The sequence below is a fragment of the Caballeronia sp. LZ029 genome, assembly GCF_031451275.1.
GTDB classification, from domain to species: Bacteria; Pseudomonadota; Gammaproteobacteria; order Burkholderiales; family Burkholderiaceae; genus Caballeronia; species Caballeronia jiangsuensis.
The window spans coordinates 55,039-112,709 of record NZ_JARUXO010000001.1 but is presented as its reverse complement, the minus strand read 5'-3'; the positions used below and the strand labels follow the sequence as shown (position 1 = coordinate 112,709).

Genomic DNA, 57,671 nt, shown 5'->3' with positions numbered 1-57,671 from the left:
TCGAGCCATTGCGCGGCGCGGCTTCGATCTCGGCGATGGTATCGGCGAACTTGTTGCGCGTCGCGGTCCACGCGGTGCCGCCGAACTTGTTGATGACGTAGCGCCGGAAGTCGTGCAAATCCTGGCGCACCGGATCGAGGAAGACGGTCTTCATTCGACGCCTTCTTCGCGGTCCAGCCGCTCGATCTCGGCGAACAGATCGGCCGCGTTCATGCACTGGCCGGCCTCGATGATCTTCTGTCCCATCGCCAGAATCTTCAGCAAGGCGAGCGTCTGATGCAGGTCTTCGTACGACTGCGCGTCCTGCACGACCACCCTGCCCTCGCCGTTCTGCGTGATGAGCATCGGCTCGCGGCTCTCGACGATGTTGCGGATCATCTCGGCCGCGCGGCTCTTCAGATGACTCAGCGGTCTGACCCGGCTCGGTTTCATTTCCGTTCCCTGGCAAGACGAGACGATTAGTCAATATAGACGTAAAAGCGGGCCGCATCCAAGACCGCGTAAATGGCGGCTCAATTACGTTTTCCGCTATACTTCATCGCTAACGAGATTTTCTCGAACATCAACGACGCGCCGATTTGCTGACTCGATTGCGGGCGCGCGAACCTCAGTGATGATTCACGGGCGTTCACTATAAATGCGGCTAAAGAGGTCGTCAGCCGCGCCATCAATGTTTTCCCGCGCATCGCCGACACCGTTTAGCCGCTTGGTCAAAGGCGGAATGAATGGAATCGATCGGCATCGTCACTCCCCAAACACTGCGCTTCACCGAGCCGCTCAAGATGCAGAACGGCTCGCTGCTCGGCGACTACGAGCTCGTCGTCGAAACGTACGGCGAACTCAACGCCGCGCGTTCGAATGCCGTGCTCGTGTGCCACGCGCTGAACGCGTCGCATCATGTCGCGGGCATTCACGCGGATAACCCGAAGGACGTCGGCTGGTGGGACAACATGGTCGGTCCCGGCAAGCCGCTCGACACCAACCGCTTCTTCGTGATCGGCGTGAACAATCTCGGCTCGTGCTTCGGCTCGACCGGACCGATGAGCATCGACGGCGCGACATCCAGGCCCTACGGCGCGAGCTTTCCGGTCGTCACGGTCGAAGACTGGGTGAACGCGCAGGCGCGTCTCGCGGACCGCTTCGGCATCGAGCGCTTCGCGGCCGTGATGGGCGGCAGCCTCGGCGGCATGCAGGCGCTCGCGTGGAGCATGATGTATCCGGAGCGGCTCGCGCATTGCATCGTCGTGGCATCGACGCCGAAGCTTTCCGCGCAGAACATCGCGTTCAACGAAACGGCGCGCTCCGCGATTCTCTCCGATCCCGATTTCCACGGCGGCGACTACTACGCGCACGGCGTGAAGCCGCGTCGCGGTTTGCGCGTCGCGCGGATGATCGGCCACATCACATATCTGTCGGACGACGACATGGCCGTGAAATTCGGCCGCGCGCTGCGCCGTGCCGAGGGCGCGCTCGATGCGTACAACTTCAACTTCGATGTCGAGTTCGAAGTGGAGTCGTATCTGCGCTATCAGGCCGACAAGTTCGCCGAATACTTCGACGCGAACACGTATCTGCTCATCACGCGCGCGCTCGATTATTTCGATCCCGCCAAAGCGTTCGACGGCGATCTCACGAAAGCGCTCGCCAATACCAGCGCGAAATATCTCATCACCAGCTTCACGACGGACTGGCGTTTCGCGCCCGCGCGCTCGCGCGAAATCGTGAAGGCGCTGCTCGACAACAAGCGCACGGTGAGCTACGCGGAAATCGATGCGCCGCACGGCCACGACGCCTTCCTGCTCGACGACGCGCGCTATCACAATCTCATGCGCGCCTATTACGAACGCATTGCCACGGAGATCGGCGCATGAACCAGCACACTCTCGATTCGCTCGCGCTGCGTTCGGACTTTCGGGCGATCGCCCGCTGGGTCGAACCGCGCTCGACGGTGCTCGATCTCGGCTGCGGCGACGGCTCGCTGCTTTCGCTGCTCGGCGAAGAACTCGAAGTGAAGGGCTACGGTATCGAAATCAACGATGCCGGCGTGCTCGCGTGCGCGCAAAAAGGCGTGAACGTGATCCAGCAGAATCTCGAAGACGGCTTGCGTCTCTTCGAAGACGACAGCTTCGATTTCGCGGTTCTGTCGCAGACGCTGCAGACGATTCATCAAACCGCCGCGATCTTGCGCGAGACGGTGCGCGTCGGGCGCCAATGCATCGTGTCGTTTCCGAATTTCGGATATTGGCAACATCGGCTGTCGGTGATTCAAGGGCGCATGCCCGTGTCGAAATCGCTGCCTTATCAATGGCACAACACGCCGAACGTGCGCGTGCTCACGATCAAGGATTTCGAGGCGCTCGCACCGGAGGTGGGCCTCGAGATTCTGGACCGCGTGGTGCTGCACGACGGCCAGCCGGTCCGTTGGGGCGCGAACTGGCGTGGTAGTCTTGCGGTCTATCGCGTGAAGCGCCGGTAACGATGACCGGCGCGCTCGCGCATCGACAACTGCCCGTTATACGACATGCCCGATACGCCACACGAGGCGCCCGCTCTAACTGCTCACGAAGAACATCCCGGATGGCGCGCGTTTCTCAACAAGCGCATCCTCATTTGCGTCTTTCTCGGCTTCACGTCGGGATTGCCGCTCTTCACGCTCTACAGCCTGCTGCAGGCGTGGCTGACGACCGCGCACATCAACGTCAAGGAGATCGGCCTCTTCGCGCTGATCGGATTGCCGTACACGTGGAAGTTCGTCTGGTCGCCGCTGATGGACCGTTACATTCCGCGCTTTCCGGGCTGGAGTCCGGGCCGACGGCGCGGCTGGATGTTCGTCACGCAAGTGCTCGTGATGGTGGCGATCGGCTCGTTCGGCTTCTTCTCACCTGAACGGAATCTGTGGGCCGTCGCGGCGGTGGCCGCGCTCGTCGCGTTCTTCAGCGCGAGTCAGGATATCGTCATCGATGCGTATCGCCGCGAACTTCTCGCCGATACGGAGCAAGGGCTCGGCAATGCGGTTCACGTCAACGCGTACAAGGTCGCGGGACTCGTGCCCGGCTCGCTGTCGCTGATTCTCGCGACCGTCCTGCCGTGGAAGACCGTGTTTCTGATCACCGCCGCGTTCATGCTGCCGGGTCTCATCATGACGCTCGTCGTCAAGGAGCCGGAGATTCACGGCGCGCCGCCGAAGAATCTGCGCGAGGCGATCGTCGAGCCGTTTCACGAGTTCGTCACGCGCGATGGCTGGCGCGCGGCGCTACTCGTGCTGAGCTTCATCTTCCTCTACAAACTCGGCGACACGATGGCGACCGCGCTCGCCACGAAGTTCTTCATCGACGTCGGTTTCTCGCTCGCGCAGATCGGCGTGATCGCGAAGGCGGTCGCGTTCTGGGCGAGCATCGCGGGCGGATTGCTCGGCGGGATCGCGCTGGTGAAGATCGGCATCGCGCGCGGACTATGGATCTTCGGCGTGCTTCAGATTATCGCGACGCTGGGCTTTGCGTGGCTCGCGAAGATCGGGCCGTCGCCGGCGGCGCTCGCCGTGCTGTACGGCTTCGAAACCTTCGCGACAGGTCTCACGCTCGCCACCTTCACCGCGTACATTGCGAGCACGACGGACCCGCGCTACACCGCGACGCAGTTCGCGCTCTTCACGAGCCTAGCGGCGGTGCCGCGCACGTTCGCCGCGGCGGGCAGCGGCTACATCGTGAACGAAACGGGATGGTTTCCGTACTTCATGATCTGCGTCGTGCTGTCCATTCCGGGCATGTTACTGTTGCCCAAGATCGCGCCCTGGAGAACTCAACGATGACGGTTTCTTTCACGCTTCGCGCCTTGGTTTGCGCGTTGACATGGGCGTCGCTCGCGCCCTTGTCCGCGCATGCTCAGGACGAACAGAAGACGCCGCCGCCTTACTCCGCACCGAACAACCAGATCCGCTTCGGCAATACGGCGCTGTTTCGCAATCTGATTCCGCCCGCGACGCTCGAAGCGCAGTCCGCCGAGGAATACGCGCAGGTCATTCTCGATGCCGAACGCGCGAAGACATTGCTTCCCGACAGCAACCCGCTCGTGAAGCGCGTGCGCGACATCGCGAATCACGAGATTCCGTTCGCGCTCAAGTGGAACGATCGCGCGAAGAACTGGAAGTGGGAGATCAATGTCATCAAGTCGCCCGAGGAGCGCATGGTGTGTCTGCCGGGCGGGAAGATCGTCGTGTATAGCGGTCTCATCGAGAAGCTGCATCTGAACGATAACGAGATCGGCATGATGATCGGCCACGAGATTGCGCACGCGTTGCGCGAACATGCGCGCGAGCGGCTCGGCCGGCAGCAGGCGGCGCAACTCTCGGCGGGCGCGCCGCCGCAGTTGTTCGGTTTCTCGAACTATGCGTCGCAACAGTCCGATATCGGCGATGAGTTGCTGACCATGCGCTATTCCCCCGCCGATGAAACCGAAGCCGATGTGATCGGCAGCGAGATCGCTTCGCGCGCGGGTTACGATCCGCGTGCGGCCGTCACGTTGTGGAACAAGATCGATTCGGGAACGCGGCGCGCGGATGTCGGTTTTATCTGGTTGCATCCGTATGGTCCGGATCGCAGGCAGGATTTGCTCAAGCGCATGTCGGACATGATGCCGCTTTATGCTAAGGCGGTCGGCAAGTCGATTGATCAGTTGCCGAATTATGCGGGCATGGGGCGGTTTAAGAAGAGCGGGCGTTAGGGGGTTTTTTGTTTGCTTGGGCTTCGAGGGATGGCCTGATTTCGTGTCGGTTTATTGGCACTGCCCCTGTGCGGGGCGGCAGTCACTTTCTTTGCTGCTGCAAAGAAAGTAACCAAAGAAACAGCTATCCCCAGCCTAAGCACTTCACACCGGCCGCGGCACAGGCGATTGGCCTAATGGCCCGGCTGTAGCGAGTGCCCCCACAAGCAGATAACGGCTTGGACCGCGCACGGTCTGACTCATCGCACCACACAACAAACTGGTTCAGCACCAAATAGCTCCAGCCCGCTTCGCGGCCGATGGGTCAATCGGGTGCGCGCGCGCTTCCTCTTCGGTTTCCCTCGCATACCCAACGGCAGCGCGCAGCGCTGTGCCGAAGCTCTTTCGTGCTGAACCAGCGCCCGAAAACAACTAGCGCGTCAGACCGTGCGCGAGCCAAGCCCGACTGGGCCTGTGAGGGCGACACTTAGGCGAGTGCCACCGCGGGCTGGCAAGCATGGCCAACGTGCGTGTGACCGCGGGCTTGAACGAGCTGCTTTCTTTGGTTACTTTCTTTGCAGCAGCAAAGAAAGTGACCCCCGCCCCGGGGAGGGGCAGTGCTAATAGACCAACATGAATACAGGCCATCCATAGAAGCCAGAACCTTACTTCTTCCCTTTCGCGATTTTCCAGTCGTAATCAATAGTCAGCGGCGCATGATCGCTAAACTTGATATCCCTGAAAATCGACGTCTTCTTCGCGGTTGCCGCAACTTCCTGCGTCGCGATCTGATAGTCGATACGCCACCCGACGTTCTTCGCATACGCCTGACCGCGATTGCTCCACCACGTGTACTGCTCGGGACGCTGATCCAGCGTGCGGAACACATCGACATAACCGACGTCGTCGAAGAGCTTCGTGAGCCACGCGCGCTCTTCCGGCAGGCAACCCGAGTTCTTCTGGTTGCTCTTCCAGTTCTTGATGTCGATTTCCTTGTGCACGATGTTCACGTCGCCGCACAGAATCACCTCACGCTCCTTCGACAGCGCGTCGAGATGCGGCATGAACTCGTCCATGAAGCGATACTTCGCCTGCTGACGCTCGTCGCCGCTGGACCCCGACGGCACGTACACCGACACCACCGACAGCTTGCCGAAACGCGCTTCCACGTAGCGCCCTTCCGGGTCGAACTCTGCCGAGCCGAAACCGATGATCACGTCGTCCGGCTCGTGACGCGTGTAAAGACCCGCGCCGCTGTAACCCTTCTTCACCGCGTGCTGGAAATAGCCCTGAAAGCCGTGCGGCGCGAGAAATTCCGGCGTCAGGTCGTCTTGCGAGCACTTGATTTCCTGCACGCAGACGACGTCGGATTTCTGCTCGCCGAACCAGTCGAAGAATCCTTTCTTGGCGGCCGAACGGATGCCGTTCAGATTGGCGGTAATCACGCGAAACATACGCTTCCTCTTTTTTTGAGTTCGTTTTATTCGACCTTCACGCCCTTGAGCGATTCCTTCGCGGGCGGAAATTCGAGCTTCATGTCCTGCATCGTGCGCAACAGCAGTTCGGCGACCATCACGTTGCGATGCGTCTTCGAATTGCCCGGAATGATGTACCACGGCGCATATTCGGTCGACGTCGCGCCGAGCGTATCCGCATACGCCGCCTGATAATCGTCCCACTCCTTGCGCGCGTCGAGATCGGAGACGTCGAACTTCCAGTGTTTCGTCGGATCGTCGATGCGCGCTTGCAGGCGCTCGCGCTGCTCGTCCTTCGAAATGTGCAGGAAGCATTTGACGATGGTCGTGCCGCTATCGGCGAGCAGCGACTCGAAGTCGCGAATATGGCGATAACGCCGCTCGCATTCGTCGGCATCGATCTGCTTCAGCACGCGCGGCACGAGCACGTCTTCGTAGTGGCTGCGATTGAAGATCGCGAACTCGCCGGCCTGCGGCGCCTGCGCATGCACGCGCCACAGGAAATCGTGCGCGGCCTCGCGCTCCGACGGCGCGCGAAACGGCACGATGCGCAGGCCGAGCGGATCGACATCGTGGAATACCGCGCGCACGGTGCCGTCCTTGCCGCTCGTGTCCATGCCTTGCAGCACCAGCAGCACGCGGCGGCGGCGCTGCGCGTGAAGCTTCTCCTGAAGGTCGTCGAGTTGCACGCCGATCGCCGTGAGGCGTTCGCGATCTTCATCTTTCGAGCCGCTCGAAAACGGCTTCGCGGCGGGATCGATCGCGCTCAGGTCGAACGGCTTCAGCTTCTTGCCGCCGTCGAAGAATGGCACGCGAAAGTCGTCGAGTCCGGGTTTCTTAGCCATGTCTCTTTGTTCTTGGGTTCGCCAATGAAAAACGGGCTGCTGCCAGGCTCAACCGGCAGCAGCCCATTCATCCCGCGTCGGGACAAGCTGTCAGGATAACTTTTTCTTCAGCAACTCGTTCACCTGCTGCGGATTCGCCTTGCCCTTGGTCGCCTTCATCGCCTGGCCGATCAGCGCGTTGAACGCCTTCTCCTTGCCCGCGCGGAATTCGTCGACCGATTTCTGGTTCGCCGCGAGCACTTCGTCGATGATCGCTTCGAGCGCGCCGGTGTCGGAAATCTGCTTCAGGCCCTTCGCGTCGATGATGCGATCCGCGGCTGCGTCGTCGGTCGCCTTCTCGTCCCAGATCGTCTGGAAGATGTCCTTCGCGATCTTGTTGGAGATGGTGCCGTCGGCAATGCGCTGAAGGATCAGCGCGAGTTGAGCGCTCGAAACCGGCGATTCGCCGATGTCGAGCGATTCGCGGTTCAGTTGCGCGGAGACGTCGCCCATGATCCAGTTGGCGGCGATCTTCGCTTGCGCCGCGCCCGCTTTCTGCACGAGCGCCTCGAAATACGACGCCATCGCCTTCGATGACGTCAGCACGCCCGCGTCATACGGCGTGAGGCCGTAGCTATCGACGAAACGCTTCTGCATGTCGGCCGGAAGCTCGGGCATTTCGCCCTTCACGCGCTCGACCCACGACGATTCGATCACGAGCGGCATCAGGTCGGGGTCCGGGAAATAGCGGTAATCGTGCGCGTCTTCCTTGCTGCGCATCGAACGCGTTTCACGCTTGTCCGGATCGTAGAGGCGCGTTTCCTGAACCACCGTGCCGCCGTCTTCGATCAGTTCGATCTGACGACGCACTTCGTACTGAATCGCTTCTTCGAGAAAACGGAACGAGTTCAGGTTCTTGATCTCGGCGCGCGTGCCGAATTCCTTCTGGCCGACCGGACGCACCGACACGTTCGCGTCGCAACGGAACGAACCTTCCTGCATGTTGCCGTCACAAATGCCGAGCCACACGACGAGGCCATGAAGCGCCTTCGCATACGCGACCGCTTCCGCCGCGCTGCGCATTTCCGGCTCCGTGACGATCTCGAGCAGCGGCGTGCCCGCACGGTTCAGGTCGATGCCCGTCATGCCCGCGAAGTCTTCGTGCAGCGACTTGCCCGCGTCCTCTTCGAGGTGAGCGCGCGTCAGGTTGACGGTCTTCGAATACGCTTCCTTGCCCGTCTTCTCGTTGGCCGGAACCTGGATCGTGATCTGACCGCCCTGCACGACCGGAATCTCGTACTGGCTGATCTGATAGCCCTTCGGAAGATCCGGATAGAAGTAGTTCTTGCGCGCGAAGATGCTGCGCGGTGCGATGTGCGCGCCGATCGACAGACCAAAGCGGATCGCGCGCTCGACGGCGCCGCGGTTCATCACGGGCAGCACGCCGGGCAACGCGAGATCGACGGGACTCGCCTGCGAGTTCGGGCTCGCGCCGAACTGAGTGGGCGCGCCCGAGAAAATCTTGGAGACGGTGGAAAGCTGCGCGTGCGTTTCCAGACCGATGACGACTTCCCACTGCATGTTCACACTCCCGATGCCGATGGTGCCTTGCGGTGCCAGTCGGTCGCGCGCTGGAACGCGTCGGCGACCTGGAGCATCCGGGCTTCGTTGAAATAGTTGCCGACGATCTGCAGGCCGACCGGACGACTCGCGTTCGCGCCCGCGCCGAAGCCGCACGGCACGCTCATGCCGGGCAGGCCCGCGAGGCTGACGGACAGCGTGTAGATATCGGCGAGATACATCTGCACGGGATCGTCGGTCTTCTCGCCGAGATTCCACGCGACGGACGGCGCGACCGGCCCCATGATGACGTCGCAGTGCCTGAACGCTTCCTGGAAATCCCGCGCGATGATGCGGCGGATCTTCTGCGCCTGCAGGTAGTACGCGTCGTAATAGCCGTGCGACAGCACATACGTGCCGACCAGAATCCGGCGCTTCACTTCCGGCCCGAAGCCTTCCGCGCGCGACTTCTTGTACATGTCGAGCAGATCGCGGTACTCGGCCGCGCGGTGCCCGTAGCGCACGCCATCGAAGCGCGACAGGTTCGACGATGCCTCCGCCGGCGCGATGATGTAGTACACGGGAATCGACAGCTCGGTCTGCGGCAGCGACACCTCGACGAGCGTCGCGCCGAGCGCTTCGTATTGCTTCAACGCCGCGTCGATGGACGCGCGCACATCGTCGGCGAGACCGGCGCCGAAGTACTCCTTCGGCATACCGACGCGCAGGCCCGCGAGCGGCTTGCCCGCATCGCCGCCGTTCCACGTCTTGCCGAGATAGCGCGTGTAGTCTTCGTTCTCGCGTTGCAGGCTGGTCGAGTCGCGCTCGTCGAAGCCGCCCATCGCGTTGAGCAGCAGCGCGCAGTCGTGCGCGGTCTGCGCCATCGGGCCGCCCTGATCCAGCGACGATGCGAACGCGATCATTCCGTAACGCGAAACGCGGCCGTATGTCGGCTTGATGCCCGTGATGCCGGTGAACGACGCGGGCTGGCGGATCGAGCCGCCGGTATCGGTGCCGGTCGCGGCGGGCGCGAGACGCGCGGCCACGGCAGCCGCCGAGCCGCCCGACGAGCCGCCCGGCACCGCCTTCGAATCCCACGGATTCTTGACCGCGCCGAAATACGAATTCTCGTTGGACGAGCCCATCGCGAACTCGTCCATGTTGGTCTTGCCGAGGCACACCATGCCGGCGTGCTTCAGACGATCGACGACGGTCGCATCGAACGGGCTCGCGTAGTTTTCGAGCATGTGCGAGCCGGCCGTCGACGCCCAGCCGCGCGTGACGAACACGTCCTTGTGCGCGATCGGCAGGCCCGTGAGCGCACCGGCATTGCCCTGCGCGATGAGCGCGTCGGCGGCTTTCGCCTGTTCGAGCGTGAGCTCGGAATCGACGCCGATGAACGCGTTCAACGCCTTCGCGGCCTCGATGCGTTGCAGATACGACTGCGCCAGTTCGACCGCGGAGACTTCCTTCGAGTCGAGCGCCGCGCGCAGTTCGGTCAAGCTCTTTTGATGCATTGCAGTTCCCTGATGAGCGCGGGCATTCGATCCGCGCGCAATGTCACTTGATGGGCGCGTAAAGCGCCTTATTCGATCACCTTCGGCACGAGATAGAGCCCGTCCTGCACGGCAGGCGCGGAACGCTGGAACTCTTCGCGCTCGACACGCTCTGAGACAGCGTCGTCACGCAGACGCAGCGCGACTTCCTCGATCTGCTCGATCGGATGCGCGAGCGGTTCGATGCCGGTCGTATCGACGGCCTGCATCTGCTCGACGAGACCGAAAAAATCGTTGAGGCGCGCAAGCGTGGGTTCGGCTTCGTGGTCGGGCAATTCGAGCCGCGCGAGGTGCGCGATGCGTTTTACGTCGGTCAGGGTCAAAGACATGGAATCACCGGAGAAAGCGTGGACAGCCTCAATCTCGAAAACCTTCGCTGTGACAGCCAGTTACGATCTTGAAAGGAGCCCTCGGAAGCAGGTCTGGCGATGGCATAAAGTGCCATCCTTTTCCTATAGATGCCCACAAATTATAAGGTATCATTACACGTTCGACTCACCCCTGGAACGGCTTGTCAGCGGCTTTCTCCCCAAATCATTGAATTGCGAGAAACGTTTGCGTACGGCGTTCCATTCTGCGGTAGATTTCTTCCCGGATTTGCACTTCGCGGCGAGCGTTCGCTGCCCCGGCAAACCGTTATTTTTTCCGCTGCCGTCCCCGGCGCTCCTCGCGACGAACGGCCACCCAGCGAGACAGGATTTTTGAATGTTCGGTTTTTTGCGCAGCTATTTCTCCAACGACCTGGCGATTGACCTCGGCACCGCCAACACGCTGATTTACATGCGCGGCAAGGGCATCGTCCTCGACGAGCCTTCGGTCGTTTCCATTCGCCAGGAAGGCGGCCCCAACGGCAAGAAGACGATTCAGGCGGTAGGCAAGGAAGCCAAGCAGATGCTCGGCAAAGTGCCGGGCAACATCGAGGCTATCCGCCCGATGAAGGACGGCGTGATCGCCGACTTCACCGTCACCGAGCAGATGATCAAGCAGTTCATCAAGACCGCTCACGAATCCCGCATGTTCTCGCCGTCGCCGCGCATCATCATCTGCGTGCCGTGCGGCTCCACGCAGGTCGAGCGCCGCGCGATCAAGGAAGCGGCACACGGCGCGGGCGCGTCGCAGGTCTATCTGATCGAAGAACCGATGGCCGCTGCAATCGGCGCGGGCCTGCCGGTCTCGGAAGCCACCGGCTCGATGGTCGTCGACATCGGCGGCGGCACGACCGAAGTCGGCGTGATCTCGCTCGGCGGCATCGTGTACAAGGGCTCGGTGCGAGTCGGCGGCGACAAGTTCGACGAGGCCATCGTCAACTACATCCGCCGCAACTACGGCATGCTGATCGGCGAGCAAACCGCCGAAGCCATCAAGAAGGAAATCGGTTCGGCGTTCCCCGGCTCCGAAGTGAAGGAAATGGAAGTCAAGGGCCGCAACCTGTCCGAAGGCATTCCGCGCAGCTTCACTATTTCGAGCAACGAAATTCTCGAAGCGCTGACAGACCCGCTGAACCAGATCGTGTCGTCGGTGAAGATCGCGCTGGAACAGACGCCGCCGGAACTCGGCGCGGACATCGCCGAGCGCGGCATGATGCTGACGGGCGGCGGCGCGCTCCTGCGCGACCTCGACCGCCTGCTCGCGGAAGAAACCGGCCTTCCGGTACTCGTCGCCGAAGATCCGCTGACCTGCGTGGTGCGTGGTTCGGGCATGGCGCTCGAACGCATGGACAAGCTCGGCAGCATCTTCTCGTACGAGTGATCTCCCTGCTGAAGGCTTTCGCTCTCCGTCCCCTGAGCGCAATGGTCTTCGACGCGACAACGAAACACGCCCGCGTAACGCGGCGGGCGCACGGCCCGGCATCTGTCCGGGCCGTTGTCGAAACAGCGTAGGGCAGGTTCGCCACCGGCGATAAAACCTGCAGCATCGATCCATCCGTTCACGCCCTCGGCGCCGACCATGGAATACAGTCCGCCGCCACTTTTCAAGCAAGGCCCCTCCGCGCTCGCGCGCCTGATCTTCTTCGTGGTGCTCGCCATCGCGCTGCTCATTTCAGATGCGCGCTACAGCACGCTGGAAATCGTTCGCGGGATGCTCGGCGCGGGGCTTTACCCGTTGCAGCGCGCCGCGCTGGTGCCGCGCGACATCTTCATGGGCGCGGCCGATCTCGCCGTGACGAGCGCGACCCTGCGCAGCCAGAACGCGAAACTGGCCGACAAAAATCTGGAACTGTCCGTGAAAGCCGGCGATTCGGCCCAGCTCGCCATCGAGAACGCGCATTTGCGCGCGCTGCTCAATCTGCAATCGCGCGCGACCACTGAAGAAACCCCCGCCGAAATCCAGTACGACACGCGCGATCCGTTCACGCAGAAAGTCGTGATCGGCAAAGGTTCGCAGCAGAATATCCAGGATGGCGCGCCGGTCGTCACCGAAGACGGTGTGATCGGCCAGGTGACGCGCGTGTTTCCGCTGCAATCGGAAGTCACGCTTCTCACGGACAAGGATCAGGCCGTGCCGGTGCAGATTGCGCGCACCGGATTGCGCAGCGTGATCTACGGGACGCCGAAGGGCGACACGCTCGATCTTCGCTTCGTGCCGATCAGCGCCGATGTGCAAGCCGGCGACGAACTCGTCACGAGCGGCCTCGACGGCATCTATCCGCCGGGATTGCGGGTCGCGAAGGTGCTGCGCGTCGACAAGCAGGCGGACACGGCGTTCGCGCGCGTCGTCTGCGTGCCGATCGCGGCGGTGCGCGGCGCGCGTCAGTTGCTCGTGCTGCATTACAACGTCAACGTGCCGCCGAATCCGATCGAAGTCGAAGCGGCCGCGGCTGCCAAGGAAGCGAAGGAAAACAAGGGCAAGAAGAAGGCCGCGCCCAAGGCGGCGGCAGCGGCGGGCGCAAGCGGCGCATCGGCGCCTGCGGGCGCGTCCGCTCCGACGCCCGGCTCCGCGGTCGCGGCGACCGCGCCGGCCAAGCCCGTCGAGGCTCCGCCGGCGAAGGCCGCGGCGCCCAAGGCGGCATCGGGCGCGGCGGCGAAGCCTTCGAAGAAGGCGCATGCGCCGAAACCCGCATCCTCGGGAGCCGCGCGATGAACCGCCCGCAATACATCCTTCAGCCGGTCAATCCGTACTTCATTACGTTCAGTCTGGCTGCTGCGTTTCTGCTGAACCTGATGCCGTGGGGACGGCTCATCGGCGTGCCGGATTTCGTCGCGCTCGTACTGCTCTTCTGGAACGTGCATCAACCGCGCAAGGTCGGCATGGGCATCGCGTTCATGCTCGGCATTCTGATGGATGTCCACAACGCGAATCTGCTCGGCGAGCACGCGCTGGCTTACACGCTTCTTTCGTACGGCGCGATCACCATTCACCGTCGCGTGTTGTGGATGACCTTGCCCGTGCAGATGTTCGTCGTCGCGCCGCTCCTCGTGGGCGCGCATCTCGTGCCTTTCATCATCCGCCTGATGACGGGCGCGGCGTTCCCCGGCTGGAGTTATCTGATCAACGGATTCGTCGAGGCGCTGCTCTGGCCGATCGCGAGCTTCCTTTTGCTGATGCCGCAGCGCCGCGCCGCCGACCCGGACGACACGCGTCCAATCTGAGCCTTGCCGCGCAACGCCGCATGACCGGATAAACCGTCGCGCGCGAACTACACTTGAATCGCGAGCAAACCGCGAAAGTTGCATGACCGAAATAAAGAACACCGAGCAACAGTTGTCGAAGTTCCGCCTGCGCGTCGCGGCGGCGGGACTGTTCGTGTTCGTCTGCTTCGGGCTGATCGGACTGCGCTTTCTCTATCTTCAGGTCTGGCATTTCAGCAAATACTCGTTGCAGGCGAACGAGAATCGCATTTCCGTTGCGCCGATCGTGCCGAACCGCGGCATCATCACCGACCGCAACGGCGTCGTGCTGGCGAAGAACTACTCCGCGTACACGCTGGAAATCACGCGTTCGAAGATCAACGGCACGCTCGACGAAACGATCGACGAGCTCTCGCAAGTCATTCCGATCGACGCGCGCGACCGTCGCCGTTTCAAGAAGCTGCTCGAAGACTCGAAGAATTTCGAAAGCCTGCCGATCCGCACGCGTCTCACCGACGAGGAAGTCGCGAAGTTCACCGCGCAGCGCTTCCGTTTTCCGGGCGTCGAAGTACGCGCGCGCCTGTTCCGCCAATATCCGCTCGGCACGACTGCCGCGCACGTGATCGGCTATATCGGGCGCATTTCGCAGCGCGATCAGGAACGCATCGACGACGCGAGCGATGCCAACGACGAAAGCTCGGATCACTACGATCCGCGCCTCGACGCCAACAACTACAAGGGCACGGATTACGTCGGCAAGATCGGTGTCGAGCAGAGTTACGAAACCGAGCTGCACGGCCTGACCGGTTTCGAGGAAGTGGAAGTCACGGCGGGCGGCCGCCCGGTGCGCACGATGTCGCGCACGCAGGCAACGCCGGGCAACAATCTTCAGTTGTCGCTGGATATCGGCTTGCAGCAGGTCGCCGAGCAGGCGTTCGCGGGCAAGCGCGGCGCGCTCGTCGCGATCGAACCTTCCACCGGCGACGTGCTCGCGTTCGTGTCCGCGCCGAGCTTCGATCCGAATTCGTTCGTCGACGGCATCGATCAGCAAACCTGGGACGCGCTCAACAATTCGCCGGATCACCCGCTGCTGAATCGTCCGCTGCACGGCACATATCCACCGGGTTCGACCTACAAGCCATTCATGGCGCTCGCCGCGCTGACGCTGCACAAGCGCACGCCGGGTTGGGGCTTCCAGGATCCGGGTTACTTCACGTTCGGCGGCCACACGTTCCGCAACGACGTGCGCTCGGGTCAGGGCTGGGTCGACATGAACCGCGCGATCGTCGTTTCGAACGACACGTACTTCTACATGCTCGCGCGCGATCTCGGCGTGAACGCGATGGCCGGCTTCATGAAGCCGTGGGGCTTCGGGCAGATCACTGGCATCGATATCGCGGGCGAGGCGCGCGGCATCCTTCCGTCGACGGAATGGAAACGCAAGGCGTACCGCAAGCCCGAGCAGCAGCGCTGGTACGAAGGCGAAACGATCAGTCTGGGCATCGGTCAGGGCTACAACTCGTTCACCATCCTGCAACTTGCGCACGCTACTGCGACGCTCGCGAACAATGGCGTCGTGATGAAGCCGCACCTCGTGCGCGATATCGAAAATCCGATCTCGAAGGTGACGCGCCCTGTGGTGCGCGATCCGAGCGACAAGATCGCCGTACAGCAGAAGGACGTGGATTTCATCAAGCGCGCGATGGAAGGCGTCGTGACCAACGGTACGGCGGCGAAGGTGTTCGCGGGCGCGCCGTATCTGGCGGCAGGCAAGACCGGTACCGCGCAGGTCTACTCGCTGCAAGGCGCGAACTACAAGGGGCACGCGCTCGCGGAGCATCTGCGCGACCACGCGCTGTTCATCGCGTTCGCGCCGGCTGAGCAGCCGAAGATCGCGCTTGCGCTGATCGTCGAGAACGGCGGCTGGGGCGCCGAATCCGCAGGCCCGATCGCGCGCAAGGTGCTCGATTATTATCTGGTCGACCGTCTGAAGCCGGGCGCGGAAGCGGCGGCTGTCGCGGCGGCGGCCTCGGCGACGACCGACGCCGGTCTGCCGACGATCGGAGGCACGCAACCGCCCGCTGCCATCGCATTGCCTGCGTCCGTTGCGAATTCGTCGCCGGCGTTTTCGCCTCAGGCCGCGTCGAATCCCGAGGTCGCGAAGGCGGCTTCCGCGCCGGCGCTTCCCGCTTCCGCCCCGAAAACCTCGAAGCCGCGCGCCGCGTCGGCGACGCCCGCAGCGCCCGCAGCGGCACTGCCCGCGTCCGCGCCAGGCCGCACGCCCGCGCCGAAAAAGCGCCCGACCGAACCGACGCCCTCGATGGTGCGCGGCAATGAAAACGACGGCGTGCGCGTTCTCGCGCCGTCCGGCGGCATCGACGAGTAAAGGAAACCGCCATGCAACTGCACATGCAATTCGACAGACGCGAGCTGCTGGACCGCGCCAAGCGCATGTTCGCGGGCTTCGACAAGCCGCTTGCGCTCATCGTGTTCCTGCTGCTCGGCGTTGGGATCGTGACGCTGTACAGCGCCAGTCTCGATATGCCCGGGCGCGTCGAAGACCAACTGCGCAACATCATGCTCACCTTCGGCCTGATGTGGGTACTCGCCAACATCCCGCCGCAGATGCTGATGCGCTTCGCCGTGCCGCTCTATACGGTCGGCGTCGCGTTGCTGGTCGCGGTCGCCGCGTTCGGGCTGACGCGCAAGGGCGCGAAACGCTGGCTCAATGTCGGCGTCGTGATTCAGCCATCCGAAATCATGAAGATCGCGATGCCGCTGATGCTCGCCTGGTACTACCAGAAGCGCGAGAGCAATATCCGCTGGTGGGATTACATCGTCGGCTTTGTGATTTTGTTGCTACCGGTCGGTCTGATCGCAAAGCAGCCGGATTTGGGCACGGCGGTACTCGTGTTCGCGGCGGGCATGTTCGTCATCTATTTCGCCGGATTGAGTTTCAAGCTGATCCTGCCGGTGCTGATTGCCGCGGTCATCGCGGTGGCGAGCATCGCGGTCTTTCAGGACAAGATCTGTCAGCCGGATGTGGTCTGGCCGATGATGCACGACTATCAAAAGCACCGCATCTGCACGCTGCTCGACCCGACGTCCGATCCGCTCGGCAAAGGCTTCCACACGATTCAGGCGGTGATCGCGATCGGCTCGGGTGGCACCTTCGGCAAAGGCTGGTTGCAGGGCACGCAGGCGCACCTCGAATTCATCCCAGAAAAGCACACCGACTTCATCTTCGCCGTGTTCTCCGAGGAGTTCGGGCTCGCGGGCGGCCTCGTGCTGCTCTTCCTCTACATGGCGCTCATCGCGCGCGGGCTGTTCATCGCGGCGAACGGCGCGACCTTCTTCGGGCGATTACTGGCCGGTTCGCTCACGCTCGCGTTCTTCACGTACGCGTTCGTCAATATCGGCATGGTGAGCGGCATTCTGCCCGTGGTCGGCGTGCCTCTTCCGTTCATGAGTTACGGCGGAACCGCGTTGACGACGCTCGGCGTCGCGGTCGGGCTGATCATGAGCGTCGCTCGTCAGAAACGGCTGATGCAGAGTTAGCGTTTCGCCGTCCTTCTTTTAGACGCAAAAGCCGCGGCTCTCCCGCGGCTTTTTGCTTTTTGCAGCCTGCCTTCACTGCGGCTTCTGCTGCTCCAGTTCCACGCTCAACTGCAGATATTTCAGCTTGGCGGCCGGATCGCCCTGCGCCGCCGCAGCAGCGTAATAGGCACGCGCGACATTCAAGTTCCGCTCGACGCCATCGCCGCCGCGCTCATAGAACGAACCCGCGACATATTGAGCCGTCATGTCGCCGCCTTGTGCAGCCTTCTTGTACCAGGTGAACGCCTGCGTGTTGTCGCGCGTGGTGCCGCGTCCATCGAGAAACTGATTGGCGAGCGCGAGTTCGGCCTGCACGTGCCCCTGATTCGCCGCCCGCAGGAACCAGCGATGCGCTTCCGCCGGATCTTTCTCGACGAACTGTCCATCGTCGTACATCTTGCCGTACACATATTGCGCGTGGGTCATGTTCGCGTCGGCTGCGCGACGCAACCATTTCTTGCCTTCCGGCACGTCAGCCGCGCCGCCCTCGCCGTTGAGCAGCATCATCGCGTAATTGAATTGGGCGAGGCGGCTGCCCTTCTGCGCCGCGCGCCGGAACTCCGAGCGCGCCGCGACGAGATTGCCCGCGTTGTAATCGGCCACGGCGTTTTGCGTGGTGATGTCGGTCGGCTTGGGCGCGTCGTCGGCGTGCGCGACGCCGATCGATATCGACAGGCTCACCGCGGCGACAGCCGACGCGATGGCGGTTTTCATGATCTCGCCTCCTGCAACGCCTGGCGCGTCGCCTTCAACAGCCACATCACATCCGCGCCGATCGCGACGAGCTTGATGCCCGCCGTCGCGTATTGCTTCGCGCTGGCCGCATCGAGCGCGAAGATGCCGCTCGCGATGCCCGCGCGATTCGCCGCATCGACGATTTTCGTGATCGCCGCCTGCACGTCGGGATGCTTGCCGTCGCCGAGATGACCGAGGCTTGCCGCCAGATCCGCCGGACCGATGAACAGGCAATCGACGCCCGGCGTCGCGGCGATTTCGTCGACGGCTTCGAGCGCCGCCACCGATTCGATCTGCACGATCGTCGCGATCTGCGCATTCGCGCTCGCCATGTAATCGCGGCGCATGCCGTATGCCGCCGCGCGCACCGCGCCCGCGACGCCGCGCAAGCCTTGCAGCGCCGATTCCGTCGGATACTGCGTGAGCCGCACGATGCGCGCCGCGTCTTCGGCCGATTGCACGTTCGGGAACATCAGCGTGCGCGCGCCCGCATCGAGCGCGCGTTTGACGAGCCAGCCTTCGTTGGCCGGCACCCGCACGATCGGCTCGCTCGGCAGATGCGCGGCGGCGATCGCGCGCAGTTGAGCGACGACGTCCGCGCTATCGTTCGGCGAGTGCTCCATGTCGATGCACAACCAGTCGAAGCCCGCATGTGCGAGCGCTTCGGCGGCATCGGCGCTGCCGAGCGACAGCCACAGTCCGAACAACGTGCCCGGTTCGGAAAAGCGCTGCTTCAGGGGATTGGTGAATGTGCTCATCGCGCGGCTCCTTCGACAGTTAGAAGGATGACCGCGCGCGGTCGCACTAGTGAAAACGACAGAAGAAGTGACGGCATGCGTGCGCTCCGTGTCTCGTCGCCTCGGGTAGCGGGCGACTCATCGGACGATCATACCGTGACGAACGCGCGCGCGCCGGACGTGCTCCGGGCCGCCCGCGCGCGGGAAATCAGCCGCGCTCGACGTCGGCCCAGCAGTTCGGCGTTTCGAAGAGACGCACGCGCTTCAGCTTGAGATTGACGCCGTAATGGGCGTCGTAGATTTCGGCGAGAATGTTGAAGGCAACCGCCGCCAGGTTCTCTACAGTCGGAATGCGATCCAGGACAACGGTCTTGTGATCCGACAGCGTTTGCAGGAATTCGCGCACTTTGACATCGCCTTCATAAACGATGAACGCGTGATCCCACTTGTTGATGAGATGTTCCATTGCCAGCGCTTTCACGTCGGCGAAGTCCATCACCATGCCGCGGTCGGGCGCGCCTTCCACGTCGACGAGATCGCCTTGCAGCGTGATTTCGAGCACGTAGCGATGCCCGTGCAAATTGCGGCACTGGCTGCGGTGATCGGGAATGCGGTGGCCCGCATCGAATTCGAGTTTTCGGGTAATCGTCTGCACGTCGGCTGACCGTCTTATCAGGGGATGTTCAAATATTTGTGCGTCTGCATCGACAGGCGCCACTTCGGATGGCGCTTGCACCAGTCGATCGCCAGCTTCGTGTTGATGTCGCGCGACGGGCCGTCCATCGGCTGCACGAGAAAGTACTCGAAGTCGAGCTTCTCGTAGTCCGCAAGTCGCTGGTTGTCCTGCGGCACGACGACCTTCAATTCGTTGCCCTTCGTGACGACGAGCGGCGCATCGGCTTTCGGGCTCACGCAAATCCAGTCGATGCTCTCGAGCACGGGCAGCGAGCCGTTCGTCTCGATCGCCATTTCGAAGCCGGCTTCATGCAGCGCGTCGACGAAAGGCTGGTCGATCTGCAGCATCGGCTCGCCGCCGGTGCACACCACGAACCTGTGCGCCGCGCCTTCCGGCCACAGCGATGCGATCTTCGCGACGAGTTCCGCCGGCGTCTTGTACTTGCCGCCATTCTCGCCGTCCGTGCCGACGAAATCGGTATCGCAAAACTGGCACACCGCATCCGCGCGATCTTCCTCGCGCCCCGACCACAGATTGCAGCCCGCGAAACGGCAGAACACGGCCGGGCGCCCGGCATTGGCGCCCTCACCCTGCAACGTGTAGAAGATTTCCTTTACCGCGTACGTCATGACTGCCCTGTGAATCTCGTGAAACCCGTCGTAAAAATCAAACCGGCGCGATGGTGACCTGCTCGCCCGCACGATACGCCTCGTAACCGCGCTTGCGCAGCTTGCACGCCGGGCACTGACCGCAACCGAAGCCCCAATCGTGCAGTTCGGCGCGCTCGCCGACATAACACGTATGCGTTTCGACGCGGATCAACTCGACGAGCGATTCGCCGCCGAGCGTTTCCGCGAGCCGCCAGGTGTCGGCCTTGTCGAGCCACATCAGCGGCGTTTCCAGCGCGTAGCGCGTTTCCATGCCGAGGTTGAGCGCGACTTGCAGCGCCTTCATCGTGTCGTCGCGGCAATCCGGATAGCCGGAAAAGTCCGTCTCGCACATGCCTCCGACGATCACCTTCAACCCGCGCCGATACGCCACCGCCGCGGCAATCGTCACGAACAGCAGATTGCGGCCCGGCACGAACGTGTTGGGCAAGCCGCTCGCGTTCGCCTGAATCTCGATCTCGCGCGTCATCGCGGTATCGCTGATCGCGCCGAGCACGGACAAATCGATCATGTGATCTTCGCCCAGGCGCTCGGTCCACTGCGGAAACTCGCGCGCGATCGCAGCGCGGAAGCCGTCGCGGCATTCGAGTTCCACGCGATGGCGTTGTCCATAGTCGAAGCCGAGCGTCTCTACCGTCTTGTAGCGTTCGAGCGCCCAGGCGAGGCAAGTGGCCGAGTCCTGGCCGCCGGAGAACAGCACGAGCGCGCTGTCTTTAGCGTCTATCCGAGTCACCGTGAAAACTCCGTACTCCGTGAATGAATGGCGTCGCACGTCGCACAGGTGGTCGGAACGACCAGACTTCGCCATGCGCGGCGCGGGCACGACGTCCGCGAGTCCAGTATAGGCCGGCGACCTTCGCCTGGACGCGCACGCCCTTTATGTCGCCGATAGCGGAATTCGAGACAGATGACGGGCGCCGGTGAAGGTTCCGGCGCGTCGCACGAGCGATTCGGAGCGTCGAAAAGAAAAGGACTTGCGGGTCCGAGGACGAGGCAAGTCCTTAATTCGGCGGGAATTTTAGCACGGAGCACGGTTGTTCGCCGAGCTCGGCGCGCGTGGCTTCGACGGACGTTCCTTGTTTGGCGGCGATATCGGAACTATTTGCCGTCGCCAAGCCAGTCGATCCGGCAATTTATGGAAATTCGCTTAACCCGGTCGGCGTCTGGTCGTTATACAGACAAATGACCGCCTGAACAAAAACAAGACCAGCAATTCCTTCCGGGTTTCAGCTAACTCCACGTAATAGCGCGATCGCTCGATTGGATCGCACGGGAGTTATTCGTTCGCATAACGAACGTTTTTTTGATTTCCAAACCCTTCCGCGGGGAGACGCGGAACCGCAGGTCTGTTTCCGATCCGCTCTTTGCCAACGGCGCTCCGGAAACTGCACCGATTTCGCCGATGCACAACTCTCTAATTAGTACTACACACAATGAAAAATTACATTCAGACCAACTTTCGGGCCAACAGCATGATCGGCGCTCTTTCCGGGCCCAGAGCGAACCTGATCGCCGTCGCAGTCACGACCAGCTTGCTGCTCGGTGCGTGCGGAGGCGGTAGCAACGAAGCCTTCGACACGGCTTCCACCGCAGCGGCTGCCGCGGCGAATCGCAACTCGAATGTCGCCGTGAAGAATGCTGCGGCCGGCAGCAGCATCTTCTACGGCGCGAACGGCCACAACAACGAGGGCGGCGCCTACGACATCTCCAGCCCGGCGCTACAGCTCTCGCAGTTACAGGATCTCGGCGTGAAGCTTTATCGGAACGAGGTGTACAGCCAGGGGACCGCCAACAAGCTCGCGGGCATTGCGAAGACGATGGCCGCAGGCGGCGTGACCGTATATCCGGTGATGCTGATGAGCCTCGCCTTCAACAGCGAAACCGACGCCTACAACGCGGGCTACCAGCTCGGCGTCTGGACGGCGACAGCGTACCAATACCCGTACTACGAAGTGACGAACGAACTCGACGCCAACGCGCTTACCGGCAACGTCGACGGCGTCTATCCGCAGCAATTCGACAACGCCAAATTCCAGATCGCGCGCGGCGTGATTCGCGGGATGATCGCCGGCGTGAAGTCGGTCGATCCGAACGGCAAGATCGTCATGGGCGGCGGCACGTGGCTGCACTACGGTCTCGATCAGATGCTCGCGAACGGCACGCAACCCGACGGCACGACGGGTCATCCGGTCGTGAGCTGGGACATCACCGCGTGGCACTGGTACTCGAATATGGGCGACATCACGAACGCGTGCGGCGGCACGGGTTGCCACGACGTGCTCGCGACGTTGCAGCAGATGGGCAAGCCGATCTGGATCAACGAGTTCGGCGTGCGCCCGTGGCTCGGCAGCGATCAGCAGATCGCGGCTTATCTCGTCGGCAACAAGATGATGGCGGAGTTCGTCGCGGTGGCGTCGAAGTACAACATCCAGGCCATTCAGACGTATGAGCTGTATGACGATCCCGCGGGCGGCGAAGGCGCGTACGGTCTCCTGAAGAACGACGGCAAGACGCAGAAGGCGGCCTACACCGCGTTCAAGAATTTCGTCGCCGCGAATCCGAAGTGAGGATCGGATAGCTGAAAAAAAACGGGCAGTCCGCTCACGCGAATGTGCCCGTTTTTCGAATGCGGAAAATGAAAAAGCCCGAGAGCGATGACACTCTCGGGCTTCTTGCATTCTGGTGGCCTGGGGCGGAATCGAACCACCGACACGCGGATTTTCAATCCGCTGCTCTACCAACTGAGCTACCGGGCCAACGAAGAGGTGAAACTATAGCAGACTCATTTGCGCCCCTCAAGCCCCCCGGCGCATTTTTCTGAAAATGTCCGGGGGCCGCGCTCAAACCTCGTTCTTGTTCTTTCCGAGATCGACGCCCAGTTGCTTCAGCTTGCGATAAAGATGCGTGCGCTCTAGCCCCGTCTTCTCGGCGACGCGCGTCATGCTGCCGTTCTCGCGTGCGAGGTGATACTCGAAGTAAGCGCGCTCGAACGCATCGCGCGCATCGCGCAAGGGGATATCGAACGAGATGGATGCCGTCTGCCCCGCCTGACTCTGGGGCGCGCCGCCTGCCGCCGCGTCGCCCGATGCGTTCAGCGACGAAGCCGTCGGCAGCGCGGCCGCCACCGGCACGCCCGATGCCATCGCGCTCGACGGAGGCTTCGCTATCGTCGACACGGGTGCCGCCGCGGAGCCATGCGCGAGTCCCTGCTCGACAGCCTTCAGGAGCTTTTGCAGCGCGATCGGCTTTTCGAGGAAGTTGAGCGCGCCGATCTTCGTCGCCTCGACGGCCGTGTCGATGGTCGCGTGCCCCGACATCATGATCACCGGCATCGTCAGCTTGCCCTGCGCGGCCCACTCCTTCAGCAGGGTCACGCCGTCGGTATCGGGCATCCAGATGTCGAGCAAAACGAGATCGGGTGTTTGCTGCAGGCGGTAGTCGCGCGCGTGCTGCGCGTTCTCCGCTACTTCAACAACATGGCCTTCGTCGCTCAGGATCTCGGAGAGCAGTTCCCGGATCCCCATTTCATCGTCTACCACCAGGATGGTTGCCATTTACGCTGCCCTTGTCTGCACTGTTGCTTTTGTCGTTCCCTGATTCGCCGCCGAACCGGCACCCGGACGTGTTGCGCCGGGCGCCGCGGTATCGTCCGCGAGTTGTAGAAACAGAATCGATATCTGCGCGCCTTCGATCACATCCGCGGTCTTCGAGCGGTTGCGTATGTCGATGCGCGCGCCGTGCTCGTCGACGATCTTCTTCACGGTTGCAAGTCCCAGGCCCGTGCCCTTTGCCTTCGTCGTCACGTAAGGCTCGAAAGCACGCGAAAGGATACGCGCCGGGAAGCCCGAACCGTTATCCGAGACCGTGAGGCGAACCGCGACACGCGCATGTCCCGAAGCATCGGGCTCGCCATATTCTACTGTCCTCGTTTCGAGCAGCACGCGCGGCTCCGCGACGTCCGCCACCGCGTCCTGCGCGTTCTGCAGCAGGTTGTGGATCACCTGGCGGATCTGCGTTGCGTCACCGCGAATCACGGGCAGCTTCGCGAGGTCCACCTTGATCGGCGTCTTGCCGTCCTCGATGCCGTAGAGCGTCAGCACTTCCGCGACGAGATCGTTCAGTTGCAGATTGCCGAGCACCGCGGGCGGCGTGCGCGCGTATTCGCGGAAATCGTCGACCATCTGCTTCATCGCCTGCACCTGATTGACGATGGTCGTCGACGCCCGCTTGAGCACGTCCGCATCGGGCGGCGCGAGCTTGTCCGCGAGTTTCATCTGCAAGCGCTCGGCGGAAAGCTGAATCGGCGTGAGCGGATTCTTGATCTCGTGTGCGAGACGCCGCGCGACTTCGCCCCACGCGACCGAACGCTGCGCCGAGATCACGTCGGAGATGTCGTCGAACACGACGACGTAGCCGGTGGTTTCGGCATCGTCGCTATCGCTTTCGGTCACGCTCAGCAACTGCGTGCCGCGCACGAGGAGCGTCAGCGGATCGTTCTCGCCGGGCACCGTCACCGCGACCTGCTGCTGCCAGTGACCGCGATCGCCGATCGGATGGCCGCTGCCGACTTCGGCCGCATCGCGCTCCGCGAAGGCCTTCTTCACCATCGTGCCGAGCTCGGCGAGAACGCCGATCTGATCGAGCGGCTGATTGAGCAGCGCGCCGAACGGCTGGCGGAAGATGCGCTCCGCGCCGCGATTCGCGGTGGTCAAGCGGAACTGCCGGTCGAACACGAACACGCCCGCCGTCAGATTCGCGAGAATGCTTTCGAGATACGCCTTCGAATGCTCCAGCGCGACGCGGTTGTTCTCGACCGCCGCGCGCGCCTCGGAAAGCTGGCGCGTCATCGCGTTGAAGGACTGCGTAAGGAATCCCAGCTCGTCGCGCGAATTGATCTCTCGTTTGGGCGTGTAGTCGCCTTCGGCCACTTCCTTCGTACCTTGCGCGAGCAGAAACAGCGGCCGCGCGAGCTGATTGCCGAGCGCGAGTGCGAGCATCATCGCGATGAAGGTCGCGAGAAAGAGCGCGAGCGTCAGCGTGCCGATATACATCTTGCGCAAGCCCGTGCGCCCGAGCCGCTTTTCCTGATACTCGCGATACGCGCGCTGCACGGCGTCGGCATTGCGCGCGAGTTCCTGACTCACGGGTTGCTCGATCTGCAGGAAGCGATCGACATGCTGGAATTCGGTGGTCGTAGTCGGATCGGGGATCTTCGTGACCACGCGCAGACGCAGCGCGCCCTTCGGCCCATTCGATTTCGGATCGCCGTCGATCTCGCCCTCGATCGCGCCATACGGATGATCCTGCGCCTCCCTGAGCATCGTGCCGGTCGGTTCGTTGGCGGGCAGGAGCGCGTAGTAATTGCCCGATGCCTGCGCGACCGTGCGAAGCCCCGGCACCCTCAGCGAGCTGTTGTTCGATGCGAGATCTTCGCGGTTGTACTGATCGCGCGGCCGCTCGAACACGACCGCGTCCTGCACGCCGTATTGATCGCGCAGGCGCAGGAGCGACAGCGTGAGACTCGATGGATCGGCGCTTGCGAGCTGATCGCTCATCTGCCGGCCGCGATTCTTGAAATCGGCGAGCGATGATTCGAGCATGCCGCGGCCGAGCGTCAGGCCCGACGAGAGCGCTGTCTCGACATTCACGTCGAACCACGATTCGATGCTTCGCGACACGAACTGATACGAAACCACGTAGATGATCGCGCCCGGCACGACACCGACGAGCGCGAAAATGAAGGCGAGCTTCGCGAGCAATCGCGTGCCGAAACGCCCCTGCCTCACCCGCGACACGATGATGATGAACAGGCTGATGACGATCAGCATGAAGACGACCGCCACCGCGACGTTCGCCGCGTAGAGCCAGCCGTAGTAGCGGTCGAAGAATTCGGTGTTCGCACTCGCGAGCGCGAGCATCACGAGCAGCAGAACTGCCGTGAGCGCCACCGTGGAGACCAGCAAACGGACGACGAAACTCTTGATGTCCGTGCGGCCGCGTCGAAATCTATTTCGCACGTTCTGCCGCCGTAAAAGTAAAACGCTTCCAGTCCGAGGAAAGGTTCCAGTCTCGGTTGTTCACCGCGTCGATCTGGAACGGCTTGGGCATGAGCGCGATGTCGAGCTGCATGCGCACCGATGCGGTATAGGTTTCGCCGCCATGCACCTGATTCCGGTCGATGACGTGCCACGAAGTCACGTGCTTGATGACCGCGAGCGCCTCATTGAGCGAGGCGAAACGCAACTGCAGGCCGCCCGTCGATACACGATACTCGTTCGTCAGCGGCTGATAGGAAAGCCGGATGCTCTGCGACACATTGACCGGCTCTTCGTCGAACCAATACCAGCGCGGCCTCGACAGATTGAAATCGATAGTGAAATAGAGCGGCACGCTGCGGTTCACGGCATCTTCGAGGCTGTTGTTCAGGTCGAAGTCGAAATGCGCGTCGAGACTCCAGCCGGCGTTGTCCGCTTGAAGCGACGCGCGCTGCACGGCGATCGTCTCGGCAAACGCGGGGTCGGCTGCGGCGAACGTCAGCCAGAGCGTCAGCGCAGTCCAGATGACGGCCGCGAGCCGAAGCGGAAAAAAGCGTTTGATCGTCACCGTTTCTGAAAGCGCGCGTAGAAAAATCCGTCGTGGTCCGCGAAGGTCTCCGCGTCCCGGCCCGGGTCCGCGAGATTTGTACCGTCCGGTGAGCCTTGCACCGCGCCCGCGCTCGCGCGCGCCGCTGTCGGTAACAATTGCCCCGGCGCGTCCAATCGTACCGCATCTTCATGCGCGGTTCCAAACCAGCGGGCCTGTTCTTCGCCTTCCTCGGGAAAGATGGAGCATGTCACGTACAGCAGTTCGCCGCCCTTCGCGACGAGCGGCCACAGCGCGCTCACGATGCGCCGCTGCTCGGCGACGAGCGCATCGATGTCCGATGGGCGCCGCAGCCAGCGGATGTCCGGATGACGGCGCACGATGCCCGACGCCGAGCACGGCACGTCGGCGAGAACGCGATCGAACGGCACGCCGTCGAACCATTGCGCGGGATCGCCCGCGTCACCCACTTCGATTTGCGCCTCGAGTTTCAGGCGCCTCAGATTCTGTCCGATGCGGCCCGAGCGCTCCGCGTCGCTTTCGAGCGCGATCAGATCGACGTTCGCGAGTTCGAGAATATGCCCCGTCTTGCCGCCCGGCGCGGCGCACGCGTCGAGTACGCGCATGCCGTCTTTCAGGCCGAGCAGTTGCGCCGCGCGTTGCGCGCCCGCGTCCTGCACCGAGACGACGCCTTCGTCGAAGCCCGGAATGCGATCGACGGGCATCGGCGTTTTCAGGCGCACCGCGTGAAGGCCCACGGCTTCGGCTTCGATATGCGCGTCTTCGAGGCGCGCGAGATATTGATCGACGGTGGCGTGACGCGCATTCACACGCAACGTCAGCGGCCCTTGCTCGTTGCCCGTTTCGAGAATGCGCTCCCATGCTTCGGGCTGTCCGCGCTTCACGGCATCGATCCACCATTGCGGATAATTCCAGCGCGCGACGGGATCCTTGCGCGCTTCATTGATGAGCGTTTCGCGCTCGCGCAGGAAATTGCGCAGCACCGCGTTGACCAGACCTTTCGCGAACGCGAATTCGCGCCGCGCCGCGATTACGCTCACCGCCTGGTCGACGACGGTGAAAGGCGCGTAGGCCGCGTGCGCTTCGTCGTCGGTCAGCAGCGTGAACGCGCAGACGAGCACGTTCGCGACATGCGGCGGCGGCGCCTTCTTCACGAGTTTGCGCAGGAGCGCATCCGCGAGCGCGAGACGGCGCATCGCGCGATACGCGATGTCCTGCACCGCCCCACGCGCCTCCGCATGCTTCGCCGACGCGATGACGGTCTGCAACGCGGCCGGCAGCGCCGAGCCCGCGCGCACCGCGCCCACGGCCTGCGCCGCGCAATCCAGCGCGAACGCGAGCGAATCGGGCGCGAGATGGAGAGCGCTCAGGCGGGAATGCGCGGCGGCGGGCCGCCGGGAAGGCTTGTCGGTCATTGAGAAACGAGAACGGTCGAGCGGCAAGCGGACGGCTTGCGTGAACGAGGATTGTAACTTGCGGGGATCGCGCGCCCGGACGGGCTGCCGACGACAAGCAAAAAGGCCGTTCCGGCGCAACCGGAACGGCCTTCGTTAAAACGTCGATTGTCTTGGAAGCGGGCTTAGAAGCGGCCCGTGCGCGCCATTTCCATCAGACGCGCGACGCGCTCTTCCGTCGCCGGGTGCGTCGAGAACAGATTCGCGATGCCGCCGCCCGAGAGCGGATTCATGATCATCATCTGCGCGGTCGCCGGGTGCGCTTCCGCCGTCGGGAACGGCACGCCGGTGGCGTAAGCGTGAATCTTCTCCAGCGCACTCGCGAGCGCTTGCGGATCGCCTGAAATCTCCGCGCCGCCGCGATCGGCTTCGAACTCGCGCGCACGCGAAATCGCCATCTGGATCAGCGCGCCCGCGATCGGCGCGAGAATCGCCACCAGAATGCTCGCGATCGGATTCGACGGACGGCCTTCGTCGTCGCGCCCGCCGAAGAACATCGCGAAGTTGGCGAGCGCGGAGATCGCACCGGCCATCGTCGCGGAGATCGTCGAGATCAGGATGTCGCGGTGCTTCACGTGCGCCAGTTCGTGCGCCATCACGCCGCGCATTTCGCGCTCGGACAGCACACGCAGAATGCTCGTGGTCGCCGCGACCGCCGCGTGCTCGGGGTTGCGGCCCGTGGCGAACGCGTTCGGCGCGTCTTCGTTGATCAGATAGACGCGCGGCATCGGCAATTGAGCGCGCGTGGCCAGCTCGCGCACCATGCGATAGAACTGCGGCGCGGTGGTCTCGTCGACTTCCTGCGCGTTGTACATGCGCAGGACCATCTTGTCCGAGAACCAGTACGAAAAGAAATTCATGCCGAGCGCGATGATCAGCGCGAGCATCATGCCCTTCGACCCGCCAATTACACCGCCGATCACGACAAAGAGGGCCGTGATCGCAGCCATCAGCATCGCGGTTTTGACCCAGTTGAACATTTCCGGAGCTCCTCTCCCTAATACGCTGCGCGAAGTGCGCGGTTACCCGGCCGACACGACCGGAGCCACGATTGTAAGCAAAATGTTAGATATGGGCGTCCATCAATAATTCAATCCGCAGTTGGGCGATTTATCGATGCGAAGTCGCGAGCTTGATGCCCAAACCGACGAACGCGCTGCCGACGCCGCGATCCAGCCACTTTTTCACGCCGGATTTGCCTGCGAAGCGCTCCGTGACGCTGCCCGCGATCCATGCGACGAAGCTGTTCCAGACCGTGCTCATCGCGATGAAAACAATGCCGAGCGTGAGGAAAGCGAGCGTTTTGTGTTGACTGTCCGCGGCGACGAATTGCGGAAAGAACGATACGAAGAACAACACGACCTTCGGATTCAGCACATTCGTGACGAAACCCTGCGCGAAAAGCTGGAGCAGCGATTTCGGCGGGGCTTTTTCGTTTGTCTGCGCCGCGCGGGAGGGCTCTGCATCGTCATGCTTCGTGAAAATCAGACGCACGCCGAGATAAATCAGATAAATCGCGCCGGCAACCTTGATGACGGTGAACGCTGTCGCCGATGCGGCGAGGATCGCCGTCAGACCGAACGCGCACGCGAGCGTATGGATGATGCAGCCAGCCGAAATGCCGAGCGCCGACACGATGCCGGCGCCGCGCCCCTGAGCGACACTGCGCCCGACGATGTACGCAGTATCGGGGCCGGGCGTGACGTTGAGAAGAAATACGGCGACGAGGAAGAAGGCAAAACCGGTGATGCCGAGCATCGAAAACTCCAGACGGGCGAGTGCGTGGTGACAACTATTTATTTTAGCGCCGCGCCCGTTTCGCCGTCCCTTACTGGAGCGCGAAACGCTGGCCTTTCGCGAGCGACGCGCCCGCGAGAAATTCGCGCACGGGCAGACGCTTGCCGCCGGGCTTTTGCAGTTGCGTGAGTTTCAGCGCGCCGCCGCCACAGGCCACGACGATGCCGTCCGATGAAACTTCGATGATCGTGCCGGGTTCCGCATTCGATGAAGCCGCGACCGGTTGCGCGGCCCAGATCTTGATCGCGGCGTTGTCGAGTGTGCCGAACGCGCCGGGAAACGGATCGAACGCGCGAATCTGGCGCGCGAGTTCTTCCGCCGGACGCCGCCAGTCGAGCGCGGCCTCGTTCTTGGCAATCTTTTCGGCGTACGTCGTGCCTTCTTCGGGCTGCGGCGTGGACGGCAGCGAACCATCGCGTTCGAGATCACGCAATCCCGCGACGATCAACTCGGCGCCCATTTGCGCGAGCCGGTCGTGCAGCGTGGCCGTGGTGTCGTCGGGGAGAATCGGGGTGCGGGCTTCGCGGATCATCGCGCCGGTGTCGAGGCCGGCGTCCATCTGCATCAGCGTGATGCCGGTTTCGGCGTCGCCCGCTTCGATCGCGCGATGGATCGGCGCAGCGCCACGCCAGCGCGGCAGCAACGACGCGTGGATGTTGATCGCGCCGCGCGGCGGGATATCGAGCACTTCCTGCGGCAGGATCAGCCCGTAAGCGGCGACGACCATGACATCGTGAGGCGTGGCGCGCAACAGGTCGATGGCCTCCGCCGCTTCTTGCGGATATTTGCCCGCGCGCCGCAGCGAAGTGGGTTGCGCGACCTTCAAACCGTGCTCGACGGCGAAGCGCTTGACCGGGCTTGCGTTCAGCTTCATGCCACGCCCGGCGGGCCGATCGGGCTGCGTGAGCACGAGCGGCACGGAAAATCCCGCCGCATGAATGGCCGCGAGCGCCGCGGCAGCGAATTCCGGCGTCCCGGCGAAAACCACGCGCAACGATTGAGTCATCGGTTACAGCGCCTTTTCCAGCTTCTTCATCTTGCCGCGAATGCGCGTCTGCTTGAGCGACGACAGATATTCGACGAACACGTGACCCGCCAGATGATCCATTTCGTGCTGGATGCAGACCGCGAGCAGACCGTCGCAATCGAGCTCGAAGGTTTCGCCCTTCTCGTTCAGCGCCTTCACGCGCACCTTGTCGGGACGCTCGACGAAATCGTAAATGCCGGGCACCGAGAGGCAACCCTCTTCCCATTCCTTCTTCTGGTCGCTCGTCCAGACGAGTTCCGGGTTGATGAACACCATGAGCTGGTCGTGCGCGTCGGAGACATCGATCACGATCACGCGCTCGTGCACGTCCACCTGCGTCGCGGCGAGCCCGACGCCGGGCGCGGCGTACATCGTCTCGGCCATGTCGGCGACGAGCTTGCGGATGCGGTCGTCGACCACGGCGACGGGCTTCGCCACCTTGTTCAGCCGCTTGTCCGGGTAGTTGAGTATCTTGAGCAGAGCCATGATTCGGATTGTCTACGCGCGCCGCGGCACGTGTAAATCGGCCATTCGGCCAGGTTGCGGGTGAGTGGCGGCATGCCGAAGATATGCGGGCGAATCCAGTGGATTCAACGCCGCCGGCAAGCGGCCAATGGGCGTCGCGTCGGGCTTTGAACCGCGCCTGAGCGACCTTTCTTTATCTGTTCCGGATCAAAAATCTTAACATGACGACCGCCGACCTGCCGACCGGGGAAGCCGCCCCGACACTCGATGCCGACGAACTGCGCGCATGGCTGCGGCTCGCGCACGCAAAGGGGCTTCGGCCACTCGCGCTGCGCACGTTGCTCGGTGCTTTCGGCGGTCCCCTCGAAGTTCTGTCGGCGAGCTTTGCGTCGCTCGCCGATATCGCCGACGCCCGCGCCGCCGAGGCCGTGCTCGCGCCGCCGGAGGAAATCGAAGGCGTTCCGTTCGACGACTATATTGAAGCGGCTTTCGCGTGGGCATCCGAACCAGGCAATCACATTCTCACGCTCGCCGACGCCACCTATCCGCAGACGCTGCTCACGATGCCGGACCCGCCGCCGCTGCTCTACGCGAAAGGCCGGCTCGAACTTCTTCAGGCGCGCGCGGTGGCTATCGTCGGGAGCCGGCACGCCTCGCCGCAAGGACTCGAAGACGCGCGCCGCTTTGCCCGCGTACTGTCGGATGCGGGACTCGCGGTGGTGTCCGGTCTCGCGCTCGGCATCGACGCATCCGCGCATCGCGGCGCGCTGGAAGGTGCCACCGGTACCGTTTCCGTGATCGGCACGGGCGCCGATCTGGTCTATCCGGCGGCACATCACACGCTCGCGCATGAAATCGCCCGCGACGGCGCGATGCTCTCCGAATGGCCGCTCGGCACGCCGGCGCGCTCCGCCAATTTTCCCCAAAGGAACAGGCTGATTGCGGGCATGTCGGGCGGCGTGCTGATCGTCGAGGCCGCGATGCGTTCCGGCTCGCTCATCACCGCCCGGCTCGCCAACGAAATGGGGCGTGATGTCTTCGCGATTCCCGGCTCGATTCACGCGCCGCTCTCGCAGGGTTGTCATCGGCTGCTCAAGCAGGGCGCGAAACTCGTCGAAACGCCGGAAGACGTGCTCGAAGAGTTCGGTTTTTCGCCCGCGACGGCACGCGCGGCTTCCGCGGCGGCGAGACGCGCCAGGCCGCGTCCGGTCAGCGCGTCGTGGGCATCGGCGCGATCGGATGAAGCCGACAGCGCGATCGACGGCGACGCCAGCCGTGTTCTCGACGCGCTCGGCCACGCGCCCGCGACGCTTGAAATCCTCGCGATGCGCACTGATCTGGATGGAGCGGCGCTCCAGGGCGCGCTGCTGCAACTGGAACTATCGGGCCGCGTGGCCGCGCTTGCAGGCGGCCGCTACACGGCGGTGGAGCGCTCGTGATGCCGCATCGTGCTACATTCGCGGAAAAATGAGCAATCCCCGCAGTCGATACCAATAAAAGGATTTCGCACCCGCCATGTCCGCGCTGAATCTCGATACCGATGCCGATCGCATCGCGGAGCGCATCGCCGTGCCCGGCACGCTGTTCGTCGCCTGCCTGTGCGCGGAATGGTGCGGAACCTGTCGCGAATATCGCGAAGGGTTCGACAGGCTGGCGGCTGCGCATCCGGAAATCTGCTTCGCCTGGATCGATATCGAGAATCACGCCGATCGTTTCGACGACCTCGACGTCGAAAATTTTCCTACCATCCTGATCGAGGACGCCGTTACGACGCGCTTCTTCGGCACGGTGCTGCCGCAGGCGTCCATCGTCGATCGGATGCTGACCGATCTGACCGCGCTGCCAGGCATGGTCGGGGCGCCCAAACTGCGCCCGGCGCTTGCCACGGCCTGATCGCGGCGCACGCGAAACGCGCGTTTTGCGCTTCTCGCCATGCGCTTCGCGAGCCGGATATTGAACCGCCCCGATTCCAGCTTCGACGCCCGCCGCGCAAAGCGTGTGCTATAAAGCGGCGTTAAAGCAGTCCAAACCGGGCCGCTGCCAGTTACCAACTATTTGAGTCATGTCCAAAGCCCTGATCATCGCTGAGAAGCCCTCCGTCGCGAACGACATCGCGCGTGCGCTGGGCGGCTTCACCAAGCATGACGAGTACTACGAGAGCGACGACTACGTGCTCTCGTCCGCAGTCGGCCATCTGCTCGAGATCGCCGCGCCGGAAGAGTACGACGTCAAGCGCGGCAAATGGAGCTTCGCCAATCTGCCGGTGATTCCGCCGCATTTCGACCTGAATCCGATCGCCAAGAGCGAGTCGCGCCTGAAGGTGCTGACGAAGCTGATGAAGCGCAAGGATATCGACCGGCTCATCAACGCATGTGACGCGGGGCGCGAGGGCGAACTGATCTTCCGCCTGATCGCGCAGCACGCGAAGGCGAAACAGCCGGTGCAACGTTTGTGGCTGCAATCGATGACGCCCGCCGCGATCCGCGAAGGCTTCGCGAACCTGCGCAGCGACGCCGACATGCAGCCGCTCGCCGATGCTGCCCGCTGCCGCTCCGAAGCGGACTGGCTCGTCGGCATCAACGGCACGCGCGCGATGACCGCGTTCAACAGCAAGGGCGGCGGCTTCTTTTTGACGACTGTCGGTCGCGTTCAGACGCCTACGTTGTCGATCGTCGTCGAACGTGAGGAAAAAATCCGTCGCTTCGTTCCGCGCGATTACTGGGAAGTGCGCGCCGAGTTCATCGCGGCGAAGGGCCTGTACGAAGGCCGCTGGTTCGACCCGAAGTTCAAGCGCGTCGAAAACGATCCCGAACAGCGCGATTCGCGCCTGTGGAGTCTCCCGGCGGCGGAAACGATCGTCGCAGCGTGCCGCGGCAAGACCGGCGTCGTGACCGAGGAATCGAAGCCGTCGACGCAAATGTCGCCGCTGCTCTTCGATCTGACCAGCTTGCAGCGCGAAGCCAATGGCCGTTTCGGTTTTTCGGCGAAGAACACGCTCGGCCTCGCGCAGGCGCTGTACGAAAAGCACAAGGTCCTGACCTATCCGCGTACCGATTCGCGCGCGCTCCCCGAGGACTACATGAGCACGGTCAAGGACACGATGACCATGCTCAAGGAGAGCAACAACTATCTGCCGTTCGCGAAGCAGGTGCTCGACAAGGGCTGGGTGAAGCCGAACAAGCGCATTTTCGATAATTCGAAGATCAGCGATCACTTCGCCATCATCCCGACGCTGCAGGCGCCGAAGTCGCTGTCGGAACCCGAGCAGAAGCTGTACGACCTCGTCGTGAAGCGCTTCCTGTCGGTGTTCTTCCCGGCGGCGGAATATCTCGTGACTACGCGCATCACCGAAGTCTCGGGACATCACTTCAAGACGGAAGGCAAGGTGCTCGTCGAGCCGGGCTGGCTGCAGATCTACGGCCGCGAAGCCGCGGGCGAAGACGGCAACCTCGTGCCGGTGCAGAAGGACGAAAAGGTCGATGTCGAGAAGGTCCAGGCGCACGGCCTCGTGACCAAGCCGCCCGCGCGCTACAACGAAGCGTCGCTGCTCTCGGCGATGGAAGGCGCGGGCAAGCTGGTCGAAGACGAAGAGCTGCGCGATGCGATGGCCGCGAAGGGCCTCGGCACGCCGGCCACGCGCGCGGCAATCATCGAAGGGCTGCTCGGCGAGAAATATATGGTGCGCGAAGGCCGCGAGCTTATTCCGACGGCGAAGGCGTTCCAGTTGATGACGTTGCTGCGCGGCCTCGGCGTCGAGGAACTGACCGCGCCGGAATTGACCGGACAGTGGGAGCACAAGCTTTCGCAGATGGAGCGCGGCAATCTGCATCGGGATGCGTTCATGCAGGAAATCGCGCGCATGACGCAGACCATCGTCAAGCGCGCGAAGGAATACGACTCCGACACGATCCCCGGCGATTACGCGACGCTCGAAACGCCGTGCCCCAACTGCGGCGCGCAGGTGAAGGAAAACTATCGCCGTTTCGCCTGCACGAAGTGCGAATTCTCGATCTCGAAGATTCCGGGCGGCCGGCAGTTCGAAATTCCGGAAGTCGAGGAATTGCTGCGCGAGAAAACCATCGGGCCGTTGTCGGGCTTCCGCAGCAAGATGGGACGTCCGTTCTCCGCCATCCTCAAACTCTCGCTCGACGACGAGATCAAGAATTACAAGCTCGAATTCGACTTCGGCCAGGATTCCGGCGGCGAAGACGGCGAACCGCCCGATTTCTCCGAGCAGACGCCGGTCGGCGCGTGCCCGAAGTGCCAGTCGCGCGTGTTCGAGCACGGCATGAGCTATGTGTGCGAGAACTCGGTGTCGAATCCGAAGACGTGCGATTTCCGATCGGGCAAGGTGATTCTCCAGCAGGAAATCGGCCGCGATCAGATGGAAAAGCTGCTGAACGAAGGCCGCACCGATCTGCTCACGAACTTCAAGTCGTCGCGCACGGGGCGCAACTTCAAGGCGTTTCTCGTGAAGCAGCCGGACGGCAAGATCGGCTTCGAGTTCGAGAAGAAGGAAGGCAAGCCGGCGGCGAAAACGGCGGCCAAACGTGGCGCGACGGCGGAAACTCAGGCCGACAGCGGCGACGAAAGCGGCGATAGCGATGTCGCCGTAGCCGCCAAGACCACGTCCGCGAAGACCGCTGCGAAGAAAGCGCCCGCGAAAAAGGCGGCAGCGAAAAAGACCGCGGCGAAGAAGGCGAGCTGATCGCCCTCTTCTCCCGCTGAAAGGAAAAACCCCCGCGAATCGCTTCGCGGGGGTTTTTTCATTTGCGCTTTGCGCGAGCCTTTCAGAACGGCGAAGGCGCCGGCAAGCGCCCGCGCGAGCGCGAAGGCTTCGACAGCTTCGGCGCCAGTTCACCGTCGATGGGACGCGAACGCGGCGCGGGCGTCGCCGTTTCAGTGGCGTGCTCGTAGTGCGGATGCGCGCCCGGTCTGCCACGGCCATCGCGAATCCATTGCTCGCCGAGCTGATGATTCGGCGTCTGGCTGAAATGCTCGACCAGATGATCGATAAAAGTGCGTACCTTCGCCGGCAAATGACGACGGCTCGGATACGCGACGTTGATTTCGACCTGCGGCAATTGAAAATCGCCGAGCAGCCGCACGAGCTGGCCGCGCGTCGTGTCGTTGCCGATCAGATAGCTCGGCAAAATCGCGATGCCCATGCCGAGCAACGCGAACTGCCGCAGCATCTCGGTATTGTTCGCGATGATCACGTTCTGCGGCCGCACGCGCACTTCGCCGTCCGGGCCGGTGAACACGCGCTCGTCGCCCCAATACTCCGACGGCAGGCTCAGACACGGATGCTCGAGCAGATGCTCGGGGCGCGTCGGCGTGCCGTGCGATTCCAGATACGCCGGCGTCGCGCAGACGGTCATGCAACCCGTCGTCAGACGCCGTGTGACAACGCTCGCGCTTTTCACCTGACGCGCGATGACAATGCCCACATCGAAACCTTCCTCGACCAGATCGACCTGACGGTCCACGAGTGTCACGTCCGGCACGACCTTGGGATAGCGCTGCGCGTACGTCTGCAACACCGGCGCGAGATTATGCAGACCGAACACGACGGGCGCGACGATCCTGAGCGAACCGAGAGGTTCGTGATTGCGCGCCACCACCATCTGTTCGACGTCTTCCAGTTCGTCGAGAATCTGCCGCGCCCGTTCCAGATACACCTGGCCGGACTCGGTGAGCGAGAGGCTGCGCGTCGTGCGGTTGAGCAGGCGCGTGCCGAGGCGGCCTTCCAGGTCCGCGACGTGGCGCGTAGCTACCGCATTGGAGATGTCCATCGCGCTGGCGGCCCGGGCGAAACTCCCGAGATCGGCGACGCGGACAAACACCCTCATCGACTGCAAATGATCCATAAGACAACTCCTGCCGCTACACGGCTCGAATTCTGCTGCAAAGCAATTCAGGATTATCCTAGGACCGGCACTTTCGTGCAGAAGTTGCCGGGAAGCGCGAAAAAGTCGAAAAAAATCTGACAGTTAGGCGTCTTACGCGGATGAAAGATCACCGACTGTTGTCATCGGCACAACACTCGGCTAAGCAAATTCCGATGGACGCAATTTTAAAAAAGCTGGCCTCGTCAATTTTGACGGTGTAGCCGATAAAAAATCGGGCCCGTCGATGCGGGCCCGAAATATGGGGATTGATTTAGTTTGTGAGACAAAGCCCGGCGTGAAAATACGCCGGGCGTTTCACTCAGGCGGCGAGCCGCTTCTCCATTCCGGCCCTGGCCGCGGTCAGAGCCGCCGGCAGACCGTGTTTGAGCTTCGTGAAAAGTTCGTCGTGCAACGCGAGTTCGTCGCGCCAGGCGGCATCGTTGACGGATATCACCTGCTCGAACTGCTCGCGCGTGAAGCCGAGCGCGCCCCAGTCGATGTCCTCGTAACCCGGCGAGATGCCGAAGGCGTGCTCCTCGCCCTTCGCCGTGCCCTCGACGCGGCCGATCATCCAGTTCAGCACGCGCATGTTCTCGCCGAAGCCCGGCCACACGAACTTGCCGTCGTCGCCCTTGCGGAACCAGTTGACGCAGAAGAACTTCGGCGCCTTCGCGTGCATCGCTTCGAGACGCTCGCCCATCTTCAGCCAGTGGCCGAAGTAATCGGCCATGTTGTAGCCGCAGAACGGCAGCATCGCGAACGGATCGCGGCGCACGACGCCTTGCTGGCCCGCAGCGGCGGCGGTGGTTTCGGAGCCCATCGTGGCGGCCATGTAGACGCCTTCCTTCCAGTCGCGGGCCTCCGTGACGAGCGGCACGGTGTTCGACCGGCGTCCGCCGAAGATGAACGCGTCGATCGGCACGCCGGCCGGGTTCTCCCAGTCCGGATCGATCGACGGACATTGCGACGCCGGCGCCGTGAATCGCGCGTTCGGATGCGCGGCTTTCGCGCCCGTTTCCTTCGCGATTTCGGGCGTCCAGTCGCGGCCTTGCCAGTCGATCAGATGCGCGGGCGGGTTGTCGGTCATGCCTTCCCACCAGACGTCGCCGTCGTCGGTCAGCGCGACGTTCGTGAAAATCACGTTTTCCTTCAGCGTCGCCATCGCGTTGAAGTTGGTCTTTTCGCTGGTGCCGGGCGCCACGCCGAAATAACCCGCTTCCGGATTGATCGCGTAGAGACGGCCATCGCGGCCCGGCTTGATCCACGCGATGTCGTCGCCGATCGTCGTCACTTTCCAGCCCTGGAGATCGCTCGGCGGAATCAGCATCGCGAAATTGGTCTTGCCGCACGCCGACGGGAACGCCGCCGCGACGTGATACTTGCGCCCTTGCGGCGATGTCACGCCGAGAATCAGCATGTGCTCGGCGAGCCAGCCTTCATCGCGACCCATCGTCGAGGCGATGCGCAGCGCGAAGCACTTCTTGCCGAGCAGCGCATTGCCGCCATAGCCCGAGCCGAAGCTCCAGATTTCGCGCGATTCGGGAAAATGGACGATGTACTTCGTGTCGTTGCACGGCCACGGCACGTCCTTGCGGCCATCCGCGAGCGGCGCGCCGACCGAATGCACGCACGGCACGAACTCGCCGTCGGCGCCGAGCACGTCGTACACGGCGCGACCCATGCGCGTCATGATGCGCATGTTCGTCACGACATACGGGCTGTCCGACAATTCGACGCCGATATGCGCGATCGGCGAGCCGAGCGGGCCCATCGAGAACGGCACGACGTACATCGTGCGGCCGCGCATCGAGCCGTCGAACAGGCCGTCGAGCGTGACGCGCATGTCCTGCGGATCAATCCAGTTGTTCGTCGGGCCTGCGTCCTCACGACGCTGCGAGCAGATGAACGTGCGGTCTTCGACGCGCGCCACATCCGAGGGATCCGAGCACGCGAGGAAGGAATTCGGGCGCTTCTCGGGATTGAGCTTTTTCATCGTGCCGGCTTCCACCATCTGCTGGCAAAGCCGGTCGTATTCCTCCTGCGAACCGTCGCACCATTCGACGCGATCCGGCTTGGTCAGGGCCGCGACCTGCCGGACCCATTCGATGAGTTTTCGGTGCCGGACATAGGCCGGCGTTTTGATGTCGACGGCATTCTTATTGTTGTCTTCGACTACTGCGGGCTGGTTCATCGAGCTGTCTCCGTTCTTCTGCAATGAAAACCAATCACCCAACTGACGCTGCATGCGAGAGGCGTTTGCGACTCGAACCGCCGGGCGCTTTCGTGCGCTTCTATACGCGCTTTCATCGCACGAAATGCGGTTCGCGAGCCAATGCGGCGTCACGGGCCTGAATTCTTTACACAGCAAACGTATTCCTCGCGGCTTGCGTCGCAAAGGAACAAACTGTTAAAAAGAGATACTAAGTGGCCTGTCTCTTCGCGGATCATCGTGTTTTCCGCTAGTTGCGCTGGATTTCTTTCTCTATTGGCGCGGACGTACGAGGCTCCCGAAAAAAAGGGGAGTCAAGCATAACACCGCATTGCGTGAACCATGTGATGCAGCGCAATAAAGCGGAATAGAGCGCAATTTATCGGTATTTACCCGAATTTAAGTACTCCATTCTCGCTCTCCATAAAAAAGCAGCACGTTTGATGCCTAACAAAAGCCAATCAATGCCCATGAAAATCGCCATTCTCGACGACTACCAGGATGCCGTACGGAAGCTCGATTGCTTCCATCTGCTCGATGACCATGAGGTGAAGGTCTTCAATAACACGGTGCGTGGTCTCGGTCAGTTGGCGAGCAGGCTCTCAGAAGTGGATGCGCTCGTGCTGATTCGCGAACGTACGCGCATCAGTTCTCAATTGCTCGACAAGTGCCCCAAACTGCGCATGATCAGTCAGACGGGACGCGCGGGCGGCGGTCATATCGATGTCGATGCGTGTACGGAGCGCGGCATCGCGGTTCTGGAGGGCACGGGCTCGCCGGTCGCGCCCGCGGAGCTGACGTGGGCGCTCATCATGTCGGCGCAGCGGCGCATTCCGCAGTACGTCGCAAACCTGAAGCAAGGCGCGTGGCAACAGTCGGGGCTGAAGACGTCCGCGCTGCCGCCGAACTTCGGTCTGGGTCAGGTGCTGCGCGGGCAGACGCTCGGCATCTGGGGCTACGGCAAGATCGGCAAACTGGTGGCCGGTTACGGCAAGGCGTTCGGCATGAATGTGCTCGTCTATGGGCGCGAGCATTCGCAAAGCGCGGCGCGCGAAGATGGCTTCGCGGTCGCGGAAAGCCGCGAAGCGTTTTTCGAGCAGAGCGACGTGCTCACGCTGCATCTGCGCCTGACCGATGACACGCTCGGCATCGTCAAACAGGACGATCTGATGCGCATGAAGCCTACCGCGCTCTTCGTCAACACGAGCCGCGCCGAGTTGCTGGAGGAGAACGCGCTGCTCAATTCGCTGCATCACAACCGGCCGGGCATGGTCGCGGTCGATGTCTTCGAGAGCGAGCCGATTCTGCAAGGCTACGGTCTGCTGCGCCTCGAAAACGTGATCTGCACGCCGCACATCGGCTATGTGGAGCGCGAGAGCTACGAGCTGTATTTCGGCGCGGCGTTCAGGAACATCCTCGCGTTCGATGCGGGCGACACGTCGAGCGTCTTCAACAAGGAAGCGCTTCAGCACGTGCGCCGTCGTTGAGATTCGGCTTCGGCTTCAGACGGTCGAGATGTCGATCGACGGCTCGCAGCGCACCGGAAAATTCACCGAGTTCGCGATGAAACAGAAACGGTGCGCCTCCTCGTGCAGGCGCGCCGCGAGATCCACATCGCCGCCGGCGCCGATGGTCACACGCGGGCGCAACAGCACATCGACGAAGCGCCCGTCGCCCTTCGACTCTTCCTGCATCGTGCCGATGGCTTCATCGACATAACCGGTCACGACGACCTTGTTCGTTGCACACAGGTGCAGATACCAGAGCATGTGGCACGACGACAGCGACGCCACGAACAACTCCTCCGGATTGTGGCGCGCGGGGTCGCCGCGAAACGCGGGATCGCTCGACGCCTCGATCGCCGTCTTCGAGCCGACGCGCACGAGATGGTCTCGCGAGTACGCATCGTAAGCCGATGTGCCGGAACCGAGATTGCCCGTCCAGTCGACGGTCAGTTCGTACGTATGCTTCTTCGCCACGGTCTGCTCCTCAAGCTGAATGCGAAGCGGTTTCCAGGAGACGCGGAAGGCGCACGAGAAAATCCTCGCCGTCCGCGCGGCCCAGATCATAAGCATGCTGCATCTGGGACGGGCTCGTATAGTCCCAACTCGAAATCGGCACCTTGCGCGATGGCTGAATGTAGATGCGCTTCTGCGCGCCGTGCGGCACGACGAACATGCGCTCGCGCGGATACAGGCGCGTGACCATTACGAGCACGAGACCCGGCGACGCATCGAGCGCGGCGACCGGGACGTTGTCGACCATGCCGCCATCGAGAACGGGACGGCCGTTGCGTCGCAGGATCGGCGTGAACGGCGGCGTGCTCGACGATTGCAGGATGAGATCGGCGAGGTCTTCGACGGTCGCGCATTCCTGCGCTTTCACGAATTCCGGATGAAAACCGAGCGTCTGACCGAGCGTCGGATGCAGCGTCTTGCGGACATATTTCTCGATGTTGTACGCGATCAGCCCCGCCGCGACCGCGCTGCGCGCGCCGAGCCAGCGCGGCAGATGCGATACGCCGATGCGAATTTCCGGCCCTTTCGCGAGTTCGTGGAAACGGTCCGCGAAGATGTCGAGCAGCGCTTGCCGATAGATGCGGTAATGCGGAAACACGGATTGTCCGCGCAGCAGGTTGCCCCAATAGGCGTTGCGCGTGTTGTCGCGCAGCGCGTGGGCGTAGTAGTCCATGACCCAGCGCGAATCGTTCGTGTAGAGCATGCAGGCGGTGGCCGCGCCCGCCGAAATGCCCGCAATGATGCGCGGCTCGAGATTCAATTCCGGCCGGATGATGTCCCAGAATCCGGCTTGCCACCAACAGCGGTTTCCGCCGCCGGCGAATACGACTTGGTCGAACATTTACTTGTTGATGAGCGCGTAGGTGGTTGTTGCCTGAGCGGCGAGTTCGCCCTGGTCGTCGTGCATGTCGATGTCACCGAAGACGAGGTTGCGTCCGCGACGCTGGATGCGGGCGGTGATCAGCACGTCGCCTGCTTTCACGGGCCGCATGAACGTGGTGTTGAGCGATACGGTTGTCATCGGCGAGAAACCGCCCATGACGTGCGAAACGGCGACGACCATCGCGGTGTCGGCGGCGGCCATGAAAACCTGTCCGCAGATGACGCCGCCCGCGTGGCGCAAATGGTCCGAATACGGCAAACGCAGCGTAACGGCGTTTTCGGCGATCGATTCGGGTGCGAGGTTCAACTCCTTGACCCACGGGGCCAGGATGCTGTCGAGCAAGGCGCTGATGGCGGTTTCGTCCATGGTTCCTTTTGATTTGCAGGCTTCATGGCCTTGGAGGATGCGTCATGATACCGGCCGTAAGTTGCGTGCGGAGGCGCGCGATGGGTGGGTTCGTCGGAAATATACGAATTTTTTTGCACTAGGGGCTTGCGCTTCTGCAAAAGCACCCGCTATAATTTCGCTTCTGTTGGGGCGTTAGCTCAGTTGGTAGAGCAGCGGACTCTTAATCCGTAGGTCGAGTGTTCGAGTCACTCACGCCCCACCAAGCATTACGAAGCCCGGTTAGCGAAAGCTGACCGGGCTTTTTCGTTTGCTTGTGCTCTCCTCGCAGGTCCGGACCTGGACTCCAAACGCAAAGTCGCTGCACTCCGCTGATCCAGCGTATCCATTCGCGCCTTTCGTGCACGTTCCGAGGCAAAGGCACGCGCGGCATTTCCCGCCATTTGGCGCTGCCAGATCGCTGACTCGAGGCAATATAAGGCTATTTTTTTCAAATTAGTCAGAGTTTTCCGTCAAAATTCTTATTTATCTTAAGATAAAAAAAGACTAAAAGCCTAATTTCGCGATTAATCGCTTGTCGATTTCCACCCAGTAAGTATCCTTGCTACCTATAGCAAGCCCGAGCCTGCGCCTAATCTAAGAAACGCCTGCCACCCTGAGATGCTCGGAAAGAAATATTCCAGAATATTCGGATACCTACGTAATGGAGTCGAACACGTTCATATCCAAGACGAGCCGCTTTCCGGCATTCCGTGCATCGGGCGAGACGTTCAAGTTGGCTGCCGAGGCCTATCGCATGCAATTCGCGCATCTGTTCGATCGGATGATGGCGATTCAGACATCGAACGTCGAACCGCTGCCTCATCAGGTCTCCGCAGTCTACGAATCGATGCTGCCGCGGCAGCCTTTGCGATACGTGCTTGCAAGCGATCCGGGCTCGGGCAAGACGATCATGGCAGGGCTTCTCATCCGCGAACTGCTGATCCGCGCAGACGCCGAGCGCGTGCTGATCGTCGCGCCAGGCAGTCTCGTCGACCAGTGGCAGGACGAACTATCGACGAAATTCGGTCTCGACTTCGCGATAGCCGGCCGCGAGTCATTGAAGACCTCCTTCGATGCGAATCCGTTCCACGAAGCGGATCTCATGGTCGCACGCATCGACCAGCTTGCTCGAAACGACGACCTCCTCGATCAGTTGCGGCGCTCGCGCTGGGATCTGATCGTCGTCGACGAAGCGCACAAGCTCTCCGCCACCTCTAGCGGCAATCGCGTCAACAGAACCAAACGCTTCCAGCTCGGCGAATTGCTCGGAACCCTCACGCGGCATTTCCTGCTGCTGACCGCGACCCCACACAACGGCAAGGAAGAAGACTTCCAGCTTTTCATGTCTCTGCTGGACGCTGATCGCTTCTGCGGCAAGATGCGCGACGGCGCACAGCGCGCCGACATTTCCGATCTGATGCATCGCATGGTGAAAGAGGAAATGCTGCGCTTCGACGGAACGCGCCTGTTCCCCGAACGCCGGGCATACACGACCACCTACTCCCTGTCGGATGAGGAAACCGCGCTCTACGATGCCGTCACCGGCTATGTCCGCGAAGAGATGAGCCGCGCTGACTCGTTACACGACGGCGCGCGACGAAGTGCTGTCGGCTTCGCGCTGACGTCGTTGCAGCGGCGGCTCGCGTCGAGTCCGGAGGCCATTTGTCGCTCGCTCATGCGTCGTCGTGAAAAGTTCCGACAACGCATCGAGCATGAGCACTCTCGACGTCGGGATGAACCGATCGCGTACGCCTTCAGCGCCGCCGCCGAGGACCTGTGGGAATCGGCGGATTCGCTTGCGTCGGCCGACTACGAAGCCGAGGAAGAACGGCTCGTCGGCCAGGCCAGCGCGGCACAGACCATTCGAGAACTCGAAGCCGAAATCGCCGTGCTCGAAGCGCTGGAAAAGCAGGCGCGCGACGTAGTGCATAGCGGGCAGGACAGGAAGTGGAGCGAGCTGTCGAATCTGCTGCAAAACACACCTGAAATGCGTGAGCGCGACGGTCGGCAGCGCAAGCTGATCGTCTTTACCGAGCATCGGGATACCCTCGACTACCTCGCATTGAAACTTCGCGGCCTGATGGGCGACGAAGAAGCGGTCGTGGTCATCCACGGCGGTGTGACGCGTGAGGACCGAAGCAAGGTACAGGATCTGTTTCGTAACGATCCCGTGGTGCGCGTGCTGGTCGCGACGGACGCGGCGGGTGAAGGCATCAATCTTCAGAACGCGAATCTGATGGTCAACTATGACCTGCCCTGGAACCCGAACCGTCTGGAGCAGCGCTTTGGGCGAATACACAGAATCGGCCAGACGGCGGTCTGCCATCTGTGGAACATGGTTGCCGCGGGCACGCGCGAAGGCGATGTCTTCCTCCGTCTCTTCGAGAAGCTCGATGTCGAACGGGAAGCGCTCGGCGGTCGGGTCTTCGACATTTTGGGCGAGGTCTTCGAGAATCGCAGTCTGAAAGACCTGCTGGTCGATGCAATCCGCAACGACATCCATCCCGAGTCAGATAAAAATCCAATCGACGCGGTCGAGGACGCACTCGACCGACGTCATCTCGAATCGATCATCGCGCGCGTCGCCCTCTGCGAGCAGGTGATAGACGAGACTCGCCTCTTCGCGGTGCGTGAGGACATGGAGAAAGCCGAGGCTCGCAAGCTCCAGCCTTACTTCATCCAGGCGTTCTTCGAGCGAGCCTTCGACGAACTCGGCGGTGCCTTGCGTCCGCGTGAGGCGGGGCGATTCGAGATCACGCACGTTCCCGTCGAAATCCGCGAGCACGCACGGCGGGTCGCCGATCGCGAGGGGCGCAAGGCGCAGGCGGTGCTGCCGCGTTACGAGCGCATCGCTTTCGACAAGCAGCACGTGCGGCTCGCCGAGCGTCCCGACACGCCCGTCGCAACCCTGATTCATCCAGCCCATCCGTTGATGCGCGCGGTCACCGATCTCATCCTCGAGCGCCATCGCCACGAGCTTGCCGATGGCGCGGTGCTCATCGACCCAAGCGATTTGGGCATCGTGCCTCGCGCGCTCTTCATGATCGACCACTCGGTGTACCAGGGAGACGATCCGGCGAATCTCGTGTCGCGCCGCATCCAGTTCATCGAGATCCCGCGCGATGGCCGCGCCGCCAACGCGGGCTTCTCCCCTCACCTTGCGCTCGACGCGGCGACATCTGCCGACGTCGAGGCGATCGCCTATTTGCTCGACGAACCCTGGCTCGGTCGGGACGCCGCGCATATCCCACTGGCCGATGCCTGCGCACAGATCGCCACGGAACATCTGAACGAAGTGCGCCGCCGCCGCGAACACGACGTCGGCAGGACGCTTAAGGCCGTCCGCGAGCGGCTGGAGAGCGAGATTCGCCATTGGTCGGCACGCTACAGCGAGCTGCGCAAGGAATCTGCCGCGGGCAAGGATGTTCGTCTCGCGCTAAGCAACGTCGGTCGCACGATCGACGAACTGGGCCAGCGCCTGGAAACCCGCGAGCAAGAGTTGAATGCCATGCGCGAGATCGTAGCCGCGACGCCGCGCGTCGTGGGTCGCGCACTGGTGATTCCCGCAGGGCTGCTGGCGAAGCTGCGAGGCGACGGCGGCTGGAGCGCGGATGCCGCGGCGCGCGCACGCATCGAAAAAATTGCGATGAACGCAGTGATAGAGGCCGAGCGGACGCTCGGTCACGACGTCATCGATGTGTCCGCACAGAAGTGCGGCTGGGACATCACCAGCCAGCCCAAAGCGCGCGACGGAAAGCTGCCGTGGCCGCGGCACATCGAAGTGAAGGGGCGCGCGAAAGGCAGCGACACGGTGGTCGTCACCGCCAACGAAATGCGCGAAGGCTTCAATCAGCAGGACAAGTTTCATCTGGCAATCGTGCTTGTCGATGACGACACGCACGAAGGGCCGTTCTATGTCGCCCGACCGTTCGACCGCTCGCCGGGGTGGGCCGAAACCAGAGTCGAACTGAATCTCCAAGCGCTATTGAGCCGGGCGACACATGCCGAATAACACTCACAAGGAAGGCGCTTTTGACCGCAGTAAAAATACCAAAAAAACTTATCGAAGTTGCTTTGCCGCTCGATGCCATCAATGCCGCAGCGGCGCGAGAAAAGTCGATTCGACACGGGCATCCGTCGACGCTGCATCTGTGGTGGGCGCGTCGCCCGCTCGCGGCCGCGCGCGCGGTGATCTTCGCGCAGATGGTCAACGATCCGGGTGGCGAGCGCGGATATTTCGCGGGCATGACCAAGGCGCAGGCCAAGGCGAAGCGCGATGACCTGTTCAACATCATCGAGGACCTGGTTAAGTGGGAAAACACCAACAACGAAGAAGTGCTCGGGCGTGCGCGAGCGGCGATTCGGGACTCGTGGCGCGAGACGTGCGAACTGAACAAGCGGCATCCGCAAGCCGCTGAACTCTTCGATCCGGAGCGATTGCCGGCCTTTCACGATCCGTTTGCCGGCGGTGGGGCGCTGCCACTCGAAGCGCAGCGTCTGGGGCTGGAAAGTTACGCGTCCGATCTCAACCCGGTGGCCGTAACGATCAACAAGGCGATGATCGAGATTCCGCCGCGCTTCGCTGGCCGCAAGCCCGTGGGACCGATCCCGGCCGATGAGAAACAGGCGACGCTGCACGAGGACTGGTCGGGCGCGAAGGGGCTCGCCGAGGACGTGCGTCGGTATGGCGCGTGGATGCGTGCGGAGGCGGAGAAGCGCATCGGGCATCTGTATCCGAAGATCGGTGTGACGGCGGAGATGGCGCAGGAACGCGCGGATCTCAGGCCGCTGGTTGGGAAGGAATTGACGGTTATCGCATGGATCTGGGCGCGCACGGTCAGGAGCCCGAATCCGGCGTTCAGTCATGTCGAGGTGCCGCTTGCTTCGACGTTCGTGCTTTCCAGCAAGAAGGGGAAGGAGGCTTATGTCGAGCCTGTTGTCGAAGGGGATGGGTATCGGTTTGAGGTTCGGGTGGGGGAGTTGCCGGAGGGGGCTGAGAATGGGACGAAGCTTGGGCGGGGGGCGAATTTTCGATGCTTGATGTCGGCGGGTCCGATTGAATCGAAGCATATCTATGCCGAGGCAAATGCGGGACGAATGGGTGCGCGTCTCATGGCCATCGTAGCGGAAGGGTCAAAGGGTCGGGTTTATCTTGCTCCGAACTCTCAGCATGAAATCGCAGCGAAAACTGCGCGGCCGCACTGGAAACCTGATCTTGCAATGCCCGGGAATCCTCGCTGGTTTTCGCCGCCCTTGTATGGGTTAAAGGCCTATGGCGATCTTTTTACCCCTCGGCAAGTAGTGGCGCTGACGGCTTTTTCGGACTTGGTGCAGGAGGCCATTGCGAAGTGCCGAGGAGACTTCAGCGTACATGACAGCGAAGACAAGCTGGAACGAAAAGAAAATCCAGCAGATTCAATTAGCTACGCTGATGCAATTGGCATCTACCTTGCACTAGGGGTTGATCGACTAGCAGATCGTAGCTCGACGATCTGTGGCTGGGACACAGGATTCACGAAGATTCGCAACACATTTGGTCGACAGGCTATCCCAATGACCTGGGACTACTGCGAAGGGAATCCATTTTCCGACTCAACGGGCAACTTCGAAGATCTGCTGAATTGGATAGTCGAATTTCTCGCCAACGCCCCAGCTACGATCCTCGGTTTGGCTACCCAAGCAGACGCGCAAACCCAGAACATCAGTTCCTTAAAACTGATCTCCACGGACCCGCCCTACTACGACAACATCGGCTACGCGGATCTTTCAGACTTCTTCTACGTATGGCTGCGCAAATGCCTACGGCCAATCTTCCCGAATCTTTACGCGACAGTAGCTGTCCCGAAGGCGGAAGAGCTCGTAGCCACGCCATATCGCCACGGAGGCAAGAAAGAGGCGGAATCGTTCTTCTTGGATGGAATGACTCGCGCCATTCACAACCTGGCAGAACAAGCACATCCCGCATTTCCGGTCACGATCTATTACGCGTTCAAACAGTCCGAGACGAAGAATGAACAGGGCACTTCCAGCACGGGCTGGGAAACATTTCTTGAGGCAGTACTAAAAGCCGGCTTCGCCCTCACCGGCACATGGCCCATGCGGACTGAACTGAGCAATCGAATGATCAGCTCAGGCACCAACGCCCTCGCCTCCTCCATCGTCCTCGTCTGCCGCAAACGCCCCGCCGACGCCCCCACCGTCAACCGCCGCGAGTTCCTGCGTCAACTCGACGCCGTGCTCACCGAAGCCCTCGACGAAATGACCCGAGGCGGCGTCAACTCGCCGATCGCACCCGTCGATCTTTCGCAGGCCATCATCGGCCCAGGCATGGCGGTATTCAGCCAATACGCCGCCGTCCGCGAAGCCGATGGCACGCCGATGTCCGTACGCACCGCGCTGCAACTGATCAACCGCTTCCTCGCCGACGACGACTTCGACGCCGACACGCACTTCTGTCTCCAGTGGTTCGCACAGGAAGGATGGGCCGAAGGCAAATACGGCGAGGCCGCAGTGCTCGCCACTGCCAAGGGCACGACGGTGCAGGGCCTGCAGGAAGCAGGCGTCGTCGAGAGCGGCGCGGGCAAATTGCGCCTCCTGCGCTGGGCCGAGTTGCCGCGCGACTGGTCGCCCGAACGTGACACGCGCACGCCCGTGTGGGAAGCGCTGCATCAACTGATCCGCGCACTGAATCAGGACGGCGAACGCGCCGCCGGCGCGCTGCTCGCACGCATGCCCACGCGACGCGAACCGGTACGCGCGCTGGCCTATCGCCTCTATACCCTCTGCGAACGCAAAGGCTGGGCCGAGGAAGCGCGCGCATACAACGAACTGGTCATGGCGTGGCCGGGCATCGACAAGGCCTCGGAGGAAGCGGGCGAGCTGTACTCACAAGGCGAATTCAATCTTCACGAGGACAATAAAAATGAACCTGAAACCCTGGCGTGAAATCGCCGTTCCTCACAAGGACGTTCGGGAGAACATGTTCCAGCAGTCCGAATTCGCGGCGGACCTGTCGCGTGTTCACGACGGCACAGCCACGGCCGAATATCAGAGCCCCACGCTCTTCTTCGAGCGCACCTTCATCACCGAAGGCATGCGCCTCCTGCTCGAATCCGTCGTCAAGCGGCTGAGCGGCAAAGGCGGCGATCCCGTCATCCAGTTGCAGACCGCGTTCGGCGGCGGCAAGACGCACACCATGCTCGCGGTCTATCACCTCGCAAAAGGCGAGGCGTCGCCGCGCGACATGCCCGGCATCGGATCGATCCTCGATGCGGTCGGCATCACCGAACTACCGCGCGCACGAATCGCCGTGCTGGATGGCATCAAGTCATCGCCGAATCAGCCGGTTATTCGCGACGGTCAGGCGATCAACACGCTATGGGGCGACCTCGCCTGGCAACTCGGCAAGGCCGAAGGCTACGCCATCGTCGCCGCCGCCGACGCATCCGGCACATCGCCGGGCAAAGCGGTGCTCGAAACGCTGCTGTCTCGCTACGCGCCCTGCGTGATTCTCATCGACGAACTCGTCGCCTATGTGCGTCAATTCGAGGACGGCAAGACGCTGACAGGCGGCAGTTTCGATTCGAACCTCACGTTCGTGCAGGCGCTGACCGAAGCGCTGAAGGCGGTGCCGACCGGCATGCTGCTGGCATCGTTGCCGGAATCGAAGCGTGAAGCCGGCAGCGATCACGGCGCCAAGGCACTCGATTCGCTCGAACGCTATTTCGGCCGTGTCCAGGCGCTTTGGAAACCCGTCGGCACGGAGGAAGCGTTCGAGATCGTTCGCCGGCGCCTATTCGAAACGCCCGCCGATCCGCTCGCCGCCGAAACCGTCTGCCGGGCCTTCGCCGATTATTATCTCGATCATGCCAATGACTTCCCGCGCGAGACACAGGAGAGCCGCTATTTCGAACGCCTGATGCGCGCGTATCCCATTCATCCGGAGGTCTTCGATCGCCTGTATGAAGACTGGTCGTCGCTCGACAACTTCCAGCGCACGCGCGGCGTGCTGAAACTGATGGCGAAGGTGATCCATTGTTTGTGGAAGGAGAACGACAAGGACTTGCTCATCATGCCCGGCAGCTTTCCGTTGAAGGACAGCGCAACCCGCAACGAGTTGCTGTATCACCTGGCGCCGGGCTGGGATCCGGTGATCACACGCAATGTCGACGGCGACGAGGCTGAAACCACCGAGATCGAAAACGTCAATACGCTGCTCGGGAGCGTGCAGGCCTGTCGGCGATCGGCGCGCGCAATCTTTCTCGGCAGCGCGCCGAGCACGTCGAATCAGATGGTGCGCGGAATCGAACTTGAGCGAGTCATGCTGGGCGTTGTGCAGCCGGGGCAGCAGGTCGTCAAATTCAAGGACGGGCTGAGTAGCATGGGTGATCGCCTGCACTATCTCAACAGCGCCAACAACCGTTTCTGGTTCGATACGCGACCGAATCTGCGGCGCGAAATGGAAGATCGCAAAAGACGCTTCAGCGACAATATCGACGTATTCAAGGCCATCGAAGATGGCATGCGGGGCGTTGCGCGTGCGGGTGGCGTGTTTGGCCGCGTGCATGTGTTCACCAGAAGCAGCGACGTTCCCGACGACTTTGCTCTGAAGCTCATTGTCCTGCCGCCGGACGCTTCGTATAGCCGAAGCGCGACTCATCGGCAAGCATTCGAGCGCGCTCAGACGATTCTGGAGAATCGCGGCGATCTACCTCGCCACAAGCAAAACCGCCTGATCTTTCTTGCACCCGACTATGACAGCGTGAGCCGTCTCAGGGATCAGACGCGCTCGGTTCTGGCGTGGCAATCGATCGTCAGCGACATTGAGAATACCAAGCTGATCCTCGATCAGATTCAGGCGAAGCATGCGAGCAAGAGCCTCAGCGCCGCCAAGGATGCGTTGAGCCGAATGCTGCGCGAAACGTACAAGTGGGTGCTTGCGCCATTGCAGGGGGTTAGCGGCGGACGCGTAAAGCCGGACATCGAATGGGACGTGTGCGAGATCAACCCGGGCGCGCCGAATCTCGCGCAGGACATCGAACGCGTGCTGAAGGATACGGAGGCGCTCATCACCCAATGGTCGCCCATTCACCTTCATGCAGAGTTGGCCCGCTGGTTCTGGAAGGAGGATGCGTCAGACGCAAAAGCCCTGACTGTATGGCAGCAGAGTTGTCAGTATCTCTATCTGCCGCGACTCGCAGATGACCGCGTGTTTCAGCACGCGATCGCTATGGGCACCGATAACCAGGATTTCTTCGGGCTGGCGCAAGGCAGGGAAGAGAATCGCTATCTTGGCTTCACGTTCGGCACACGAACTGCGCCGATTCTGGATGATGCGTTGTTGCTCATCGAGCCCAAGGCGGCGGCGGCATTTCTAGAGTCAACCAGGGTCGTAGAATCCGACCCTGACCTTGGCCCTCACACTAAGCCTGAGCTTCACCCAGCGCTGAATCCGAGTGCGAATTCCAAGCCGGGTCCGAAACCCGAGCCATCACCAAGGCCCATCACACGCTTCTTCGGCTCGGTTGATCTAAATCCGTACACGATCACGAAGCATATCGGCGATGTTTCCGACGAGGTGCTTCAGTTGCTGACGAACCGGTCAGGCGTGGACGTGACCGTCACAATCGAGATTCAAGCGAAGTCGCCCTCGGGCTTCGATGGAGAGTTCCAGCGCACGCTGCGTGAAAACTGCAATACCCTCAAATTCAGGCAATCTCAGTTCGAGTCAGACGCGTAGCGCTTGCGCCGAACGAGAGCCGCGCGGAACTGGCGATCCGTGCATGCACACTGAAACGCACCCCGGAAGTTGACCTTCAGTCCAAACTCCGGGGTGTTTTTCTTTGAGTGCCCGACCTGTATCTATGTCGATAAGCGATGGCGAAAAACCTAAACCACATCCGCCCCACGCGCCGCCAGCAACTCGCGCAACACCGAGCGATGACATCTCGCCTCCTCCTCGCAATAACACCCCACCGACATATTCGTCCGATGCGATAACGCCGCGAGCAGATCGAGCGTCTTGCTTGCATCCGGCTCGGCCATCTGCGCCTTGAACTTCTTCACGAACGCGCGCCACGCCTTGTCGTCTTCAACGTGCAGCGCTTCCGTCACCAAGTCCTGCGTCGGCGAAAGCACCGGATACCACACGTCGTAAAAATCGCGCTTCGCGAATTCAGCCTTCGGCACTCCGCGCGGCGGCCGACGCACCGTGCCGATGCGCAACCCTTCATCCTCGGCGCGCGGCGTCCCCAATCTGACGATTCGAATGCTCATTCCCCGCTCTCCTTCGATACTCGTCCGCCAAGCATAACCGCTGACATCGCTTTGAAAGCTCCCGGGCATCCGCAAAGCAAAACCCGCCATCTTCCCGTATCGTTTCGGATTATTCTCCGTTCGCTTACATCCGGAATTCCCGCCGTGCCCACCGAAGAACGCCTCGAAAATCTCCCGCACGATCCCGACGCCCCGATGACCCCGCTCGAGCGCCGTGGCATGGCCGCGATCCTGCTCTCGGTGGCGCTCGCGACGCTCGATACCGCGATCGCCAATACCGCATTGCCCGCCATCGCCGCCGATCTGCATACGACGCCCGCCGCGTCGGTCTGGATCATCAACGCCTATCAGCTCGCGATGGTCGCGACGCTGCTTCCCTTCGCGGCGCTCGGCGGCATCCTCGGTCATCGGCGCGTGTATCTCGGCGGGCTCGTCGTGTTTCTCGTGGCGTCGGCGGTGTGCGCCTTCGCGTGGTCGCTGCCGACGCTCGTCGCCGCGCGCTTGCTGCAAGGCCTCGGCGCGAGCGCGATCATGAGCGTGAACGCGGCGCTCATCAGCGCGATCTTTCCACCGCATCGGCTGGGGCGCGGCGTCGGGCTGAATGCGCTCGTCGTCGGCATCGCGTTCGCAGTCGGACCGACGGTCGCATCGATCGTGCTCTCGCTCGGCACGTGGCCGTGGCTCTTCGCGGTCAACCTGCCCGTCGGCGTGTTCGCGCTGATGATCGCGTGGCCGTCGCTGCCGCAGACCAAACGCGCCGAGCATGGCTTCGATCGCATCGCCGCCCTGCTCAACGTCGTCACGTTCGCGTCGCTGATTTTCGCGCTCGGTGAAGCGGCCCAGCGCGCTCCGGCTCATACCGTGCTGACGGCATTCGGCGTCGCGCTCGTCGCCGGCGTTCTTCTGCTGCGACGCGAACGCGGCCATCCCGCGCCGATGCTGCCCGTCGATCTCTTTCGCCGTCCGATGTTCGCGCTCTCGACGATGACCGCCATCTGCTCGTTCGCCGCGCAAGGACTCGCGTTCGTGTCGCTGCCGTTTTTCTTCGAAAGCGTGCTGGGCCGCAGCCAGGTCGAGACGGGATTTCTGATGACGCCGTGGTCCGCGCTCGTCGCATTGATGGCGCCGATCGCGGGACGTCTCTCCGATCGCCACGCGCCCGGCTTGCTGGGCGGCGTCGGGCTGGCCATTCTATGCGTCGGGATGGTGTCGCTCGCGATGCTGCCGGCGCAGCCGCACGCGCTGGAAATCTGCATCCGCATGGCGATCTGCGGCGCGGGCTTCGGGTTCTTTCAGTCGCCGAATCTGAAGGCGTTCATGTCGAGCGCGCCGCGCGAACGCAGCGGCGGCGCGAGCGGCACGATCGCGACATCGCGGCTGATCGGGCAGGCGACGGGCGCGGCGCTCGTCGCGCTGTGCTTCAGCATCGCCGGGAAACATGGCCCGGCGCTCGCGCTGTCGCTGGGTGCGGCGTTCGCGGGCGCGGGCAGTGTCGCGAGCGGTCTGCGCCTCGTGACGCGCGGTCCGTCGTCGGAGCGAATCGTCGGAGGGCCGTCGCGCGAGACCTGAGCGCGCTCACATCCGCCGCACTTTCACCTTGCGGCCCTTGAGCTTTCCCGCGCCCAGCTTGCGCACGGCGTCGTCCGCAACCTTTCGCTCGACGGCCACGTACGTGACCATGTCCGTCACGTTGATCTTGCCGATCTGCTTGCCGTCGAAACCCGCTTCGCCGGTGAGCGCGCCGAGCACGTCGCCGGGACGGATCTTGTCCTTGCGGCCGCCGAGGATTTGCAGCGTCGCCATCGGCGGCTTCAGATGACCCGGTTCCGCCGATGTCAGTTCGTCGAGCGGATGCCATTCCACTTCCGCGCGCTGCGCCTGTTCGATCGAACCGACCCGGCCCATCTCGTCCATGCTCGCGAGCGACAGCGCCCAGCCTTCCTCCTCCCCGCGTCCCGTGCGACCGATGCGATGCACGTGCACTTCCGGGTCCGGCGTCACGTCGACGTTGATCACCGCTTCCAGTTGCGCGATGTCGAGACCGCGCGCGGCGACATCGGTTGCGACGAGCACCGAGCAACTGCGATTCGCGAACTGCACGAGCACCTGATCGCGCTCGCGTTGCTCCAGTTCGCCGTGCAGCGTCAGCGCTTCGAAGCCTTGCGCGAGCAGCACGTCGAGCAGATCGCGGCATTGCTGCTTCGTGTTGCAGAACGCGAGCGTGCTCACCGGGCGATAGTGATCGAGCAGCAGACCGACCGCGTGAAGCCGCTCGTGATCCTCGACCTGATAGAAGCGCTGCTTGATTTTCGCGTTGCTGTGCTGTTCGGTGAGCTTGATCTCGCGCGGATTGCGCAGGAATTGCTGGCTCAGTTTCGCGATGCCTTCGGGATACGTCGCCGAGAACAGCAAGGTCTGGCGATCCTTCGGGCACTTGCGCGCGACTGACGCGATATCGTCGAAGAAGCCCATGTCGAGCATCCGATCGGCTTCGTCGAGGACGAGCGTGCGCACGGCGTCGAGCGTGAGCGTCGCGCGGTCGAGATGATCCATGATGCGGCCCGGCGTACCCACGACGATATGCGCGCCGTGTTCCAGGCTCGCGATCTGCGGGCGCATCGGCGTGCCGCCGCACAGCGTCAGCACTTTCACGTTCTCTTCCGCGCGCGCGAGGCGGCGGATTTCCTGCGTGACCTGATCGGCGAGTTCGCGCGTCGGGCAGAGCACGAGCGCTTGCACATCGAACTGGCTCGCGTCGAGTTTGGAAAGCAGCGGCAGCGTGAAGGCCGCCGTCTTGCCGCTGCCCGTTTTCGCCTGCGCGATGAGATCGTGGCCCGCGAGCGCCGGCGGCAGGCTCGCGGCCTGGATCGGCGTCATCGACAGATAGCCGAGTTGCTGCAGGTTCGACTGCATCGCCGGCGAGAGCGGCAGACTGCTGAAGGAGGTTTCGGTCGTCATGATTTCAGCGTGTTCCGCGCGGCGGGATGTCGGTGATCTGCTCGTACGTGGCGGTGCCGTCGTCGGCGTCGGTGCGCGAGACGTAGTTGCGCGCGCCGCACATCGGGCAGCGGAACAGCAGGCCCTGGCCTTCGTTCTTGATCACGACGTCCGATAGCGCCCACTCTGCGCCGCAGGACTGGTTTCGACAGGTAAACATGTTCGTAATTCTCTGGTTCGTGGCGCGATCGTGCGCTCAAAGGCGAAAGTGTACGCGTGTCTCGTGCCGACGCGGTCCACGCAAGTCCGCAAGAAATGCTAAAGCGGGTCGTGCTACTTTTCTTTCATCGAGTTTTCTTTCCGGAGCGAACGATGAGCAGCAGGCTCTATGAGGCGCGACTCGCGCGCGTGGTCGCGCATATTCACGATCATCTCGATGATGAACTGGACCTCAATCGGCTCGCGGAGGTCGCGTGTTTGTCGCCTTATCACTGGCATCGGATCTATCACGCTTTTTATGGCGAGACGGCGGCGGCAACCGTGCGGCGGTTGCGGTTGCATCGTGCGGCGAATGAGCTCGTGCATGGCGCCGTGCCGATCGACTCTATTGCCGAGCGCGCCGGATACAGCAGCGTGCAGGCGTTTTCGCGGGCGTTTCAGGCGAGTTACCGGATGGCGCCGGGGCAGTTTCGCAACGAAGGCGGCGCGTCCATGTTTGTCCCTTTCGATGAAGTTCGATCAGGAGATACGGCGATGCATCAAGTCGATATTCGTACCCAGAATGGTTTTACCGTCGCCGCGATGGAGCATCGCGGATCGTATATGAACATCGGGCGGGCGTTCGAGATGCTGTTTCATTGGCTCGCGACGCGCGAGTTGATCGATCCTCGCGCGCGTTCGCTCGGCATTTATTTCGATGATCCTTCCGCCGTCGCCGAAGACGATTTGCGTTCGATGGCCTGTTGCGAGTTGTTCGATGCGGATGCTGTGAAGTTCGAAGCGCCGGTGTCGCGCGTCGAGGTCGCGGGTGGGGAGTTTGCGGTGCTGACGCATGTCGGGCCGTATGCGCAGCTTTGCTTCGCGTATCAGTGGCTTTATGGGGAATGGCTGCCGAAGTCGGGGCGGGAAACGGGCGAGGCGCCCGTGTTCGAGATTTATGTGAATGATCCGCGGGAGACGGTGGCGAGTGAGTTGGTGACGGAGATTTGGATGCCGTTGAAAACGGCAGCGTGACGTCAGAGCGGCCGCGCGCAGCCTTTGAACACCTGCTCGCGATGCCAATCGACGAATGGCTTCGCGGGGTGGTGCTCCTTTCGCACGGGCGCGTTCAGTTGTCCGCCGTGATGTCTGAGCAAAATCTCGTCGAAGCGCTGGCTTCCGTGCGCCTTTTCCGAAACCAGGACACGACGATCGTCGCCCAAGGTGAACGCGCCGATATCGAAGAGCTTGTGATGCAGACAGCACAACGCGATGCCATTCTCGACGACGTCCGGCCCACTCGCCTGATGCCATTTGATGTGCGCTGCCTCGAGGCCGATCGTCACATTGCCGATGCGCAAATCGAGATCGCATAACGCACATCGATATTGATAGGCTGTGAGAACCTGGCCGCGAAACTCGGGATCGCGGC

The 57,671-nt window shown here is 62.4% G+C and carries 48 protein-coding genes and 2 tRNA genes (2 of these 50 only partly in view); 20 read left to right on the top strand and 30 right to left on the bottom strand.

Annotated elements, in window-relative coordinates:
* Both QCE73_RS00540 and QCE73_RS00535 read right to left on the bottom strand, forming a co-directional pair.
* Nucleotides 1–154: the beginning of a type II toxin-antitoxin system RelE/ParE family toxin gene (locus QCE73_RS00540; RefSeq protein WP_309879393.1), read on the bottom strand. The gene continues 167 nt to the left of window position 1, outside the view; 154 of the gene's 321 nt are visible here — the first part of the coding sequence; it begins with the start codon at nucleotides 152–154; the stop codon falls past the left edge of the window.
* Entirely contained in the window at nucleotides 151–432 is a 282-nt protein-coding gene (locus QCE73_RS00535; protein ID WP_309879392.1) for a type II toxin-antitoxin system Phd/YefM family antitoxin, read from the bottom strand. Before QCE73_RS00535 ends, QCE73_RS00540 begins: the two co-directional genes overlap by 4 nt.
* A gap of 293 nt (nucleotides 433–725) precedes the next feature.
* Between QCE73_RS00535 and QCE73_RS00530 the strand changes: the two genes are divergently transcribed.
* The 4 genes from QCE73_RS00530 to QCE73_RS00515 are packed head-to-tail and all read left to right on the top strand — an operon-like array spanning nucleotide 726 to nucleotide 4,719.
* Entirely contained in the window at nucleotides 726–1,871 is a 1,146-nt protein-coding gene (locus QCE73_RS00530; RefSeq protein WP_035497365.1) for a homoserine O-acetyltransferase, read from the top strand.
* Complete coding sequence (metW, locus tag QCE73_RS00525; protein ID WP_035497363.1) at nucleotides 1,868–2,476, top strand: methionine biosynthesis protein MetW; 609 nt, start codon at nucleotides 1,868–1,870, stop codon at nucleotides 2,474–2,476. Before QCE73_RS00530 ends, metW begins: the two co-directional genes overlap by 4 nt.
* 45 nt (nucleotides 2,477–2,521) lie before the next feature.
* Nucleotides 2,522–3,808, top strand: coding sequence for an AmpG family muropeptide MFS transporter (locus QCE73_RS00520; RefSeq protein ID WP_035497361.1), 1,287 nt, complete (start codon nucleotides 2,522–2,524; stop codon nucleotides 3,806–3,808).
* Nucleotides 3,805–4,719, top strand: coding sequence for a M48 family metallopeptidase (locus QCE73_RS00515; protein WP_309879391.1), 915 nt, complete (start codon nucleotides 3,805–3,807; stop codon nucleotides 4,717–4,719). The genes QCE73_RS00520 and QCE73_RS00515 overlap by 4 nt, the downstream gene beginning before the upstream one ends.
* 644 nt (nucleotides 4,720–5,363) lie before the next feature.
* Here the strand turns inward: QCE73_RS00515 and QCE73_RS00510 are convergent.
* The 5 genes from QCE73_RS00510 to gatC form a co-directional block, all read right to left on the bottom strand.
* Nucleotides 5,364–6,152 (bottom strand): exodeoxyribonuclease III, encoded by a 789-nt coding sequence (locus QCE73_RS00510; RefSeq protein WP_035509709.1) that lies wholly within the window; start codon nucleotides 6,150–6,152, stop codon nucleotides 5,364–5,366.
* 26 nt (nucleotides 6,153–6,178) lie between these two features.
* Nucleotides 6,179–7,018 carry a polyphosphate kinase 2 family protein gene (locus QCE73_RS00505; RefSeq protein ID WP_187608222.1) on the bottom strand — a complete coding sequence of 280 codons (840 nt, stop codon included), beginning with the start codon at nucleotides 7,016–7,018 and terminating at the stop codon, nucleotides 6,179–6,181.
* Nucleotides 7,019–7,108: 90 nt separating this feature from the next.
* Nucleotides 7,109–8,578 carry an Asp-tRNA(Asn)/Glu-tRNA(Gln) amidotransferase subunit GatB gene (gene gatB, locus QCE73_RS00500; protein WP_309879390.1) on the bottom strand — a complete coding sequence of 490 codons (1,470 nt, stop codon included), beginning with the start codon at nucleotides 8,576–8,578 and terminating at the stop codon, nucleotides 7,109–7,111.
* Nucleotides 8,579–8,580: 2 nt separating this feature from the next.
* Nucleotides 8,581–10,074 carry an Asp-tRNA(Asn)/Glu-tRNA(Gln) amidotransferase subunit GatA gene (gene gatA, locus QCE73_RS00495; protein WP_309879389.1) on the bottom strand — a complete coding sequence of 498 codons (1,494 nt, stop codon included), beginning with the start codon at nucleotides 10,072–10,074 and terminating at the stop codon, nucleotides 8,581–8,583.
* Between the two features lie 68 nt (nucleotides 10,075–10,142).
* Nucleotides 10,143–10,442, bottom strand: coding sequence for an Asp-tRNA(Asn)/Glu-tRNA(Gln) amidotransferase subunit GatC (gatC, locus tag QCE73_RS00490; protein WP_035509719.1), 300 nt, complete (start codon nucleotides 10,440–10,442; stop codon nucleotides 10,143–10,145).
* Between the two features lie 376 nt (nucleotides 10,443–10,818).
* Between gatC and QCE73_RS00485 the strand changes: the two genes are divergently transcribed.
* From QCE73_RS00485 to rodA, 5 genes are all read left to right on the top strand, one after another.
* Nucleotides 10,819–11,862 (top strand): rod shape-determining protein, encoded by a 1,044-nt coding sequence (locus QCE73_RS00485; RefSeq protein WP_004189550.1) that lies wholly within the window; start codon nucleotides 10,819–10,821, stop codon nucleotides 11,860–11,862.
* A 198-nt stretch (nucleotides 11,863–12,060) separates the two neighbouring features.
* A complete protein-coding gene (gene mreC, locus QCE73_RS00480) occupies nucleotides 12,061–13,194 on the top strand; it encodes a rod shape-determining protein MreC (protein WP_035509723.1) in 1,134 nt (377 codons plus the stop codon).
* Nucleotides 13,191–13,703 (top strand): rod shape-determining protein MreD, encoded by a 513-nt coding sequence (mreD, locus tag QCE73_RS00475; protein WP_008352165.1) that lies wholly within the window; start codon nucleotides 13,191–13,193, stop codon nucleotides 13,701–13,703. The genes mreC and mreD overlap by 4 nt, the downstream gene beginning before the upstream one ends.
* Before the next feature lie 82 nt (nucleotides 13,704–13,785).
* Entirely contained in the window at nucleotides 13,786–16,068 is a 2,283-nt protein-coding gene (gene mrdA, locus QCE73_RS00470) for a penicillin-binding protein 2 (RefSeq protein WP_309879388.1), read from the top strand.
* Nucleotides 16,069–16,091: 23 nt separating this feature from the next.
* On the top strand, nucleotides 16,092–17,240 hold the full coding sequence (rodA, locus tag QCE73_RS00465; protein WP_035509799.1) for a rod shape-determining protein RodA: 1,149 nt from the start codon (nucleotides 16,092–16,094) through the stop codon (nucleotides 17,238–17,240).
* A gap of 72 nt (nucleotides 17,241–17,312) precedes the next feature.
* Here rodA and QCE73_RS00460 read toward each other — a convergent pair whose 3' ends face one another.
* From QCE73_RS00460 to queC, 5 genes are all read right to left on the bottom strand, one after another.
* Nucleotides 17,313–17,993, bottom strand: coding sequence for a tetratricopeptide repeat protein (locus tag QCE73_RS00460; protein WP_309879387.1), 681 nt, complete (start codon nucleotides 17,991–17,993; stop codon nucleotides 17,313–17,315).
* Entirely contained in the window at nucleotides 17,990–18,772 is a 783-nt protein-coding gene (locus tag QCE73_RS00455) for an aldolase/citrate lyase family protein (RefSeq protein ID WP_309879386.1), read from the bottom strand. Before QCE73_RS00455 ends, QCE73_RS00460 begins: the two co-directional genes overlap by 4 nt.
* A 187-nt stretch (nucleotides 18,773–18,959) precedes the next feature.
* Entirely contained in the window at nucleotides 18,960–19,406 is a 447-nt protein-coding gene (queD, locus tag QCE73_RS00450) for a 6-carboxytetrahydropterin synthase QueD (RefSeq protein ID WP_309879385.1), read from the bottom strand.
* 17 nt (nucleotides 19,407–19,423) lie between these two features.
* Nucleotides 19,424–20,056, bottom strand: coding sequence for a 7-carboxy-7-deazaguanine synthase (gene queE / locus QCE73_RS00445; protein WP_035509738.1), 633 nt, complete (start codon nucleotides 20,054–20,056; stop codon nucleotides 19,424–19,426).
* Between the two features lie 37 nt (nucleotides 20,057–20,093).
* Nucleotides 20,094–20,828 carry a 7-cyano-7-deazaguanine synthase QueC gene (queC, locus tag QCE73_RS00440; RefSeq protein WP_035509741.1) on the bottom strand — a complete coding sequence of 245 codons (735 nt, stop codon included), beginning with the start codon at nucleotides 20,826–20,828 and terminating at the stop codon, nucleotides 20,094–20,096.
* A gap of 700 nt (nucleotides 20,829–21,528) precedes the next feature.
* Between queC and QCE73_RS00435 the strand changes: the two genes are divergently transcribed.
* Nucleotides 21,529–22,662 carry a lipopolysaccharide biosynthesis protein gene (locus tag QCE73_RS00435; RefSeq protein WP_404989722.1) on the top strand — a complete coding sequence of 378 codons (1,134 nt, stop codon included), beginning with the start codon at nucleotides 21,529–21,531 and terminating at the stop codon, nucleotides 22,660–22,662.
* 113 nt (nucleotides 22,663–22,775) lie between these two features.
* Here the strand turns inward: QCE73_RS00435 and QCE73_RS00430 are convergent.
* The 9 genes from QCE73_RS00430 to def form a co-directional block, all read right to left on the bottom strand.
* Nucleotides 22,776–22,851 (bottom strand) — tRNA-Phe (locus QCE73_RS00430).
* An 84-nt stretch (nucleotides 22,852–22,935) separates the two neighbouring features.
* Nucleotides 22,936–23,649 carry a response regulator transcription factor EsaR gene (gene esaR / locus QCE73_RS00425; protein WP_035509744.1) on the bottom strand — a complete coding sequence of 238 codons (714 nt, stop codon included), beginning with the start codon at nucleotides 23,647–23,649 and terminating at the stop codon, nucleotides 22,936–22,938.
* A complete protein-coding gene (locus tag QCE73_RS00420; RefSeq protein ID WP_404989721.1) occupies nucleotides 23,650–26,112 on the bottom strand; it encodes a sensor histidine kinase in 2,463 nt (820 codons plus the stop codon).
* Nucleotides 26,102–26,698, bottom strand: a complete 597-nt coding sequence (locus QCE73_RS00415; protein WP_035509747.1) for a DUF4390 domain-containing protein — start codon at nucleotides 26,696–26,698, stop codon at nucleotides 26,102–26,104. The genes QCE73_RS00420 and QCE73_RS00415 overlap by 11 nt, the downstream gene beginning before the upstream one ends.
* Complete coding sequence (gene rsmB / locus QCE73_RS00410; protein WP_309879384.1) at nucleotides 26,695–28,113, bottom strand: 16S rRNA (cytosine(967)-C(5))-methyltransferase RsmB; 1,419 nt, start codon at nucleotides 28,111–28,113, stop codon at nucleotides 26,695–26,697. Before rsmB ends, QCE73_RS00415 begins: the two co-directional genes overlap by 4 nt.
* Nucleotides 28,114–28,277: 164 nt before the next feature.
* Nucleotides 28,278–29,132 carry a zinc metalloprotease HtpX gene (htpX, locus tag QCE73_RS00405; protein ID WP_309879383.1) on the bottom strand — a complete coding sequence of 285 codons (855 nt, stop codon included), beginning with the start codon at nucleotides 29,130–29,132 and terminating at the stop codon, nucleotides 28,278–28,280.
* A gap of 130 nt (nucleotides 29,133–29,262) precedes the next feature.
* The gene (locus QCE73_RS00400) at nucleotides 29,263–29,910 is read right to left on the bottom strand and encodes a LysE family translocator (protein WP_035509766.1); all 648 of its coding nucleotides are present in this window, start codon (nucleotides 29,908–29,910) and stop codon (nucleotides 29,263–29,265) included.
* A 70-nt stretch (nucleotides 29,911–29,980) separates the two neighbouring features.
* Nucleotides 29,981–30,955, bottom strand: coding sequence for a methionyl-tRNA formyltransferase (gene fmt, locus QCE73_RS00395; RefSeq protein ID WP_309879382.1), 975 nt, complete (start codon nucleotides 30,953–30,955; stop codon nucleotides 29,981–29,983).
* A 3-nt stretch (nucleotides 30,956–30,958) separates the two neighbouring features.
* Nucleotides 30,959–31,462 (bottom strand): peptide deformylase, encoded by a 504-nt coding sequence (gene def / locus QCE73_RS00390; protein WP_187608207.1) that lies wholly within the window; start codon nucleotides 31,460–31,462, stop codon nucleotides 30,959–30,961.
* A gap of 200 nt (nucleotides 31,463–31,662) precedes the next feature.
* Here def and dprA point away from each other — a divergent pair, with 200 nt between their 5' ends.
* From dprA to QCE73_RS00375, 3 genes are all read left to right on the top strand, one after another.
* Nucleotides 31,663–32,880 carry a DNA-processing protein DprA gene (gene dprA / locus QCE73_RS00385; RefSeq protein WP_309879381.1) on the top strand — a complete coding sequence of 406 codons (1,218 nt, stop codon included), beginning with the start codon at nucleotides 31,663–31,665 and terminating at the stop codon, nucleotides 32,878–32,880.
* Between the two features lie 76 nt (nucleotides 32,881–32,956).
* Nucleotides 32,957–33,334, top strand: a complete 378-nt coding sequence (locus QCE73_RS00380) for a thioredoxin family protein (protein WP_035509772.1) — start codon at nucleotides 32,957–32,959, stop codon at nucleotides 33,332–33,334.
* Nucleotides 33,335–33,503: 169 nt separating this feature from the next.
* Nucleotides 33,504–36,149, top strand: a complete 2,646-nt coding sequence (locus QCE73_RS00375) for a DNA topoisomerase III (RefSeq protein ID WP_309879380.1) — start codon at nucleotides 33,504–33,506, stop codon at nucleotides 36,147–36,149.
* A gap of 82 nt (nucleotides 36,150–36,231) precedes the next feature.
* Here the strand turns inward: QCE73_RS00375 and QCE73_RS00370 are convergent, their stop codons facing one another.
* Both QCE73_RS00370 and QCE73_RS00365 read right to left on the bottom strand, forming a co-directional pair.
* Nucleotides 36,232–37,311 carry a LysR family transcriptional regulator gene (locus tag QCE73_RS00370; protein WP_309879379.1) on the bottom strand — a complete coding sequence of 360 codons (1,080 nt, stop codon included), beginning with the start codon at nucleotides 37,309–37,311 and terminating at the stop codon, nucleotides 36,232–36,234.
* Nucleotides 37,312–37,651: 340 nt separating this feature from the next.
* Nucleotides 37,652–39,523: a phosphoenolpyruvate carboxykinase (GTP) gene (locus QCE73_RS00365; protein WP_309879378.1), complete on the bottom strand. Its 1,872-nt coding sequence runs from the start codon at nucleotides 39,521–39,523 to the stop codon at nucleotides 37,652–37,654.
* Nucleotides 39,524–40,011: 488 nt separating this feature from the next.
* Between QCE73_RS00365 and QCE73_RS00360 the strand changes: the two genes are divergently transcribed.
* The gene (locus tag QCE73_RS00360; protein WP_035509786.1) at nucleotides 40,012–41,028 is read left to right on the top strand and encodes a D-2-hydroxyacid dehydrogenase family protein; all 1,017 of its coding nucleotides are present in this window, start codon (nucleotides 40,012–40,014) and stop codon (nucleotides 41,026–41,028) included.
* 15 nt (nucleotides 41,029–41,043) lie between these two features.
* Here the strand turns inward: QCE73_RS00360 and QCE73_RS00355 are convergent, their stop codons facing one another.
* The 3 genes from QCE73_RS00355 to QCE73_RS00345 are packed head-to-tail and all read right to left on the bottom strand — an operon-like array spanning nucleotide 41,044 to nucleotide 42,808.
* Nucleotides 41,044–41,520, bottom strand: a complete 477-nt coding sequence (locus tag QCE73_RS00355) for an OsmC family protein (RefSeq protein WP_309879377.1) — start codon at nucleotides 41,518–41,520, stop codon at nucleotides 41,044–41,046.
* Between the two features lie 10 nt (nucleotides 41,521–41,530).
* Complete coding sequence (locus QCE73_RS00350) at nucleotides 41,531–42,400, bottom strand: patatin-like phospholipase family protein (RefSeq protein WP_309879376.1); 870 nt, start codon at nucleotides 42,398–42,400, stop codon at nucleotides 41,531–41,533.
* Nucleotides 42,401–42,808, bottom strand: coding sequence for a PaaI family thioesterase (locus QCE73_RS00345; protein WP_309879375.1), 408 nt, complete (start codon nucleotides 42,806–42,808; stop codon nucleotides 42,401–42,403).
* 168 nt (nucleotides 42,809–42,976) lie between these two features.
* Between QCE73_RS00345 and QCE73_RS00340 the strand changes: the two genes are divergently transcribed.
* From QCE73_RS00340 to QCE73_RS00325, 4 genes are all read left to right on the top strand, one after another.
* Nucleotides 42,977–43,052, top strand: a tRNA-Lys gene (locus QCE73_RS00340).
* 438 nt (nucleotides 43,053–43,490) lie between these two features.
* A complete protein-coding gene (locus tag QCE73_RS00335) occupies nucleotides 43,491–46,841 on the top strand; it encodes a helicase-related protein (RefSeq protein WP_309879373.1) in 3,351 nt (1,116 codons plus the stop codon).
* Nucleotides 46,842–46,861: 20 nt separating this feature from the next.
* Entirely contained in the window at nucleotides 46,862–49,774 is a 2,913-nt protein-coding gene (locus tag QCE73_RS00330) for a DUF1156 domain-containing protein (RefSeq protein WP_309879372.1), read from the top strand.
* Entirely contained in the window at nucleotides 49,752–52,568 is a 2,817-nt protein-coding gene (locus tag QCE73_RS00325; protein WP_309879371.1) for a DUF499 domain-containing protein, read from the top strand. Before QCE73_RS00330 ends, QCE73_RS00325 begins: the two co-directional genes overlap by 23 nt.
* A gap of 149 nt (nucleotides 52,569–52,717) precedes the next feature.
* On the opposite strand, the gene QCE73_RS00320 is transcribed toward QCE73_RS00325, so the two are convergent.
* Entirely contained in the window at nucleotides 52,718–53,104 is a 387-nt protein-coding gene (locus QCE73_RS00320) for a DUF488 family protein (protein ID WP_309879370.1), read from the bottom strand.
* Between the two features lie 195 nt (nucleotides 53,105–53,299).
* On the opposite strand from QCE73_RS00320, the gene QCE73_RS00315 reads away from it, so the two are divergent.
* On the top strand, nucleotides 53,300–54,673 hold the full coding sequence (locus QCE73_RS00315; RefSeq protein WP_035508804.1) for an MFS transporter: 1,374 nt from the start codon (nucleotides 53,300–53,302) through the stop codon (nucleotides 54,671–54,673).
* Nucleotides 54,674–54,679: 6 nt separating this feature from the next.
* On the opposite strand, the gene dbpA is transcribed toward QCE73_RS00315, so the two are convergent.
* Together dbpA and QCE73_RS00305 are read right to left on the bottom strand one after the other, a co-directional pair.
* Entirely contained in the window at nucleotides 54,680–56,062 is a 1,383-nt protein-coding gene (dbpA, locus tag QCE73_RS00310; protein ID WP_309879369.1) for an ATP-dependent RNA helicase DbpA, read from the bottom strand.
* A 4-nt stretch (nucleotides 56,063–56,066) separates the two neighbouring features.
* Entirely contained in the window at nucleotides 56,067–56,261 is a 195-nt protein-coding gene (locus QCE73_RS00305) for a hypothetical protein (RefSeq protein WP_309879368.1), read from the bottom strand.
* A 152-nt stretch (nucleotides 56,262–56,413) separates the two neighbouring features.
* Here QCE73_RS00305 and QCE73_RS00300 point away from each other — a divergent pair, with 152 nt between their 5' ends.
* Nucleotides 56,414–57,274 carry an AraC family transcriptional regulator gene (locus QCE73_RS00300; protein WP_309879367.1) on the top strand — a complete coding sequence of 287 codons (861 nt, stop codon included), beginning with the start codon at nucleotides 56,414–56,416 and terminating at the stop codon, nucleotides 57,272–57,274.
* A gap of 2 nt (nucleotides 57,275–57,276) precedes the next feature.
* On the opposite strand, the gene QCE73_RS00295 is transcribed toward QCE73_RS00300, so the two are convergent.
* Nucleotides 57,277–57,671: the end of a phosphorothioated DNA-binding restriction endonuclease gene (locus QCE73_RS00295; RefSeq protein ID WP_404989756.1), read on the bottom strand. It continues 529 nt past the right edge of the window; the window shows 395 of its 924 coding nt (coding positions 530–924); its start codon lies off the right edge, out of view; the stop codon is at nucleotides 57,277–57,279.

Coding starts and splice junctions, on each gene's coding strand:
- QCE73_RS00535 (WP_309879392.1), bottom strand. CDS start 432: ATGAAACCGAGCCGGGTCAGACCGCTGAGTCATCTGAAGAGCCGCGCG.
- QCE73_RS00530 (WP_035497365.1), top strand. CDS start 726: ATGGAATCGATCGGCATCGTCACTCCCCAAACACTGCGCTTCACCGAG.
- metW (WP_035497363.1), top strand. CDS start 1,868: ATGAACCAGCACACTCTCGATTCGCTCGCGCTGCGTTCGGACTTTCGG.
- QCE73_RS00520 (WP_035497361.1), top strand. CDS start 2,522: ATGCCCGATACGCCACACGAGGCGCCCGCTCTAACTGCTCACGAAGAA.
- QCE73_RS00515 (WP_309879391.1), top strand. CDS start 3,805: ATGACGGTTTCTTTCACGCTTCGCGCCTTGGTTTGCGCGTTGACATGG.
- QCE73_RS00510 (WP_035509709.1), bottom strand. CDS start 6,152: ATGTTTCGCGTGATTACCGCCAATCTGAACGGCATCCGTTCGGCCGCC.
- QCE73_RS00505 (WP_187608222.1), bottom strand. CDS start 7,018: ATGGCTAAGAAACCCGGACTCGACGACTTTCGCGTGCCATTCTTCGAC.
- gatB (WP_309879390.1), bottom strand. CDS start 8,578: ATGCAGTGGGAAGTCGTCATCGGTCTGGAAACGCACGCGCAGCTTTCC.
- gatA (WP_309879389.1), bottom strand. CDS start 10,074: ATGCATCAAAAGAGCTTGACCGAACTGCGCGCGGCGCTCGACTCGAAG.
- gatC (WP_035509719.1), bottom strand. CDS start 10,442: ATGTCTTTGACCCTGACCGACGTAAAACGCATCGCGCACCTCGCGCGG.
- QCE73_RS00485 (WP_004189550.1), top strand. CDS start 10,819: ATGTTCGGTTTTTTGCGCAGCTATTTCTCCAACGACCTGGCGATTGAC.
- mreC (WP_035509723.1), top strand. CDS start 12,061: ATGGAATACAGTCCGCCGCCACTTTTCAAGCAAGGCCCCTCCGCGCTC.
- mreD (WP_008352165.1), top strand. CDS start 13,191: ATGAACCGCCCGCAATACATCCTTCAGCCGGTCAATCCGTACTTCATT.
- mrdA (WP_309879388.1), top strand. CDS start 13,786: ATGACCGAAATAAAGAACACCGAGCAACAGTTGTCGAAGTTCCGCCTG.
- rodA (WP_035509799.1), top strand. CDS start 16,092: ATGCAATTCGACAGACGCGAGCTGCTGGACCGCGCCAAGCGCATGTTC.
- QCE73_RS00460 (WP_309879387.1), bottom strand. CDS start 17,993: ATGAAAACCGCCATCGCGTCGGCTGTCGCCGCGGTGAGCCTGTCGATA.
- QCE73_RS00455 (WP_309879386.1), bottom strand. CDS start 18,772: ATGAGCACATTCACCAATCCCCTGAAGCAGCGCTTTTCCGAACCGGGC.
- queE (WP_035509738.1), bottom strand. CDS start 20,056: ATGACGTACGCGGTAAAGGAAATCTTCTACACGTTGCAGGGTGAGGGC.
- QCE73_RS00435 (WP_404989722.1), top strand. CDS start 21,529: ATGAAAAATTACATTCAGACCAACTTTCGGGCCAACAGCATGATCGGC.
- esaR (WP_035509744.1), bottom strand. CDS start 23,649: ATGGCAACCATCCTGGTGGTAGACGATGAAATGGGGATCCGGGAACTG.
- rsmB (WP_309879384.1), bottom strand. CDS start 28,113: ATGACCGACAAGCCTTCCCGGCGGCCCGCCGCCGCGCATTCCCGCCTG.
- htpX (WP_309879383.1), bottom strand. CDS start 29,132: ATGTTCAACTGGGTCAAAACCGCGATGCTGATGGCTGCGATCACGGCC.
- QCE73_RS00400 (WP_035509766.1), bottom strand. CDS start 29,910: ATGCTCGGCATCACCGGTTTTGCCTTCTTCCTCGTCGCCGTATTTCTT.
- fmt (WP_309879382.1), bottom strand. CDS start 30,955: ATGACTCAATCGTTGCGCGTGGTTTTCGCCGGGACGCCGGAATTCGCT.
- def (WP_187608207.1), bottom strand. CDS start 31,462: ATGGCTCTGCTCAAGATACTCAACTACCCGGACAAGCGGCTGAACAAG.
- dprA (WP_309879381.1), top strand. CDS start 31,663: ATGACGACCGCCGACCTGCCGACCGGGGAAGCCGCCCCGACACTCGAT.
- QCE73_RS00380 (WP_035509772.1), top strand. CDS start 32,957: ATGTCCGCGCTGAATCTCGATACCGATGCCGATCGCATCGCGGAGCGC.
- QCE73_RS00375 (WP_309879380.1), top strand. CDS start 33,504: ATGTCCAAAGCCCTGATCATCGCTGAGAAGCCCTCCGTCGCGAACGAC.
- QCE73_RS00370 (WP_309879379.1), bottom strand. CDS start 37,311: ATGGATCATTTGCAGTCGATGAGGGTGTTTGTCCGCGTCGCCGATCTC.
- QCE73_RS00365 (WP_309879378.1), bottom strand. CDS start 39,523: ATGAACCAGCCCGCAGTAGTCGAAGACAACAATAAGAATGCCGTCGAC.
- QCE73_RS00360 (WP_035509786.1), top strand. CDS start 40,012: ATGAAAATCGCCATTCTCGACGACTACCAGGATGCCGTACGGAAGCTC.
- QCE73_RS00350 (WP_309879376.1), bottom strand. CDS start 42,400: ATGTTCGACCAAGTCGTATTCGCCGGCGGCGGAAACCGCTGTTGGTGG.
- QCE73_RS00345 (WP_309879375.1), bottom strand. CDS start 42,808: ATGGACGAAACCGCCATCAGCGCCTTGCTCGACAGCATCCTGGCCCCG.
- QCE73_RS00335 (WP_309879373.1), top strand. CDS start 43,491: ATGGAGTCGAACACGTTCATATCCAAGACGAGCCGCTTTCCGGCATTC.
- QCE73_RS00325 (WP_309879371.1), top strand. CDS start 49,752: ATGAACCTGAAACCCTGGCGTGAAATCGCCGTTCCTCACAAGGACGTT.
- QCE73_RS00320 (WP_309879370.1), bottom strand. CDS start 53,104: ATGAGCATTCGAATCGTCAGATTGGGGACGCCGCGCGCCGAGGATGAA.
- QCE73_RS00315 (WP_035508804.1), top strand. CDS start 53,300: ATGACCCCGCTCGAGCGCCGTGGCATGGCCGCGATCCTGCTCTCGGTG.
- dbpA (WP_309879369.1), bottom strand. CDS start 56,062: ATGACGACCGAAACCTCCTTCAGCAGTCTGCCGCTCTCGCCGGCGATG.
- QCE73_RS00305 (WP_309879368.1), bottom strand. CDS start 56,261: ATGTTTACCTGTCGAAACCAGTCCTGCGGCGCAGAGTGGGCGCTATCG.
- QCE73_RS00300 (WP_309879367.1), top strand. CDS start 56,414: ATGAGCAGCAGGCTCTATGAGGCGCGACTCGCGCGCGTGGTCGCGCAT.